The sequence below is a fragment of the Mesorhizobium sp. genome, assembly GCF_005063415.1.
Classification (GTDB): domain Bacteria; phylum Pseudomonadota; class Alphaproteobacteria; order Rhizobiales; family Rhizobiaceae; genus Mesorhizobium.
On sequence record NZ_SUEG01000001.1, the window covers coordinates 131,808 to 182,277 of the forward strand.

Sequence of the window (50,470 nt, forward strand, 5' to 3'; positions counted from 1 at the left end):
CGAGCATTTCGTGCCCCTTAAGCCGGATCCGGCCCGGGTCGCTGAACTTCGCGGCCGCTACCGGAAGGAAGGGCGGTCGTTGGTCGGTATCGCGTGGGGCAGCTCCAATCCCGGCAAAGACCTGCCGCCGCTTGCCGCCTGGCGAAACCTGATCGGCCGCCCGGACCTCCGGTTCGTCTCGCTGCAGTACGGCCAGATCGAGACCGATCTGAAGATCCTGACCGACGGTGAGCCGGAGCGCATTCTTCATGACAGATCGGTCGATCAGCTCGTCGACATGGACCTTTTCGCCGCGCAGGTTGCCGCGATGGACGCCGTGGTGACCATCAGCAATACCGGAGCGCATCTGGCCGGCGCGCTCGGCATCCCCTCGGTTTTCATTCTGGGCGACGGCTTCAAGCGCTCCTGGCCGGTCGAGGGCGACCGCACGCCCTACTATCCATCGGCCGTGCTGGTCTCGAAACGGGAACGCCCCTGGTCCGTGGTGATGGACGAGGCCGAGTCCATTCTGGCGCCATGGGTCACAAAAGTGAGTGGCTAATGCATGTCGTCCAAAAGCGCGTCACTGAATAGGCTTCGACGCGATGCGCATTAAGGGGTTCGGCCGACGGACGGACCGCGGAATGGAGCGCCCGTGTCGAACAGTCGTTGCAACAGGCCAAAAAACATAAGGCATTCCGAACCGGGATATAGTAAAGGCCCAATTCGCCCCGCAGAGGATCGCAATTCTTGCTGGCATTTCTGCCTTGTGTTCGAATGAGCCGTAGGCTTAGGCGCCCAGTAATGGGGTTGGTCTGGCCGGCAGCGGTTCGGGCGCCAGCTCTGATAATCTAAAGGAGGTCTCTCCCATGTCCTTTCTAAAATTTTTCCAGGCCAAAGCGCCGCCTCTTCCTCTTATCGTATCCTTTCCAAAATCAGGGCGCACCTGGCTGCGTGTCATGTTGGACGATCTCGGCGTTGAAGTTCAATACATTCACGACGGAACCGACCACAAGTTACTTCGACCGAAATCGAGCCTCAAGGAGAATAAATCTCGATACAAGAAAAGAAGAACAATAATGCTTGTTCGCGACCCAAGAGATACGGTGGTCTCAGGGTACTTTCAGGTTCAGAAGCGCCACATGCTTCCAGCGGGATCGTTCAGCGATTTTATCAGAAGCGACAATCATGGGATTGAAAAGATCATCAGATTTAATCTGCAATGGTTCGCGGCCATGCCCCGGATGCGCGAAATCCGGTATCTTCAATATGAAGATATGCATCGGGATACGGCTGGTGTCCTTCGCGCGATCCTTGGATTCCTGAACCAGCAGGCTGACGATCGGACGCTTGTCGAGGTGGCGAACAACCGAACGTTCGACAAGATGAAAGTGAGTGAATCGACCGGTGATCTGTCCGATCGATACGGCAAGATATTACAGCCGCGCGATGCGAATGATCCCGAAAGCTTCAAGGTGCGCAAGGGCAAGATAGGCGGTTACGGCGAATATCTTTCCGATGACGACGTGGCCTATTGTGACGAGCAGTTGGCTAAGTTCGAATATTGGGAGAAGCTGGACAAGGTCTTTAGCACGAACGGCTTGTGCTACTCTCGCGTCGATAACCGCGCTCGGATCGCCTTGGGTTAGGGAGCATTGCCGACATGGTGATGCGGCCCGGATTCATTTGTGGCTGCGGCCATAGCGGGACGACGTTGATTGCGACGATCCTTGCGTCGCATCCCGACGTCTACTTGCCGCTCCAGGAAACCAACATTTTCTTCAAGTGGACGCCACTGGCCATGTTCCGCTTCTGGAACCTGAAGCGGGCGGCGCTCGATGCTGGAAAGAACGTGCTGCTTGAAAAGACACCGCGGCATATCCGCCGTGTCGCCCGCATTCGCCGGCTCGTGCCCGGCGCGCGTTTCGTCATGCCGGTGCGAGATGGGCGCGACGTCGTAGCGTCCCTGATCAAACGACTTGGCGACCCAAAGGAGGCTCTCGACCGTTGGATCAACGACAATGCGCTGGTGCTTGCGGAACAGGGAAAGCCGGATGTGCTGATCTATCGCTATGAGGACCTGGTCGAGAATCCGGCCAAAGTCGTCGAGCAGATATGCGGCTTTCTCGATGTAACCTTCAGCCCGGATCTCCTCGACTATCACAAGAACCCGCAGCAGTGGTTCAAGCCGACCGACGCCAGCGGCGAGACGCCACATGCGGTGCTCCGGAACCAACAGGTCAATCAGCCGATCTATGACGGGAGCGGAAGATGGCGCTCCGAACTTGGAAACGCCGAGTTGCAGGACCTGGTACAAGGACGAGGTGCCCAGCTTATGAAAGCATTCGGTTATGCATGATGTCGGTTCGGCATCTGCTGGAAATGCCGTCTACCAATCAATTTTGTCGATCAAACCCGTTTTGAACAGGCTGTGAACTCCCTCGTACAGCATTGACTGTTCGCTCATCGCGCTGAGAGCGGCTTTACCGCTCGATACCTCATGATACTGGCGATATTTGGAAGCGCCGTTCCAATACTGGCCTTCAGCCACCGCGACCTGCGCCTTGTCGTTGAAATCGGCGAAGAATTTGAAATGAAGCAAGCCGCCCAATCCCTTTATATAGTTTCGCCAGTAAGGCAGCGGTGAGTGAATCGACGTAAAAATCGTCTGGCGATCAACATATATCAGAGGAAACTTGGTCAACTTGTGCTGCCTGGCGAAAAGCCGGGTCCTCGGGCCGCCTGTGATCTTGAGATGCCGAGGGCTCCTCGTCACCTCATAGCCGCTGCCGTCGAAATGGTCCGCAACTTGCCATGGCGGCACGATGGGATCGAAGGGTACGTCCCAGATGTTTCCGCTCGGATACATGTCGATCATCGGCGCCAGCAGGCGTGTCATTCCGCGCCGCTTGAGCCAGTCGGCCATCGCACCGAGCGGATGCTGATCCATGCCGTCATAGACAAGATATTCGTCCGCATCGACGGTCAGATACCAGCGAGGCTGACCATAAATCTGCACAATACGCTGCCGCCAAAGGTTTCCCAGGTCCGACTGCGAATAGGTGATCGGCGAACTGAATAGATCGACATCTGGCTGCTCGGCCAGAAGCTCAGCTGTTCCGTCTGTCGAGCGATCATCGAGGACGGCGAATCTGGTGACGCCGAGTTCGCGATAGTGCTTCAGGAACGGGCGCAGCCTGTCCGCCTCGTTGCGGATGACGAGGATCAAAGGCAGGTCATTCGCTTTAAGGGGCGTTATCGGCCGCAGCGATGACACTTCTGCCCGTCTTCCGAAGGTGTGTCTCAGCCGATATATGGCGGTGTCGGTAATCGTCCGGCGGACAATGGCGGGCCAGGTTGCTTTGCTCAAGCCGTCGATTCCCCTCATGGCGGTCACCGCCCGGCTGGAGCTGGCGCTGATCCGCTGTTTGCAGTTAATTTCTACATGCAGCACCGTTAGGCAAATCGCAAGCAGTTGCGGAGTTCCGGCGGGTGAGCTTTGCAAGTGTTGCCGATGCGCGCTGGCCTCTATAGACATCGTCGGATGGCAACAGGCCGGAGCCCAGACCCCATGTACGCCGGCATTCGTGGCACCGAAATTCAATTCGACAGGCCGATCCTGTTCGTGCGCCAGCGTTATGCGCCTTTTGGTGGCGGCGAGATCATGCTGGAAAACATCATGGCCGCATTTGCCGCGCGTCAGCGGCCGGTGGCCGTGCTCTCCGGCGACTGGCCGCGAAACGAAGGCATAGAATTCATCCATTGTGCCGGCCGCCGGTTTCCGCGTTCGCTGCGGGCGACGTCCTTTGCTCAAGCCGCCTGCCGCAAGATCGCCGAGATGCCGCCGGCTCTGGTGCAGAGCAACGATCGCCTCCCGTGCTGCGACGTGTTCCGGGCCGGGGAGGGCGTTCATGCCGCCTATCTTGCCGAGCGGCGGCGTTTCGAGACGCGGCTTGGCAGGGCGGCGATGGCGCTGAGCCCCTTTCACCGCCAGACGCTGCGCCTCGAACGCGCAACCTATGCCAGCCCTCGGCTCAAAGCTGTCATTGCCATTTCGAAGATGGTGGCCGACGACATTGTCCGTCACTACGATTATCCGGCGCAAAATGTGCACCATATTCCGAACGGAGTGGACCTCGACCGCTTCAGCCCGCAGCTGCGCCAGCAGCATCGGGCCGCGGTCCGCGCGCGGCTCGACGTCGACGAAAACAGGTCGGTCGTCCTGTTTGTCGGCTCGGGCTTTGCGCGAAAGGGACTGCTTGCATTGATGAAGGCGGTCGCCAGGCTCGATGGCGAGCCTGAATTGTGGGTCATCGGCCATGATTCGCGCGCCAACGCCTTCAGGCAGGCCGGTGACAGGCTCGGTCTCGGCGCACGGCTCAAGATGCTGGGGCCGCAGAAAGACATGCTGCCGTGGTACGGCGCGGCCGATATTGCAGTGCTGCCTTCCATCTATGATCCTTTCGGCACAGTGGTCATCGAAGCGATGGCCAGCGGCTTGCCCGCCGTGGTAAGCACCGGCTGCGGAGCGCGAGAGCTTGTCGAGCGGTTCGAGCCGACGCTCGTTTGCGATGCGGCCAGCGAAAGCGACCTCGCAGCAGCGCTCGCGCACGCGCTGCAGTTGTCGTCACGACCTGAGACCGCAGCCCGGGTGAGAGCGGCGGCCGAACACTATGATTTCAATGTCATGATCAAGCGAATGATGGCGCTGTATGAAAGCCTTGATCTGAAATGATTTTCGACTTTGTTAGATCAGGTTAGTACCGTCAGTGTGCCAACAGGCCGGGAGCCGATGCTGCAGATGCATTCGAATGACAGTGGCAGCTTTGATGCCGGAACCTTCTGACCGTGCCGGCGCTCTCGGTCATTATCATCACCCGCAACGAGGAGGCGTCCATCGCGCAATGCCTTCGGTCGGTCCATTTTGCCGATGAGATCGTCGTTCTCGACAACAACAGCAGCGACAGGACCAGGGAGATTGCCGGTGATCTGGGGGCAAAGGTTCTGATGACCGTTGATTGGCCCGGTTTCGGCGCGCAAAAAAACCGTGCGCTGGCCGCGGCAACGGGGGATTGGATCCTCTCGCTGGATGCCGATGAGTGGGTGGAGGCGCCGCTCGGCGCGGAAATCAGGGCCGCAATCGCCGACCCAAAAGCCTATGACGGGTTCGAAATACCGAGAAGATCGCGCTTTTGCGGGCACATTGTCCGCCATAGCGGCTGGTCGCCCGATCTGGTGCTCAGGCTCTTCCGTCGCCGGTCCGGGCGCTTCAGCGACGACACCGTGCACGAGAAGGTATTGGTGAACGGGAAGGTCAGCCGATTGTCCCAGCCGATCGAGCACGATTCCATTACCGACCTGGCAGATGCCCACGACAAGATCGGCCGGTACGCAGAAGCGTCCGCCGCGCAGCTGCTTGCCGAGGGCAAAAAAAGCTCGATAGGCAAGGCGGTCTTGCGCTCCGTCTGGGCCTATGTGCGCAGCTATATTTTCCGGCTGGGATTTCTGGACGGTTCCATTGGTGCGATGGTGGCCGCGTATTCGGCCAGCTACACCTATCAGAAATGGGCGCGTGTCGCATTGGGAATGCGAGGCCAGGTCCACCCAAAAAAGCAAGGCTGAGGCAGGACAAATCTGTGAGAAACCGGCTTGGTTGACCGCAATTGTTGCCGAGCCATCGCCAACTAGTTAGTGTACGACCGTTAAAATCGAAAGCCAGGGTAGTGAATATGACTGATGCGTTTAGGGTATTTATCGGATGGGACAGCCGTGAGCCGATCGCGTACGACGTCGCGCGGCATTCGCTGCTCAAACAGGCGTCGGCGCCTGTTTCCGTCATTCCGATCAAGCAGGACGAGATGCGTGCCCGCGGGCTGTATTGGCGGGAAAAAGATCCGCTCGCCTCAACGGAGTTCACCTACACGCGCTTCCTCACGCCCTTTCTCGCCGACTACACGGGTTGGGCCCTGTTTTGCGATTGCGATTTCCTGTGGCTTGGTGACGTCGCGGGCCTGCTGAAACATACGGACTCGGACAAGGCGGTCTATTGCGTCCAGCATGATTATACGCCGAAGGCCACGACCAAGATGGACGGCGTGGTCCAGACATCCTATCCCCGGAAAAACTGGTCGTCGCTGATGCTGTTCAATTGCGCGCATCCTTCGGTCAAATCGCTGACGCCAGAGGTCGTGAATCAGGAAAGTGGCGCCTATCTTCACCGAATGCAGTGGGTTGCCGACAAAGATTTGGGCTCATTGCCCGTAGAGTGGAATTGGCTCGAAGGCTGGAACGAAAAGCCTGCGGTCGGCACACCCAAGGCGGTCCACTATACCAGCGGCGGCCCGTGGTTTGCCGAGTGGCAGAATGTCGACTACGCCGACTTGTGGATAGCAGAACGCGACGAGTTCTTGGCTTCCGATCAAGCAGAATCTTCTCAGAGCGCAGTTCGATAAGAGCATCGGCAGGTGACCTGAGCGCTTCCGAAGTGGCATCGATTTTCGTGTCGCCAAGGGCGCAGCAACCAGCCGTCAGGCGCTGGGCGTCGACAACAATGCGCGGTGCGCCTTTGGGCGGGACCGGGGGCAGATTGCGCCTAGGAATCTGGCAGTTTCGGCCGGGTAAGCATGCCGCACCCAGTTAAGGATCAGCTCGCGGCAATATGATCGGTTTGGGGTCCGTCAGCTCTTTCATCGGCCTAGCCGGCACGCGAAAGTCGACCATGCCGTCACTGCGAAGACGCCTCGATCGATTCCTGGAAAACCGCGGGCCTAAAATACCGCGGCTGCAGCTGAACCATGTCGAGCGCCTGGCGCTGGTTCGTCGCCATGGCGATTTTTCCCTTGCCTATTCGACCGCCGTGCAGAAGGGGCTTCATCACTTCGGCGATGCCCACGGCTACATCGCTTATGGCAGCAAAACGCGACATCATTTCGCGCTCGGTGATCCAGTGGCTGATCCGGCCGATCGGCGCGACTATATCAGACGTTTCATCGAGGTTGCCGGCAGCCCGTGGTTCGTGCAGATCGGCGAACAGACGGCGCGCGTGCTTGACGGGCTTGGCTATCAGGTCAACCGCCTCGGCGTCGACACCAGGCTTGTCCTGCCCGGACACGACTTTTCCGGAAAGCGCAATGAGACAGTGCGCTATTCCGAACGCTGGCTCTTGAGGAAAGGGTTTTCCTTCGCGGAGGACAACGGGACCGTCTTCCTCGACGAGATTGCCAGGCTCTCCCATAATTGGCGGGCCGACCGCATCGTCAAGCGCTGGGAGATGAGATTTCTCAACAGGCCCTTTGCCGATCACCTTGGCGTCGATATGCGCCGTTTCGTCCTGCACGGTCCGGATGGGGAGCTCGTGGCCTTGCTGGATTTCGATCCGCTGTTCAGCGACGGCAAGATCATCGGCTACACCACCTCGTTCAAGCGCAAGCACATCGATGCCTCGGCGCATGCCGAGATCGGCCTGACCAAATTTGCGGTCGACCGTTTTCGCGACGAAGGTGTTTCCGCCGTCACCCTCGGCCTGTCGCCGCTTGTCGAAATCGGACCTAGCGGGTTTGCCGAAAGCGATTTCTGGCGGCGCGCCTTCCAGCGTGCCTATGACTCGCCCTGGGTCAATCGCACCCGTTTCAACCTGCAGGGGCAGGCGGCCTTCAAGCGCCGGTTCCACGGTGTCGAAGAGCCGACCTATCTTGCCTTTCGCAAAGGGAGCTTTTTCGAAGCGCTTTCTCTGCTCCGGCTGATCAGGGCCGTCTAGTACCTGGTGGATGAAGGGCTCGTCGTCTCCAAGTATGATCGACCTCACACCGGCCAGGCTGGTTGTTTAGGTGGGAAAGGAATGCCGCGGCGGATGCAAAAGACCGGCTGCGAAGCACCGGACCATTCTGCGGCGTCCCCCAGTCCCGCAGGGGCACTTTGGCAGGCTGAGAACCGCTCCGCATAAGCGCCAGGGGGTCGGATTCACGGTTGCTGCTGCGTACCGCCAGGAATAACGAGGGTACCCTGGCCCGGCCTTGAGTATCTGAAGCCTATGAAGAACAAAGCAACGATGATCAAACAAATGACGATGACCGCGACGACGCTGCCAGGATGGTGTCCGGTATCTGGCGGTTGGACCATTGCCTTCCCGTATGGCTATCGCCGCTGACCTTCTTCATCTTCCAACCGAGCATGACGACTGTCAATGGACAGAGGAGTTGCACCCGCCATCCAATCAGCCGCCGGCAGCGTCGAACACGTTACGCGCTTGCCGACCGAAGCTGATGATGGACCGAACCACAACTTGTCCTAAGCACGCCTCCATCGCTGCGAAGCGTTGGATGGCGGCGATCCACCGCGGCTTAGTCAAGCCGGAAACAGGAACGCCGTCGCCGGATCGAAAAAGACCTGCCGGCTGCAGGGCGACACACCCTGCGATTGCATGGCGGCGGAGGTCGGCCTGATGTCAACCTCCTGTCCAGCGGCGATGCGCGCGACGATCCGCCGGCGCTCGCCGTAAAATGCGATGTCGACGATCTCGACATTCAGTTCCGCGCTCGCCGGGCTCCGCTCCATGCTAAAGGCTTCGGGCCGGATCATCAGCCTGGTCTTCTGGCCTTTGCCGAACGTGCCGTTGGGCCTCACTCCGGATATGACCGAACCGTCTGTCATGCGGATCGTTGCCGTGCCGTTGATGGTGTCGAGATGTTCGGCGGCGAGGAAATTCGAATTGCCGATGAAGCCGGCGACGAAGTCGGTCGCCGGCCTGAGATAGAGATCCTCGCCGGTGCCGGTCTGCTCGATGCGGCCATCCTTGAACAGGGCGATCCGGTCCGACAGATGCAGCGCCTCTTCCTGATCGTGGGTGACATAGAGGATGGTGACGCCGGTCTCGCGATGGATGCGGCGGATTTCGCCCTGGATTTCCTCGCGCAGCTTCTTGTCGAGCGCCGACAATGGCTCGTCCATCAAAAGGATCGGCGGATCGTAGGCCAGCGCCCGGGCCAGCGCGACGCGCTGCTGCTGGCCGCCCGACAGCGCGCCGGGTAAGCGCCCGGCAAAGCTTTCGAGCCGCACCAAGGCCAGCATGTCGGCGACTTTTTTCTTCACCTCGGCGTCCGAGCGGCGGCGAACCCGCAGCGGAAAAGCGACGTTTTCGGCCACCGTCAGATGCGGAAACAGCGTGTAGCGCTGGAAGACCATGCCGATGTTGCGCTTGTGCGAGGGCACTGCAAGCAGTGATTTTTCTTCCAGTAGGACGTCACCGGAACTCGGATCCTGAAAGCCGGCGATCGCATAGAGCGTCGTCGATTTTCCCGAACCAGAGGGCCCGAGGAAGGTCAGGAACTCGCCCCTGGGAATGTCCAGCGTGACGTCGTGCACGGCGACGATCGCCCCGAACGCCTTGCGCAGATTGCGGATGGAGAGGAAAGGGTGGGTCATGTCCGGAACTTTCGCTGCAGCAGCGCCGTCACCAGCATCAGGGCAAGCGTCAGCCCGACCAGCAGGCTGGAGGCGGCGGCGATCACCGGACTGAGGTCCGACCGCAGACTGCCCCAGATCTTGACGGGCAAGGTTTGCAAGCTGGGGCTGGCCATGAAGATCGCCACCACGACTTCGTCCCACGAGGCGAGGAAGGAAAAGATCGCGGCGGAGAAGATGCCGATCCGGATCGACGGCAAGGTGATCCTGAGCCTGGCCTCGAGCGGGCTTGCCCCGCAGACGATTGCCGCGTCCTCGATCGACTTGTCGAACCCTTCGAGCGCGGTGGCGATCGGAATGATGGCGAAGGGCAGCGCCAGCACGGTGTGGGCGATAACGAAGCCGATGGTGGTGCCGCCGAGGCCAAGGCGAAGGAAGAAGGCGTAGATGGCGATGGCGAAGACAACGATGGGCAGCACCATCGGCGTCAGCAGCAGGCCGCGCAGGATCTCACGTCCGGCAAACCGTCCGCGAACCAGAGCAAAGGAGGCGAGCAGGCCGATCGCCACTGCCAGGATCGCCGTCATGGTGGCGATCCGGGCGCTGGTCAGCGCCGCGTCGAGCCAGGCCGGATCGGCAAAAAGCTCCTGGTACCATTTGAGCGTCCAGCCGGGCGGCGGAAAGGCCAGCCAGCGCGACGAGCCGAAGGAGAGCAGGACGATGAAGACCACCGGCAACAGAAGAAAGCCGGCGACCAGCGCGGTGAAGCCGAGCAGGGCAACCCGCAGTCCACCCATGCGGTCATAGTCGAGCAGCATCTCAGATGCCTCCGCTCATGCGCCTGGCACCGGCAAGGCGCAGCTGCAGCGCGTAGAGGGCCATGGTGACGACAAGCAGGATGAAGGCTGCGGCGCTGCCGAGCCCCCAGTTAAGCAGCGACTGGACCATCTGCGCGATCATTTCGGCAAGCATCATGTTCGACGTGCCGCCGAGCAGTGCCGGCGTGACGAAGTAGCCGAGCGACATGACGAAGACCATCAGGCCACCGGCGGCGACGCCGGGCAGCGACAGCGGCAGGAGGATGCGGCGGAACGCCTGGAAAGGGCTTGCGCCGCACAGCGACGCCGCACGCAGCGTCATCGGATCGATCGCCCGCAACGTGCCGACCAGCGGCAGGATCATGAAGGGCAGCATGATATAGACCATGCCGATGGTGACGCCGGTGAGATTGTTGATGAGCGGCAGCGGCTGGTCGATGACGCCGATGGTCATCAGCGTCCGGTTGATGACGCCGGTACGCTGCAAGAGCACCATCCAGGCATAGGTGCGGGTGAGCAGGTTCGTCCACATCGACAGAATGATGATGCCGAAGATGATCGAGGCCAGTCCCGAAGGCATGATCGCCAGCATCCAGGCGACCGGAAAGGCGACAAGGACCGTGACGATGGTGACCAACGCCGCGACCAGGAATGTGTTGAAGAACACCCGCGCATAGGTGCCGTCACCAAGCAGGGCAGCATAGTTCTGCAGGCCTGGCTCGGGCTCCGTGACACTGCGCAAAAGCAGCGCCAGCACGGGGACAACGAAGAACAGCATAATCAGAATCAGGGCCGGCAGCAGGCCATTGAGACCTGCCGGCACCCGCACCGTTCCAAAGTTCCGGCGTGTTTCGACCGACATGACAGCGACCCGGCTACGGGACGAGACGGCGCGAACCCGTCTCGTCCATTGCGGTTCAAGGGCGGGCTTATTTCGCCTGCCAGGCATACCAGCGCGCGGCGATGGTGTCGCGATTGGCGGCCCAGTAGTTCATGTCGAGATTGATCTGTCCGTCGACATGAGCGTCCGGCAGCGATTTCACGGCATCGGCCGGCATTTCTGCCTTGGCCTTGGTGTTGATCGGCGCATAACCGCTGGCTTCGGCAAATTTGGCCTGGCCGGCGGGGCTGCTCGCCGCGGCGAGGAATTTCATCGCCGTATCCTTGTTCTTGGCACCCTTCGGTACCACCAGAACGTCGGCTGCGGTCAGGTTCTGGTTCCAGGAGATGCCGACATCGGCGCCATCCTTGTCCAGTGCGAAGACGCGGCCGTTCCACAGCTGGCCGAACGTTGCTTCGCCGGATGCGATCAATTGCTGCGACTCCGCCCCGCCACCCCACCAGACGATGTCCGACTTGATGGTGTCGAGTTTCTTGAAGGCGCGATCGAGATCCAGCGGATAGAGCTTGTCCGCCGGAACACCATCGGCCAGCAGCGCGATCTCGATGACGCCGGGCGCCGACCATTTGTAGAAGGTCCGCTTGCCCGGGAACTTCGTCAGGTCGAACATGTCGGCCCAGCCGGCCGGTTCACCCGAAACGGCGCCCTTGTTCCAGGCGAGCACGAAGGAATAGTAGAAACTGCCGACGGCGTGATCGGTGGTGAAGCGCGGATCGAGGTCGGCCTTCGGCACGGTCTTGAAGTCGATCGGCTCGAGCAGACCGTCCTTGGCCGCCTTGATGGCGAAATCCATTTCGACGTCGACGACGTCCCAGTTGACGCTGCCGCTATCGACCATCGCCTTCAGCTTGCCGTAGTCGGTCGGGCCGTCCTGCATGACCTTGATGCCGGATGCAGCGGTGAACGGCTCGGCCCAGGATTTGGTCTGCGCTTCCTGGGTCGTCCCGCCCCAGCTGGTGAACACCATGTCCTCGGCCTTTGCGGCCGTCGTTGCCAGAACTGTCGTTGCAATAAATCCGGCAAGGATGCCGGTGATGATCAGTTTCATGTCGTTCTCCTCTGTTGTTTTCGTTGTTGTCTGTTCGCGATCGGTCGTTTTCGCCTTGATCGCGCATCTCCGGCCAGCGGCGCTACCGCATGACAAAAGGATCGGGAATCGGGTCGTCGGAGGTGCGTATCCACACCGATTTCGAACGCGTGTAGTCGCGGATCGCATCGAGGCCGCCCTCGCGGCCGAGCCCGGATTGGCCGTAGCCGCCAAACGGAGCCAGCGGCGAGACCGCCCGATAGGTGTTGATCCAGACCACGCCGGCATGGATGCCGCGCGCCATGCGGTGGGCTTTTGCCAGATTGGTGGTGAACACGCCGGACGCCAGGCCGAACTTAGTGTCGTTGGCGAGCGAGAGCGCTTCCGCTTCGCTGTCGAAGGCAAGCACCGAGAGCACCGGGCCGAAGAGCTCTTCGCGCACGCAGGCAAGGGCCTGATCAGGCGCGTCGATAATCGTCGGCGCGTAGTAGAAGCCATCCGCCATGCCCGTGGGGCGGATGCCGCCGGTGACCAGTTGCCCGCCGGCGGCCAGGCTTTCAGCAACGATCTTCTCTATCCATTCGCGCTGGCGCGAGGTGGCGAGCGGTCCCATTTCGGTCGCGTGATCCTGCGGATCGCCAATCCTGATTGCCTCGGCCTTGCGCTTGAGCCGGGCGAGGAATTCGTCCTTCACGGAGCGCTGGACCAGCAGCCGCGAGCCGGCGACGCAGCTCTGGCCGGTGGCAGCGAAGATGCCGGCAACGACCGCGTTGGCGGCGCTGTCCAGATCGGCATCGGCGAACACCACGACCGGGCTGTTGCCGCCGAGCTCGAGCGTCGTGAAGGCGAGGTTTTCCGCCGTATTCCTGACGATCTGCCGAGCGGTCGAGGGACCGCCGGTGAAGGCGACGCGGGCGACGAGTGGATGACTGGTCAGCCGGTGACCGCAATCGTGGCCGAAGCCGGTCAGGATGTTGACGGTCCCGGCGGGAAATCCCGCCTCATGGACGAGTTCGGCGAAGGCCAGCAACGGGGCAGGGCCGTCTTCCGATGCTTTCAGAACGATGGTGCAGCCGGCCGCCAGCGCCGGCCCGAGCTTGACGGCGGACAGGAAGAGCTGCGAATTCCACGGCACAATGGCGGCGACGACGCCAATTGGCTCCGGCCGGATGGTTACTTCCATGTCGGCCTTATCGATGGGGACGAATGAGCCCTCGTGCTTGTCGGCCAGCCCGCCATAATAGCGGTAGTAGTCGCCGACATAGGCGATCTGGGCGCGGGTCTCGCGGATGATCTTGCCGGTGTCGCGCGTCTCGAGTTCAGCCAGCCGGTCGGCATTGGCGACCATCAGATCGCCGAGCCGCACCAGAAGCTTGCCGCGTGCCGTTGCCGTCATGGCCGGCCACGTGCCGGAGCCAAGCGCCCGGTGAGCGGCTTCGACGGCGCGGTCGACGTCATCCGACGATGCAGCGGGCATCTTCGCCCATGGTGCGCCCGTCGAGGGATCGATGCTGTCGAAGGTCGCCGCCACTTCGACGAAGCTGCCGTCAATATAGTTCCTGAATTGAGTGGTGCTCATCGCAATCCAACTTTCGGCCCGGAAAAGGCCGGCATCACCCTGTCGATGAAGAGCTGCAGCGATTTCTTCTTGCGCTGATGGGAAAGGCCGCTGTCGATCCAGATCGAATACTGATCGTAGCCGAGCGCTTCGTAGGCCTTGAGCCTGGCGATCACCTCGTCGGCTTCGCCAATGACCAGGTTCTGCTTGATCTTGTCAGGCGCATATTGCGGCAACGCCACGATCTCGTCCTCGGTCAGCGCTTCCATTATGCCCTGGTGCACCGGCTTCTTGTTCTGGAACCAGGCGCCGAACTGGCAGTAGAACTGCGACAGATCCTGCGCGAGCCGGTCAGCATCCGCGGCGTCCTCGGCGACGAAAGTATGCATAAGCAGCATGATCTCCGGCCTTGGTACGTCGGGATGGGCATTGCACGCCGCGTTGAAACGCTCCATCAGGCTGGCCACTTCGTCATCGCCCGAGGCAAGCGGCGTAACCTGGACGTTGCATTTGCTGGAAACCGCAAAGTCGTGCGAGTTCGGATCGCGTGCGGCCACCCAGATCGGCGGATAAGGCTTTTGCAACGGCTTGGGCGACGAGGTGGTTGAGGGAAACGACCAGAACTCGCCGGCGAGTTCGAAATCACCATCCCAAAGGCCCCGGATCGCCGGCACCATCTCGCGCATACGCTGGCCGGCGCCCCAGGCCTCGAGGCCTGGGAAAAGTCGCTGGTATTCATAAGCGTAGGCGCCGCGCGCAATGCCGATGTCGAGACGGCCTCCGGTGATGACGTCGGCCATCGCCGCTTCGCCGGCAAGCTTGATCGGGTGCCAGAACGGCGCGACGATGGTTCCTGTTCCGAGCCGGATGCGCCTGGTTTTGGCGGCGAGCCAGGCGATGTTGATGAACGGGTTCGGCGAGATGGTGAATTCCATCCCGTGATGCTCGCCGATCCAGGCGGTCTCGAAACCTGCCTCTTCAGCCTGCACAACCAGGTCTTCCAGCTCGCCGACAAGCTCGGAATGCGGCTTGGCCAGATCCGATCGCTCCATGTGCACGAAAAGCGAAAACTTCATCGGTTTCACCCGCGGCCGGAAAGAGGAATTCGAGAAGGCGAGGGCTTGGCGAGCGGCCGGACTTCGCCTTCGACCTCGTTGCCGACATAGACGCCGAATGCATCTTCCGTACGTTCGCGTGCATAGCGGGCAAGCATCGAACGCACTGCGGGATCGGCGATCTTCAGATCCGCGATCTTCTCGATGTCGACAAGCTGCATCTGGCGATCGTCGCAACAGGGGTCGTCGACCGTTCCGCGATAATAAACATGCGTGCGCCAGGGTTCGGCGGCATCGTCCCACACCGCGAACAGGAAGCCGAGCTGGGCGTCTATTGCCCTGGCGGCAAGGCACCCCTTGAGGCTGCGCGCTTCGTTGGGCGTGCCCAGTCCGCGTCCGGCAGGCAATTCATGAAACCCGTCGGCCGTTTCGACGAACAGCACACGGCCATCGTTCTCGAGAATGGCGCCGACCTCCGTATCGGGGGGCGCTGCCGCCAGCGCCTCCTGGCTGAGGCCGGGCGTGACGTAGGTGCCTCTGCAATAACCGAGGGGCTGGGCTCCGTTGTGACTGAAGTCACGGACGCGGCCGATGAGGATCGAGTGATCGCCAGCATCGACCAGCTGCTCCATGCCGCAATCGAACACCGCAACGCAGCCGTCGATCAGCGGATTGCCGGTGCGGCCCGGTTGCCAGGCCACGGCCGCGAACTTTTCCGCTGCTTTGGAAGCGAAGATGCCGGAATGGGCCTTCTGGTCCTCTGACAGGATGTTGATGGCGAAACCTCTCGATGTCGAAAAAGCACTGTGCCCCAGCGCCCTCTTGGCGATGCAGACAAGCACCAGCGGCGGCTCGAGCGAGACCGAGGTGAAGGAGTTGGCGGTGAAGCCGCGCGGTTCGCCTTCCGCTCCGATCGTTGTGACGATGGTGACACCGGTCAGGAAGGAGCCGAGCGCGCGCCGGAATTCGCCGCTGTCAAAGACTGCATCCGTCTCCGGCTTCACGCCAGCGTCTCCTGCCGTGTCGAGAAATTCCATGATGTGTTTGGTCACTTTTTCAGGTGAAGCCATTGCCATCATGTGCCTTTCTCCATTGAGCACGAGGCATTGACCGTGCGGCGCTAGCCTCGCCATCGCCGCCGACATGGCCGGGGTCGAATTGCTGTCTTGCGACCCGGTCATGAACAGGGCCGGTGCGGCAAGACCGGGGAGAGCATCGGCGTGCTCAGCATCGGCATGGGCAAAGAGGCGATAGGTGCGCGCATAGCCTTCGGGGTCGACCCTTTCAAGGGCGGCGCGCGCGGTGGTGGCCGCCCCGATAAGGTTCGCCGGCAGCGGGTCGCCGAACCAGCGGGCAAGCGTAGCCGCAATGGCGGAAGGGTTGCCATGGGTGCCAAGCGCGGCCGCACGCTCGCGCACGGCCTGCGCCAAGGCCGTGGGGCGGCGGAATACCGCGTTAAGACAGACGATGGAGCGAACGCGCGAAGGGGTGCGAAGGGCGATCTCCAGAGCGACCAGCGCGCCCATCGAATGGCCGACGATCGACACCGACGCCACGCCAAGATGGTCGAGCAGGCGAACCGCCTGATCGGCGAAATCCGACAGGCTGGCTTCTTCCGGCGGCAGCGGTGAAACGCCGTGGCCGAGCATGTCGATGGCGATCAGGTCATGATGGTCTTTCATCGCCGCGATCTGATCGTGCCAGATCGCGGCGTTCATGCCGACACCGTGAATGAGCAGAACCGGCGCGCCGGAGCCGGCGCGGATGAAGCCGGTGCCGTCCGGAGCCGTGTCCCGGACCCATGCGGTGGCAGCGACGTCAGCCATGCAGGTCTCCGACCTCCTTGAGGTCCTGATAGCGGTCGCCGATACGATGGTGCGGGCGGCCGCCAATTGAAGCGCCAAGCGCCACCACCAGTTCGTCGGGCGCGGGCGCGTCGCCGATTTGGAAATGTAGGGTCAGATAGTGGGAGCGGCGGCCTTCGTCGTTCTTGTCCATCAGCGGGATCATGATCGGGGTGTTCGGCCCTCCGCGCAGATTGGTGAAGGCGAGATAGGTCTTGGCGCCGACCGCGCGACGGTAATGGTTGCCGAAATGCAGCGTATGGATCAGCGCCGATGCGTGCTCGATCTCGCCCGCCGTGCCGCAGACCGCGGCCTTGCCATAACCCTCTATTGCCTCGCCGGAACCGGCAACGGCGATAATCTCGCGGGTCAGCAGTTCGCCGAGGACGGGAGCAATGACGCGGATCTCCGGCGACAGGTCGTCGGTGAAACCGCGGCCCGCCCAAGGGTTTGTCAGCACGGCGGCGACGCTGATCAGGCGCAACGGTTTTGGGACTTCCTTGCCGCCCTCGATTAACGTGTTCTCGATGTAGGTGACGATCTTTCGAATGGCTGGTTTCATGAAAGTCCTCGGGCGCCATGGCGCCGTGCAACGCCGAAATCTTTACACCATCTTATGGTATACCATACTATGGAGCACCAGAAGCCTTGTCAATCGGCTATGGAATCTGTTTTGTGGCCGGATCGGATAGGGAGGGAAAATGTCAGGCGATACGCTGCGGATCGACCGCTCTGCCAAGACGCTGAGGACGCTGGCGCTGGAGCGCATGCGTGAAGCGATCATGGACTTCCATTTCCAGCCTGGTGAAAGGCTGGTCGAGCGGCCGCTATGCGATCAGCTCGGGGTGAGCCGTTCCGTCGTGCGCGAGGTGCTGCGGCAGCTCGAGGCGGAAGGCCTGGTGCAGATGGTCCCCGGCCATGGGCCCGCCGTGGCCAAGCCGGATCTCGGCCGCACCGACGAAATCTATGAATTGCGGGCGTTGCTCGAGGGCATCGCGGCGCGGGCTTGCGCCCTGACGGCCACGGACGCGCAGATCGCCTCGCTCGATGCCGCCTTGACGAACCTGCTTGACGCGTGGGCGTCCCGCGCGCCGGTCGAAGTGATGCGGGCAACGACCAAGTTCTACGAAACGCTGTTCGAGGCGGCCGACAAGCGCATTGCCTGGGAAATCGTGACGGGGCTGAATGTCCGGATCAATCAGCTCCGCTCAATGACGATCGCATCGGAGAACCGCCGCGAGCCGGCGATCGCCGAAATGACCGAAATCATGGATGCAATCCGGTCGCGCAAGCCGGACGAGGCGGAGGCGGCGGCGCGGCGGCACGTCGAATCCGCGTGGCAGATCGCCCGCAACACGCTTCGCCTTGGCTGACTGGTATACCGCCAACGCGGTTCATCGTTCCATGGCAGGCGTCTAATTGGTGCGTGCAGCGAGGTGTGCGACGTGACCAAATTGCTTTCAGTTGCGGCGACAAAATCGTATATCGGGTTTAGTCGGGTGTGCATCTCTTGCCAAATTGCTCTGTCATTAGAACGGAGTATCGGACGGACTGAGACAGAGAAAATAGTAAAATGAATATGTTACGCCACAAAGTTGCCGTGGCGCCGATGATGGATTGGACGGATAGACATTGCCGGTTCTTCCATCGCCAGCTGACGCGCGAGGCGCTGCTCTACACCGAGATGGTGGTGGCCGATGCGGTCATCCACGGCGCACGCGAGCGGCTGCTCGGCTTCGACGACAGCGAACATCCGGTGGCGCTGCAGCTCGGCGGCGCCGATCCTGGAAAGCTGGCCGAGGCGGCGCGCATCGGCGAAGCCTTCGGCTATGATGAAATCAACCTCAATGTCGGCTGCCCGTCCGACCGCGTCCAGTCGGGCACCTTCGGCGCCTGCCTGATGAAGACGCCCGTGCTCGTCGCAGATTGCATCGCGGCGATGAAGGCGGCGGTGAAAATACCGGTTACCGTCAAGTGCCGCATCGGCGTCGATGAGCAGGATCCGGAACCGGCACTTGATGCGTTGGCCGACGGTGTTTTCGCGGCCGGCGCCGACGCCCTGTGGGTGCACGCCCGCAAGGCCTGGCTGGAAGGTCTGAGCCCAAAGGAAAATCGCGATATCCCGCCGCTCGACTATGGCCGCGTCTATCGGCTGAAAGCCAGAAAACAAAACAAATTCATTGGCATCAATGGCGGCATTCAATCTCTCGCAGAGGCACTGACGCATCTCGACCATGTCGATGGCGCCATGCTCGGCCGCGCCGCCTATCACACGCCAGGGATACTGACCGGCATCGATACCGCGTTTTACGGCGGCACAGCTGGGCCGTTCGATTTTGCCGCACTGATCGATGCGATGGCGGACTACGCGGCACGCCATATCGAGCAGGGCGGCCGGCTGGGGCATGTAACCCGGCACATGGTCGGGCTGTTTCACGGCCTGCCCGGTGCACGCCGCTACCGCCAGGTCCTTTCCACCGAGGCGACAAAGCCGGGTGCGGGACCGGAGGTGCTCAAGACGGCTTTCGCAGAGGTCGATTTCGGCAGGACCGCAGAGGCGGCCTGAGGAGAAAACTTAATCCCGCAAAATCATGCGATCACCGCGGACGTCGAAACCCGATAGCGAGCCGATGAAATTCATGCCGAGCAGGCTCTGACCGAGCGTGCCGGGTGCGGCGATCATGATGGGCATGTCCCTGCGCACGATGCCGCCTATCGACAGTTCATCGGTTCTTACGGCGGCGGCGCGTGTCATGCCATTGGCGGTAGAGATCGGTATGGTGAAGCGGAGAGCCGCCGAATTGAACCCCGCGGCCAGTGCGTCCTCGGCGGTCAGCACGGTGCTGGTCGCGCCGGTATCGACAACCGTCAGGATCGGCGTGCCGTTGATCGTGACGCGCGCTTCGAAATGGCCGCTGCCGGCCTTGTCCAGGGTGACGGTGGCATGGCCTTCTTCCACGCCCAGCGCCAGCGGACTGCCGGGAACAAGGCCGGCGGTGATGCGGCTGGCGAAATCCTGCAACTCATAGCGGTACTGATAGCCGGCTATCAGCACCAGCACGATGGCGCCCCAGGCGCCGAGGCTGCGGACCATGGTGCCCAACGGCCTGCCCGATCTGAGCAGGCCGGCGCCGACCAGCGCCGCTAAAGCGCCAAGCCAGATCAGCTGGCTGAAATCGTAATTCTCAATGCCGAATGTACTGCCGGCGGAATCGTTGAGCATGAGCAGGAGTACACCCGCCCCGATCGCGACGATCAGAATCCACAACAGTCGGTTCATCTCTGCGGCCGGTTCACGAGAGGGCGTCGCGTTCGCGTGCCATGCGGCTGCGACGGGTTTCCCGGCGGGGGCGTCGCTCGACCGTTTCCAGCCTTGCCGGCAGCTCGGCCATGACGCTGCGGCGGGTTTGTGGGGTCATATCGATCCAGGCGGCGATTTCCTCGCGCGTGCGCCCGCAACCGAAACAGAAGCCGGTTTTCATGTCGATCGAGCAGACCAGGATGCACGGAGATTCAATGGCCGTCATCGGGATTTCCTTGGCTAGCCTCCACATGGTGCAACGACAAAGTCAATGCAAGCCCTCCGGGATGCGCCGCCAACGGGTGCTTTCGCGTCAATACCGCCAAGTTGTACCGGGCCTGGAGGTTGTGCCGGCTTGAGGTTGTGCCGGCTGGCCAAGGCGGCTATGCCGCTCACCAATTCACAGGGACGATCGCCATCGACATGACCAGCGCGCTGCCTTTCGACGATTTTCGCGAACTCCTGATGAGCCTGCCACCGGCAGATATGGTGGCCGAGGCCCGCGTGCGCCAATTGTTTGCCAAAGCAGACAAGCCCAAAGGCTCGCTTGGCCGCATCGAGGACATCGCCGTCTGGCTCGCCGGCTGGAGCGGTCGCGCGCCGCCGGCGGTGACACGGCCATTGGTGGCGATCTTTGCCGGCAATCATGGCGTCACCCGCCACGGCATTTCGCCGCGCCCCGCCGCCGCCACGGCAAATGCAGTCGACCTCTGCGCCGCCGGCGGTGCAGCGATCAACCAGATCTGCATCGCTCACGATCTCGGCTTGAAGGTGTTCGATCTGGCTCTGCACATCCCGACAGCCGACATCACCGAGGATGCGGCACTGGACGAGCGCGGTTGCGCCGCCACCATGGCCTTCGGCATGGAAGCGATTGCCGGCGGCACCGACCTGCTTTGCCTTGGCGACCTCGGCGTCGGCAATTCGACTGTCGCCGCAGCCCTTTGCACGGCACTGTTCGGCGGCACCGGCGCCGACTGGGTTGGCCCTGGATCGGGGGCGGACGCGGCGATGCAGAGGCGCAAGGCGGAGGTGGTCGATACCGCGGTCGCGTTTCACCGCGCGAGCCTCAAGGACCCGCTGGAAGCGCTGCGCCGGGTCGGCGGGCGGGAATTCGCCGCGATCTGCGGCGCCATTCTGGCGGCGCGGATGCAGAAGATCCCGGTGCTGCTCGATGGGTTTGCGGCGACTGCGGCCGCTGCTGTCCTACATACCGCCAACCCCGCCGCGCTCGATCATTGTCTTCTCGCAAGCCTGTCGCCGGAGCCTGGCCATGCCAAGGCCGCCGAGCGCCTTGGCCTTCGCCCGCTGCTCGATCTGGGCGTCAGTCAAGGCGAGGGGGTAGGGGCGGCTCTTGCCGCCGGTCTGGTCAAGGCGGCCGCGCTGACCAGTTCAGGCATGGCAGCCGCGGTCCGCGGTTAAGCACTCAGCGCCGGCGCGAAGCAACCGCCTTGGTCGGTAGCGCCGGCAGTTCCTCCATCACCCGGCTCAGCGGGAAGATGGCGATCGCCTCGGTGCCTTCGCGCAGCCTGGAATGGAGCTGGAATTCGCCGCCATGCATGGCCAGCAGGCCTTGCACGATCGGCAGGCCAAGCCCGGTGCCTTGTTCGGCGCTCTTGATAGCGATCGAACCCTGGCCGAAGGCCGAGAGCACGATCGGAATCTCGTCTTCCGGTATGCCCGGCCCATTGTCCTTGACGGAGAGATATTGCCCGCCGCCCGCCGTCCAGCCGACGCGCACGCGGATTTCGCCGCCGGTCGCGGTGAACTTGATGGCATTGGACAAGAGGTTGAGCGCAATCTGCCGCACCGCGCGTTCGTCGGCGAACAGGCGCGGCAAGGCGTTTTCGAAATCCTGGACGATGCGGATGTCCTTGTTGCGCGCCTTCAGCTCCATCATGTGGCAGCAATCCTCGACGACGGAGAGCAGCATCATCGGCTCCTCATTGAGCTGGTAGCGGCCCGCTTCGATGCGCGACAAATCGAGAATTTCGTTGATAAGGTCGAGCAGATGCTGTCCGGAGTCATGCACGTCACGGGCATAGTCGCGATAGGTCGGGTTGCTCATCGGGCCGAGCACCTCGTTGGCCATCACTTCGGAAAAGCCGAGAATGGCGTTGAGCGGCGTGCGCAGTTCGTGGCTCATCGAGGCCAGGAAACGCGATTTCGCCAGATTGGCGTCTTCCGCCCGCCGCCGTGCCTCGTCCGACATCGATTTCGCCGTCTCCACTTCGGCGATCAGCGCATCCTTTTCGGAGCGGAACGAAAGCAGCATCAGCGAGGAACGGTTGAGCTGGCGCGCCACATAGGCGAAGAAAGGCAGCGACGCGATCAGCAAACCGGCCATGATCACTTCGATCGGCATCCATAATTTCGCACTGGCATAAGCATAGATCCCGACCGGGAGGGCGAAGGTCGCCAACAGCGCGCCGCGCAGGGACGATGCCAGGATCGCGGTTGCCGACATGGCGAGCAGCAGCACCACCGCCTTGGCGACCTGGAACTGATCGATTTGGCAAGTTTCGCAGCCGAGCCATGCGAACCAGGCCCAACCAAGCCCGCAAAGAAAATGGCCGATCAGGAAATCCCTATGCGTCTCCAGCGGGTTGAGCTCGGACGCTTGAGTGACGCGTCTCGCCATGAATGCAACGATGGTATAGCAGATGAATGTGAACAGCGCCCAGACGCCGATCTCCTTGCCGACGCCCGCGAGCAAGCCTGCCGCGGCCGTTGCCAGAACGAGCAGCGGGATGACGATCACGCCGCCGGTCATCGAAAGCGCGTGGAGCTTCAACAGCTCGCGGTCGAAGTCGGGATTTCCGGCTTGCTGCGAAAGACGGTCGCGCGTCTTGCGGACCGCGCGCGCGACATCGCTGTTGCGATGGCGTTTCCTGCGGTCCACAATAAACTTGTCCGCCGTGGTCGAGCGTTGCAGGGGCATGAAGTCTTCAATTTACGCGGGCAGCAATTTCAAATCGTTAAGCTACGTTCGAATGATTAACCAACGGTTTGCCATATGAGCCGTTCGTGGTCGCGATGGCCGCGCCAGCGATACTATGCGCCGCGTCCGCGAAGCCTGTGGCGCAGGCTGATGGACTATGGGCTGACACTCATCGTGCTCGGCCTGCTGATCCTCCTGGCGGCGCGCCTCGACCGGGTGGAGACGCGCAAGACGGAGGGCGCGGCCATTGTCAATGACGGCGATAGCATCACCCTCGGCAGCGAGCGCATCCGCATGCGTGGCATCGACGCCCCGGAATATTCGCAGATCTGCCGCAAGGACGGTGCCGATTATCCCTGCGGCAAGCTGGCGCGGCAGTCCCTGGTGCGGTTGATAGCCGGCAAAGCCGTCTCCTGCAGCGGCTGGCAGCGCGACCGCTACGGCAGGCTGCTCGGCGACTGCAAGGCCGGCGGCAAGGATCTCAACCGCGCGCAGGTCGAGGCCGGCTGGGCGGTCGCCTTTGGCGATTTCGAGACCGAGGAAGCTGCTGCGCGCGCGGGAAAAGCCGGCATTTGGGCCGGAACTTTCGACGAGCCGAAGAACTGGCGCGAGAGCCACGGCCACGAGCTGGTCGAAAGCCACGAGCTGGTCGAAAGAAAGCACGGCACCTTTGCGTCGATCGGCGATGCCTTGCGCGAAATTTTTCGCTTCTGGTGAGCTGTGCCTATAGTTCGTCGAGACGGACGAGGAGGATAGAGATGAAGCTGTTCGACGGCGGGCGCGCGCCCAATCCACGTCGGGTTCGGACTTTTCTGGCCGAAAAGGGACTTCAGGTTCCGCTGGTGCCCGTCGACATGGGCGCGCTAGAGCACAAAGAGCAGCCGGTCAGCTCGCGCAATCCGCTGAAGCGTCTGCCGGTGCTCGAGCTCGACGATGGCACCATCATCACCGAGTCCGTCGCAATCTGCCGTTACTTCGAGGAACTGCACCCCGAGCCGGCTTTGTTCGGGCGTGGTGCGCTGGGCAAGGCAATCGTCGAGATGTGGCAAAGGCGCGTGGAGTTCAATCTGTTCGGCTGCGTCGCCGCGGCGTTCCGGCATATCCATCCCGCGATGAAGGAATGGGAGATCCCGCAAATCCCCGAATGGGGCGAGGCCAACAAGCCGAAGGCGATCGAATTCCTGAGGTTTCTGGACGCTGAGCTCGCCGGCAGGGAATTCGTCGCCGGCGATGCCTATTCGATCGCCGACATCACCGGGCTGGTCGCCATCGACTTCATGAAGCCGGCTCGCATCAAGGTACCCGAAGAGTGCACCAACGTGCTGCGCTGGTATCGAGAAATCTCCAGCCGGCCAAGTGCCGCCGCCTGACAACGAGTCCCCAATGAGCGAAGAATTGGAAGCTCTGACGGCGAGGGTGCGTGCCTGTCGCATCTGCGTCGACAAGCCGGCTGGCGGCCCGCTGCCGCACCAACCGCGGCCGGTGCTCAGGCCATCTTCGAGCGCGCGTATCCTGATCGCCAGCCAGGCGCCGGGTACCAAAGTCCACTTGTCAGGCATGCCGTTCACCGACGCCTCCGGCGACCGGCTGCGAAGCTGGCTGGGCGTCGACAGCGAGGAATTCTATGACACGGACAAGTTTGCCATCGTGCCGATGGGCTTTTGCTTTCCGGGTCAGGACGCCAAGGGCGCCGACCTGCCGCCGCGCCGCGAATGTGCGCCGGCATGGCGCGCATCGCTGATGGCGCTGATGCCGCAAGTCGATCTGGTGCTGACCATCGGCATCTACGCGCAAAGCTGGCATATGGGCGCGGCGCGCCGTCCCTCGCTGACGCAAACAGTCATGGACTGGCGCGCCATCTGGGCAGCGCCGACCGACCCGAAAGTCCTGCCGTTGCCGCACCCGTCCTGGCGCAACACTGGCTGGCTGAAGCGCAATCCATGGTTTGAAATGGATTTGCTGCCATTTCTGAGATCGGAAATCCGCTATCGTCTCGCCTAGGCTTTCAGCAAGAAATCACTCGCTTTTGCGCTATCCAACAGAATTTCTTTCTTGTAAGTGGCCACGACAAGAGGGAATATGGTAATCCATTCCTCGAAGTGCATCGCGCATGAGGGGACGCGCGTTAAATTTTCGTTTTTATGCATGTTGTTGTGCCAAAGCCGCTGCGCACTTTGGACGACTTGCATCAGGGGAGCACCCAATGGACCGCCTCGATAGAAAAATCCTCCGCCTCCTACAGGAGGATGCGACGCTTGCGGTCGCCGACGTCGCCAAGAAGGTGGGCCTGTCGACGACGCCGTGCTGGCGGCGCATCCAGAAGCTCGAGGAAGAGGGCGTCATCAAGCGGCGCGTTGCCATCCTCGACCATGAAAAGGTCAATGTGCGGGTCACGGTGTTCGTCTCGATCCGCACCAATTCGCACAGCCATGAATGGCTGCGGCGCTTTTCGGAGGTCATCCAGGAATTCCCGGAAGTGGTCGAATTCTATCGCATGAGCGGCGACGTCGACTATCTCTTGCGGGTCGTGGTGCCCGACATCGCCGCCTACGACGCCTTCTACAAGCGGCTGATCGCCAAGATCGAGATCCGCGACGTGTCGTCTTCCTTCGCCATGGAGCAGATCAAATACACCACCGAGATGCCGCTGGATTACATGGTGCTCGACAAGGAGTCCGGCGCCAACGCCGCCTGAGATTCTTCCGCTTAGTTCTTCTTTTTGTTGAGGAAAGTCCAGGGCGAGTTGACCGGCAGCGTGATCGTATCCGGCACGGTGTCGACGTCGACCACCTCGGCCTTGCGCACGGTGTAGCCCGACTGGATGACGCTTACACCGTCAAGGATAAAAAGCTGACTCTTCTCCATGCCCGGCTGCAATGCGCCGGTTACCGAAACCGGCTGGTAGGCCTCAGACATCCGGTAGGGTTGGGCAGGCGTAACGAGGACGATCTGGTTGGGCGGCGGCGTCGGCATATGGCTGCAGGCTCCCGTCCAGGGCACCAGCAGGAATTGATAGACGAGATCACCGTCGCGATCGACCGGCAGTGCATAGCCTGCGAGTTGTACGGTCTTGTCCTGCAAGTTGAGTGACAGCGTCTCGCCATGATCCGGCATTTTGGCCGCGATCATTGGCAGCCCGACGCTTTCGGCGGCTGCCTGGCTCGCCGGGCGCAGATCCTTCCAGAAAATATGCATCGTCCCGGCGCAAGCGTTGCCTGCGACAACAGACGCGAACACTGCGGCTGCAAGCGTCGCGCCTGACTTGAGACGGTTTTTCATTCCTGCTCCACTGCTGAGCCTTGATCTGCGGCCTATGCCAGCAAGTAAAGCTGCCGCTGTCGCCAAGGTCAACGTTCAAGCCGCATCAGATGCCGGCGCGAGCCGGTCATGCCGATCTCGCGAAAGCCGCGGGCGACGAACATGTCGCGAAAACCCATGAAGCTGTAGCTCGGTGAGGCCTGGTCGACCGGATAGGCTTCGATCGTCCTTGCGCCTTTGGCAATGGCGTGATCGATGGCCGCGTCGAGCAATGCGCTTGCCAGCCCGTCGCCGCGCAACGCTCTCGGCACAAAGAAGCAGACGATCGACCAGATGCCCATCTCGCGGTCGTCCTGCTGCGGTGACAGCCTGCGGTAGGTCTCGCGCGGCGCGACCGAGCACCAGCCGACGGTCCGGCCATCGATCTGGGCGACAATGCCGACCGGCGTGCCGGCGTCGATCATCGCCATCATCGCGCGTTTCTTCTCGTCGTTCTCGACATGCTCGCGGCGGCCGAGATTGCGCCAAGCCATACACCAGCAGTATTTCGGCCCGCCGGGTTGGTCGAACAGGTTTTCGAAATCGGCGCGCGTCGATTGCGTAACCTCCGTGAAGCGCACTTCGCTCAGGTCAAGCTTTTCTGGCGGCGAGCCGTTCGAGCGTCTTGGCATCAGAAAGTTCCTTTACGGCATCCTTGCCGATCCAGCGCGCAGTCTTGTCCGTCGAGGCTGCCAGTTTTTGCGCCAGGGCAAGGGCAGGGCCGTGCAAATTCATCGATCGCTTGCCGACCAAACGAAGCGCCCAGTTCACAGCCTTCTTCACAAAGTTGCGGCCGTCGGTCGCATGCGCTTCGATGATCGACAGAAATTCGAGGAAGGTCGTCTCGGGTTCCTTCTTCCGGTGAACCACCGACCAGGCCATCATCGCAAAAGCCGTGCGTCGAACGAATTCCCGTTCGTCGACCGCGAATTCAGCGATCAATTCCCTCCAGCAATCCGTATCGACAAAGAGATCGGAGACCCCGTCGACGATATCCCACGAGTCGAAAGTCGCCGCCCATCGTCTTGCATCCGCGGCGGAGAACCGCTCCGGATCGGCTGTCACGGAAGCGATGAACTGCGCCTCCATGATGCCTGTCTGCCAAAGCTCGAAGGCACGCTCATGGTTGCGCTTGATTTTCTTGGCAATCTGCCGCTGCACGCCATGCGAGATACCGAGCGCACGTTCGATCTTGATGCCGTAGCGCAGCATGCCAAGGCGATTTTCCTCCGAGCCAATCGAGCGCAGATGAGCGACGATTTCGTCGGCGCTGGATCGAGGCGAAAGCTCGGCCACGGTGAACCTACTTCTCCAGCCTTGCCAGCAGCGAGGACGTGTCCCAGCGCTTGCCGCCCATCGCCTGCACGTCCTTGTAGAACTGGTCGACAAGTGCCGTCACCGGTAGTTTGGCGCCGTTGCGGTCGGCCTCGGCGAGGCAGATGCCAAGATCCTTGCGCATCCAGTCGACGGCGAAGCCGAAATCATATTTGCCGGCATTCATCGTCTTGTGGCGGTTCTCCATCTGCCAGGAACCGGCGGCGCCCTTGGAAATCACTTCGATGACCTTTTCGATGTCGAGCCCGGCCTGCTTGCCGAAATGGATGCCCTCGGCCAGGCCCTGAACGAGGCCGGCGATGCAGATCTGGTTGATCATCTTGGTGAGCTGGCCAGCCCCGGCCGATCCCATCAATCCGACCATGCGGGCAAAAGCATCTATGACCGGTTTGGCCCTGTCGAAGGCGTCGGGCTCGCCGCCGACCATCACGGTCAGCATGCCGTTCTCGGCGCCTGCCTGACCGCCGGAGACCGGGGCGTCGAGAAACGCAAACCCGAGCGCTTGCGCCTGCTGCGCCAGTTCGCCCGCGACCTCGGCCGATGCCGTGGTGTTGTCGATGAAGATGGCGCCTTTCTTCATGGAATTGAAGGCGCCTCCGGCGCCGGTCGTTACCGAGCGCAGATCGTCGTCATTGCCGACGCAGGAAAAGACGAAGTCCTTGCCCTCGGCCGCCTCCGCTGGCGTCGCGGCGAAGCAGCCGCCATGCTGGGCAACCCACTGCTCGGCCTTGGCCCTGGTGCGGTTGTAGACGGTGACGTTGTGACCACCTTTGTTCTTGAGATGCCCGGCCATCGGATAGCCCATGATGCCAAGACCAAGAAATGCCACCGAAGCCATGTTTTCGAATCCCTTAAAAGCCTGCTTTGCGGCCTTCTTACCGGATCAGGCAAGGCGATGGGAGTCAGCGGTGCAGATGGATGGTGATGCGCCGTTCGATCCATTCGACTGCGTGGCGCAACATCTCGACAATGATCAGGTAGACGATCGCCGCCCAGATAAAGGACTGGAAGTCGAAAGTGCGCGCATAGGTGAGCTTCGTCACGCCCATCAGATCGTAGACGGTGATGATGGCGACGATCGCCGAGCCCTTGATCATCAGGATGATCTCGTTGCCGTAGGGTCGCAGCGCGACTATCAGCGCCTGCGGCAGGACGATTTTCCACATCGTCTGCAGTTTGTGCAGGCCGAGCGAGGCGGCACCTTCCCACTGGCCTCTCGGCACGCTCTCGATCGCGCCACGCAAAATCTCGGCCTGGTACGCGGCCGTATTCAGTGAAAAGGCGAAGATCGCGCAGTTGAACGCTTCGCGGAAGAAGCCCCACAGGCCGACCATCTCGAGCTCCGGCCGGAAGGAGCCCAACCCGTAGTAGACCAGGAAGGTCTGCGCCAACAGCGGCGTGCCGCGAAAGAAATAGACATAGGCATACGCGAATCCCGAAAGGATCGGGTTGTTCGACATGCGTGCATAGGCAATCGGCACTGACAGGATCGCACCAAGCACAATCGAGATGGCAACCAGCAACAGGGTGATGCCGAGGCCGGATATGTAACCGGGTGCATATTTCTGGAAGAACTCCGGGTTCCACGCAGCGACCAGGTAGACGACCATGCCAATGCCGAGAGCGATCCACAGGCCGACCAGGACATGGCCGAGGATGCGTTGGCGCGACCAGCCGCGGGCGGGCGGCGGCGGCCGGTCGACCTTCAGCGTATCGGTGGCCAGGCTCATCGCTTGACCTCTCTGCCGCCGACCGCTCGTTCGATCGCATTGATAGCGAAGGAGGAGACGATCGCCAGCAGGAGATAAATCAGGCTGGCAAAACCATAAAACAGGAAGGCATGCTTGGTGACGCGCGCGGCAACCCCGCTCTGCCGGAGGATCTCGTTCAGGCCAACGGCCGATACGAGGGCGGTGTCCTTGAGCAGGATAAGCCAGAGATTGGCAAGTCCGGGCAATGCGATGCGGATCAACTGCGGCAGCACGATCAGCCGCATCGTCTGGCCGCTGGACAGGCCAACCGAGTAGCCTCCCTCATATTGCCCTTTTGGAATCGCGCGGAAGGCGGATAAAAACACCTCGCTGGAATAAGAGGAGAAAATGAAGCAGAGCGCGATCATGCCGGCGACGAAGCTGTTGACGTCGGCGGACGTTCCGGGGCTCACCAGGCGGACAATGTACTGCAGGATCAATGGGATGCCGAAGAAGATCAGAAACAGCGTGAGCAGCTCGGGTATTCCGCGAAAAATCGTGGTGTAGATGTTCCCGGCCAGTCTCAGCGAGGGCTCTTCCGACTGTTTGGCCAGCGCCACGAAAAAGCCGAGCGTCAGCCCGAAGGGCAGAGTGGCCAGCGCAAGACATACCGTGACAAACACACCCGCGGCGATGTCGTCGAGCCAGCCTTCGGGTCCCCAACTGAGAAGCGTCAGTGCGCTCTGCATCCGCCTGCCCTGTTCTCCTTGAGGCTCTGAGACCTGTGCCGCGTCACCCCTCGTGCGCGGCATCCTTATAAGAACGGCGGGAATCTCCCGCCGTTCACGTCGTCCAATGTCGGTCGATCAGGACTCGCCGCCATAGACGTCGAATTTGAAGTACTTGTCGTTGATTTCCTTGTACTTTCCGTTCGCGCGGATGGCGTCGATCGCCGCATTGAACTGGTTGACCAGATCGGTCTCGCCCTTGCGCACGGCAATGCCGGCGCCCGGACCGTGGATTTCGATAACCGGCTGGATTGTGCCGACCAGCTTGCAGCAGGCGCCGTCAGGCGAATCCAGCCATTGCTGCAGCACGACGACGTCGTCATTGGCGGCATCGAGCCGGCCATTGGCCAGATCGAGCTGGTATTCCTGCGCGGTCGGATACGGCTTGACGGTGCTGTCGGTATAAGTCTTGGTCGAATAGTTGAAATGCGTGGTGGACGCCTGCACGCCGATCGTCTTGCCGGCCAAATCTTCCTTGGTTACACCCTTGATGTCAGTGTCCTTGGGGGCGGCGATCGCCGGCGGCGTATTGTAATATTTGTGGGTGAAGTCGACCTTCTCGGCGCGTTCCGGCGTGATCGACATCGACGCGACGATGGCGTCGAACTTGCCTGCCTGAAGGGCTGGAATGATGCCGTCCCAGTCCTGCGCGACAAAGGTGCACTTCACCTTCATCTCGTCGCACAGTGCTTTGGCGATATCGATATCGAAGCCCACGAGCTGGCCGTCGGCGGTGAGGTTGTTGAATGGCGGATACGCTCCTTCGGTGCCGATCCGCAAGGTTTTTTCCTGGGCCTGGGCAACGCCAAGCGTCAGCAGCGCAGCCGATGCGGCGAGCGCGATACGCAGTGCAATACGCATAATGGTCCTCTCTGTTGGTCCCGGCCGTCGTTCCCGAACGGCTCTGTGGGCGGTGCTTTTGACCGCCCGCTGATGCGATACTCCCATTCTTTCCCAAGAAAAAGCAACTGCAAAACCGTCGCTTGAGGGACGGTCATGTTCAGAAAGCGATGACGCTGGGTCAGACGCCTAAATTGGAAAGTGAGGGGGCGGAAACTGTCTTCTGCCGCATCTTCAGCGCGACAGGCCGGTGGCGCGCTCGATGAAGTCGGCTATCGAATTCGTGTCGTCGAGATCGAAGACCGGCAGGTCTTCGCCGGCAATGGGGAAGTCGGAGGCGATGGCGACAATGTGTGGATCGCCTGCCGAGAGTGGTGTCAGGTCCTTGGCCTCGAGCCGTCGCGTCTCGATTTTCTTGTGCGCCTCGCGTTTGTAACCCTCGACCAGCACGATATCGGAGGGTGCCAGGCGTGACAGGATCGCGTCTAGCGTCGGCTCGTCCTCGCCGCGCAATTCGTGCATCAGCGCCCAGCGCCTGCCCGACACGACCGCGACCTCCATCGCTCCCGCCTGCCGGTGGCGAAAGCTGTCCGCTCCTGGTTTGTCGATGTCGAAATCATGATGGGCGTGTTTTACCGTCGACACTTTCCAGCCGCGCCGGACGAGTTCGGCTACCAGCTTTTCGGTCAATGTCGTCTTGCCGGAGTTCTTCCAGCCGGTGATGCCGAAGATACATCTTTTCATGGCCCGATGCTCTGCAATAGATGCGCGGCCTGGGCAAGGTCGTCGGGAGTGTTGATGTTGAAGAACGGATCGATCTCGGCCCCGCCGGATTTCAGGATGGGAAATTCCACTTCGACAAAACCGTGCCGGTCGATGAACGCCGCAACGCGTCGGTTGTCTTCCTCGACGAGAAATTGTCGCAAGGCCTGATCTAACCCTAGCGGCCAGAGTGCAAAGGTCGGATGCCGTTTGCCGCCGGAACAGGCGACCGCGATAGAGCCCGGGCGCGCATAGGCTGCTGCGAGCAGCCGCTCGACCATGTCCTTGGGCAGGAACGGCGTATCGCCGGCAGCCGTGACCAGCGCCTGGCAAGTCGTGTCGGAAGCCCATTCGAGGCCAGTCAGGATCCCGGCAAGCGGCCCGGCATAACCCTTGACGGTGTCGGCAAGCACCGGAAGCCCGGTCGCGGCAAACCGTGCTGGATCGCCATTGGCGCTAAGCGCAAGCGGCCCGACCTGCGGGCCAAGGCGCGAAACGATACGGTCGAGCAGGGTACCGTCGCCAAGCGCAAGCAGGGTCTTGTCGCCGCCGCCCATCCGGCTCGACCGGCCGCCGGCCAGAATGATCCCTGCGATATGTCGGCCCATCGTTTGCTGCCTAGACCCAATGACCAAAATCCAGTTTCAAATCAGACGGTCGTCGACGGTCACGCCTATATGCCGTCCGGCGCCATGTCCGGTCCAGCGCTTTCGGCAGCCGTCTTTTGCCGGCCGACGATCCGTTCGCGGTAGAGTGCATAGAGGCCTGACGCGATGATGATCGTGGCACCGAGGATCATCGGCAGATCGGGGACATCGCCGAAGACTGTGAAGCCAAGCAGGATCGACCAGAGCAGGGCGGTGTAGCGGAACGGCGCGATGAAGGAGATATCGCCCACCCGCATGGCCGTGATGATGAACTGGTAGCCGATGAGCACAAGCACCGCCGCCAGCGCCAGGAACGCCGTGCTTTTTCCTGTCATCGGCGTCCAGCCGCCCATCGGCGAAAGCAGTGCCGCGCCCAGAACTGTCATGGCAAGTGCGGTAGCGGTCGACACCAGCAATGTCGGAATTGCCTGCGGTATCCGCTTGGTGGCGAGATCGCGCACCGCACAGCATGCGACGCTGGCCAGCGCCAGCAGAGAAAAGACGCTGAACCCTTCGAAGCCCGGCCGCACGATGATCAGCATGCCGGCAAAACCGACGGCAATAGCCAGCCAGCGCCGCCAGCCGACGCCCTCGTTGAACACAAGCGCGGCGCCCATCGTCACCGCCAGCGGCAGCGCCTGCAGCACGGCGGAGACATTGGCGATGGGAAGATGTGCCAGAGCAACCAGGAACGACACGGTGGCGCCGGCCTCGCCGGCGACGCGGAGCGCAACTGTCGGCTGCAGCATCGAACCTGGCAAGGCAAGCGCGCCGCGTTGCCACGCAAGCAGGCCAACGAAAAGCGAAGCGAAGGCGCCGCGGATCAGCATGACCTGCGCCATGTTCATCGATTCCGACGAGAATTTGGTGATAGCGTCGTTGAGGGTGAAACCAGCCATGGCCACCATCATGAACAACGCGCCGCGCAGATTTGGCGAAAGAGACAAGGCGATTACCGGGTGAGTCCTGCAGCAAGCGTCTAGCAGGCACCCGCAAAACAGCAACCTCAAAGGGCTGGGCCACAGCCTTTCTGTGGCCCGTGACATCTGCCGCGCAAGAGCGGCAGGACTTATTTGGGCGTCAGTACCTCGGTGCCGTTGCCTTCCTTGCCGGCAATCGTCCACAGGCCATGCAGCGAGCCGTCTTCCTGCACTTTGTAGACGACAAGGCCAACCGCCTTGCCCATGACATAGCCGGCGGAGAAGGCATCGTCGTTGCGCATGCAGATACCGTCCGAGGACGAGCCGCCTGTCTCCCAATGGATCGTGCAGGTCGTCTCGCTGGTCAGCGTGATCGTCGCGTCGCCGCCATAGGACGACCCATCGAAGTTGGTGCCGGCCACGGCATAGGTGCCGCCGATCGACTGGGCCGCCGCGGGCAGGGCCGCGAGGTTGAGCAATGCAAGAGAAAGAATGAGTTTGCGCATATCGTATTCCCCCACTGGGCGAAGAACCGCTCCAGAGCAGAGGCTAAGCCCGAATGGGCTTGCGGTAAATCCGGTGACCGTTTGCGGACAAGACCTTTTCTGGGTGTGATCCCGAAAGGTGCCGTTCTAAAGGATGGGTTCGCAGGGCAAATCGATCACACTGCGGCTCGAGGAAAAACCTTTCGACGAGATCAAATTTGCTCGGCAAGATTCACCAAATTGGTCATTGTAGGCTTCTGATCTTGTCTGGGGAGGTGGTCCATGATGAATGCACGAGGCAATGCGGACAGGCTTGGCACAGGCAGCAGGCGGCACGTTTCGTCGGCTTTCCGGTTCTCTTCTGCACTGGCGGTTATGCTCATGGCGATAGCGCCTGCGTTCGCCGAGAACGACGCTTCGGCGTCGGCAGTCGAACGGATGTCCACGCCGGGTCACGAAGCGGATGAGCTCGCTCGCCGCGTCGGGAAATGGAATGTCGTCAACACGATCTGGCCAACGCCCGGCGCCCAGCCGATCGTGATGACCGGGCTGGTGGCCGAGCGCACGATGATCGGCCCCTTCATGCAGGAGGTGATGCGCCCGGCGCCCGGGTCGAAAATCCCAGACTTCCAGCGGATAGCCTATTTGAGCTATGACCGGGTGGAGGGCCGCTGGAAGTATGTTTCCATGGACACCCGTTTCCCGGCAGGGATCATGCCCGCCTGGAGTTTTGGTGGCGGAGAGGACGGCAAGATTTCACTGCTGTTCGAGCCGCTTGGTTTCGTCGGGTTCGGTCCCGAGGTCGAAGGGCGGTTCACGGCCTCCGATTTCATCATTTCCAGGGACGGCGACAATCACGAAGTGGCCGAGCAGCATTTCCTCCAGGCCAATGGCAGCGGCAAGAAATGGCTTGCCGTACGATACGACTACAAGCGTCAACAACCGTGACTCGCTAGCAAAAACAATAGGCTGCGAATAAGTTCTGACGTCGCCTGATGCTCACGGTCCCCTGAGGCTGCCGGCGATGGCTCCGACGAGCGGGTCGTATTTCGATTTCAAGGCTGGCGGGTAGTCGATCCAGACCGTGCGGATGACACCGTCTTTTCCGAACAGGCGGCGTTCGTAGAAGATGTTCCCGCCTTTGATGCCCGACAGCACCGCCCAGTCCTTGCCGGTCTTGCTGTAGGTGATCTTGTAGCCAGGTTCCTTGCTGGCCCTCTCGGCGGAGACGAAGGCTTTCGGAGTGTCATCATCGATATTGAGGATACCTGAACAGATCAGGCTGGCGCCATCGGCAGTGAGCCATTGTTGTCCATCGCCATTGTCCGGCTCAGGCTGGCGAAGAGTGAAGATTTCATCCGGAAAGGTGCAGACGGTACCGAAGCGCTCGTTCGTATAGGTAAATGGCGCGGCGACTGCCGTGGTCCCCGCCATCACTCCGAAAAACGTCAGGACTGCAAGAAACCGCTGCACGCCTTGCCTCGCGCCGATACCAAGGCGATTATTCTTGCACGAAATCGGCGAAAAATCAGCCGCCGGTGACGCTCATATGCCGCGACACCGACGGACGGTTGGTGCGGCGATCGATGATGAAGTCATGGCCTTTCGGCTTGCGGCCGATTGCTTCGTCGATGGCATCGGCGACCAGCTCGTTGCCTTCCGACGCACGCAGCGGCGCGCGCAGGTCGGCCGCATCTTCCTGGCCGAGGCACATGTAAAGAGTGCCGGTGCAGGTCAGCCGGACCCGGTTGCAGCTTTCGCAGAAATTATGCGTCATCGGCGTGATGAAGCCGAGCCGCCCGCCGGTCTCGGCGACATGGACATAGCGGGCCGGGCCACCGGTCTTGTAAGGGATGTCGCTTAGGGTGAACTGGCGCTCGAGTGCCGCGCGCAGCAGCGACAACGGCAAATACTGGTCGGTGCGGTCAGCGTCGATCTCGCCCATCGGCATGGTTTCGATGACCGTCAGATCCATGCCGCGGCCATGCGCCCAGCGTAGCATGTCCGGCAATTCGGCGTCATTGAAGTCCTTCAACGCCACGGCGTTGAGCTTTACCTTCAGCCCGGCCGCCTGCGCGGCGTCGATGCCGTCCATGACCTTGTCCAGATTGCCCCAGCGGGTGATCTGGTGGAATTTGTCGGCATTGAGCGTATCGAGCGAGACGTTAATGCGCTTGACGCCGCAGTCGGCGAGCTCGGCGGCAAAGCGGGAAAGCTGCGATCCGTTGGTGGTCAGCGTCAGCTCTTCCAGCGCACCGCTCTCGAGATGCCGCGAAAGCTGGCGCACCAGGTGCATGATGTTCTTGCGCACCAGCGGCTCACCGCCGGTGAGGCGGAGCTTGCGCACGCCCTTTTCGATAAAGACCGTGCAGAGCCGGTCGAGTTCTTCCAGCGACAGCAGGTCTTTCTTGGGCAGGAACGTCATGTCCTCGGCCATGCAATAGGTGCAGCGGAAATCGCAGCGGTCGGTGACCGACACGCGCAGGTAGGTGATCGTGCGACCGAAAGGATCGATCATATCCATGCTTATGCGCTTCCCGTGGCCGTGAACGGCTTCGTTATATATGGCTATGTGATACGAGCCAACTTGCCATTCAAGATAGAAGCTCGCGATCTTCGGTAACATTCCGACGCCGACAGATCATGTCGGAACTTTCCATGCGGCCTTTTCCCTCGACACGAAGCGGCGTAGGGAAGGGCAGCTCTCCGCAGGATCCACCACCATGACAGCGCCGAAGGAACTCAGGGTCTCGAAAGATCGCAAGCTGCTTTCCGTGACCTTTCCAGGCCATCAGCCGTTCGAATTGCCGGCCGAGTTGCTGCGCGTCGCCTCGCCGTCGGCCGAGGTGCAGGGCCATTCGCCCGAACAGCGCGTCACCGTTCCCGGCAAGCGCAATGTAGCGATCCTGAAGATCGAGCCGGTCGGCAATTATGCCGTGCGCATCACCTTCGACGATTTCCACGACACCGGCATCTTCACCTGGAATTACCTGCATACGCTGGGTCATGAGAAGGATGCACGCTGGGCCGCCTATCTCGCCGAGTTGGAAGAGAAGGGGCTGAGCCGCGACCGCTGAATGGATCCTGCAGGACTCTCCGGTCAACGCAGGATCGCCAGTATCTCGCTGGTGTCGTAATAAAACGGCGTGCCTTCGATCAGCCGGTCATCCTCGAAGCGCAAGACTTCGGCAAACGGCTGTTTGATGGTTGCACCAGTGGCTCGCGATGTCAGCGAAAGCGTGCAGCTCATGAACACCACGTCATCGTTTTGGGCGGTTTGAAGGTTCTCCACCGCCACGTCGCTCCAGATTTCCCGCATCTTGCGGAAAAGGGCGCCAACGCCGTCGAGGCCGTTCCAGTCACCGGCATAGGGCAGGGACTGCGGCTCATGCACGACAATCTCGGCGTGAAATGCGCTGGCAAGCATATCGAGGCTCTCCGACCCTGATTGCAGGAAACGCATTTCAACATTGAACATGTTTTCAATAAGTTCCATGGCGGTGCGTCGCCGGCCGAGCTGTTTATCCATTTTTGACCTCCGAATCTGTCAGCACGAAAGCGGTTTGCGCTTGTTCGCGGTCCCTCGACACCCGTTTCCTGATGAACGACAAACGGCATCGTGTCGTGAAAACGTCATGCGTCTAGAGTAGCGCCGGCAAAGGTTTGGAGACGAAAACATGTCCATGATCACCAGCGTCGAACAGCTCGAAGCTCTCTATGGCCTGCCCGGCGAGGCGTCCATGGTCAAGGAACTCGACCACCTGATTCCTGAATACGCTGCTTTCATCGAATCTTCGCCGTTTGCTGCGCTCGCAACCTGCGGGCCGGAAGGGCTGGACTGCTCGCCGCGCGGCGATCTCGCTGGCTTCGTCCGCATCCACGATCCGAAAACGCTGATGATGCCGGACCGGCGCGGCAACAACCGTGCCGATTCGCTAAGGAACATCCTTCGCGATCCGCACGTCGCGCTCCTGTTCCTGGTGCCGGGTTCCGGCACGACGCTGCGCGTCAACGGCCGCGCCCACATCACCACCGACCCCGAGCTCTGCGTCTCGTTCGCAGTCGAGGGCAAGCCAGCGCGCTCGCTGACGATCGTCGAGGTCGATGCGGTCTATTTCCAGTGCGCCCGCGCCATCCACCGGTCGGAACTGTGGAATCCGGCAAGGCATGTCGACCCGAGATCGCTGCCGACCCCCGGACAGATCCTGGAGATCACTAGCCGCAAGAACATCGACGGCGAGGTCTACGACAGGGAATGGCCGGAGCGCGCGAAAAAATCGATGTGGTGAAGAAATTTGGTGGTGAGTGAATTTGGTGGTGAAGCCGTCAGGCGGTCTTCAACACCTCGGCAACCTTGCGCATCTGTTCGCCGATCATGTCGCATTGTTCCGGCGTCGACTGGCTCATCGCCTTTTCGATCAGCGTCATGTGGACCTTCAGCGCCTGCATCAGCAGTGCCTCGCCGGCCTCGGTCAACGTCAGCCGCAGCACGCGCTTGTCCTTCTCGTCGCTCTCGCGGCGCAGCAGGCCGCGGGTCTCCAGCTGCGGCAAAAGCATGGTGATGTTGGAGCGACCGACCAGCAGGCGGCGAGCGAGGTCGTGCTGCGACATGCTGGGATGGCGGTAGAGGTTCATCAGCACGTCGAGCTGCGCCGGCTTCAAGTCGAGCGGCGCCAGCTTCACCGCCAAGGTGCGTTCCACCACGTGGCAGGCGCGCGCCACCGCGACCCAGTTGCGAAAGCGCGGGTTGTCCCAGGGCAGGTCTTGCTTAATGTTCATGTTTGAACTATTATGTTCATGCTTGAACCAATGGATGGATCGCCACTATGGCATCATTTGGACTGAAGGTCATCCGCGGCACGTTCGGCGTGGCCGAGCATGTGGCGCCGCGACTCACCGGGCGCGCCGCATTCGAGCTGTTCTGCCGCACGCCGCGCGAAAAGCGCTTGAGCGAAGGCGAGCGCCGCGCAATCGATCGCGCCGCCGATTTCATGACCGAAGCGCGCCATCACCGGCTAAAGACCAGAACCGGCTGCGTCATGGTGCATGAATTCCGGCCCGAGCCGGGCAGGGCGTCTGCCCGCACTGTGCTCGTCATCCATGGCTGGCGTTCGCGCACCGAATACATGCGCACGCTGATCAAAGCCTATCGCCATGAAGGCTACAAGGTGGTCTCACTCGACCTGCCGGGCCACGGCCAGTCGCAGGGCCGCCGGCTTACCTTGGTCAGTGCAGTCGATGCGGCACGGGTTGCCGGCGAATGGTTCGGCCCGTTTGCCGCTATTATCGGCCATTCCTTTGGTGGTGCCGTCGCCGCCAATGCCGTCGCCGGTTCAATCAGAAATATCCCGCCGTTGGCGGCCGGGCGGCTGGTGCTTATCGCTGCGCCGAGCTCCCTGCCTGCGATCTTTGCCGATTTCAGCCGCATGCTGAATGTCGGCTCGCGCTCGCAGGTCGCCATGGCCGACCGGGTCGAGCGCATCGCCGGCCGGCCGTTGCACGAGTTCACCGGCGACCGCCAACTGGCAAGCACGCCGCTGCCGACGCTGGTGATCCACGCGCCGGACGACCGCGAAGTGTCCGCCGATCATGCAAGGCTCTATGCGCGCGCCGGAGACCATGTGCGGCTGTACTGGGCCGACGGGCTCGGCCACCGCCGCATTCTCGCCGACAAGGGTGTGGTGGAGCGTGCCGTTGGCTTCGTCGCGGGCAGGCTGGAGCCGTCTCTGTAGTGATCTGAATGTCTGTTCTTGTCTGCCGGGGATCGTCACGCCGCCCCGGTGCCGGCCATCGCTATCCAAGCCGCCATTGCCCCGGCCACCGTCTCCAGAAGAGCCGAGCGCGACGCGCCGTCGCGCGCCTGGATCGACATGCCGTGCTGCACCGTCGCATAGAAGGTCGCGGCCGTGCCGCAGTCGAAATCGGCCGGCAACTCTCCCTCGGCCACGCCACGCTCGAGCCGTCTCAGCAAGGCTTCGCGGTTTTCGGCGCGGCGACGGCGCAGATCATCGCAGATGGCACCACAGCTTGAATCCTGGTGCAAAGCGCCGAGCGCGATCAGGCAGCCTTGCGGGCGACCGGTCTGCGAATACGCCTTGGCTGTCTGCCGCAGGAACCACTCGATCGCCTGGCGCGCAGTCGGCGCCTTTTCCAGCGCGGACCAGATCTCGGTTCCCTCGACCCGCGTGTAAAGCTCGGTTGCCTCGAGAAACAGTGCTTCCTTGCTGCCGAAGGCGGCATAGAGGCTGGGTGAGTTGATGCCCATTGCAGCGGTCAGGTCGCTTAGCGACGCACCCTCATAACCCTTGGCCCAAAACACTTCCATTGCGCGCCGCAAGGCGGCGGCTCGATCGAAGGTGCGGGGGCGGCCTCGTTCCGGCATGGCATCCTTTCTGTATTGATCGATACATAATTCAGTTGACGTGGTTCAGCAAGGCTGGCAGATATTTATATATCAATCACTACAAAATGGAGAAGCAGATGTCATTCAGAGGCTTGAACGGCAAGGCCGCCCTCGTCACCGGCGGCAGCCGCGGCATTGGTGCGGCGATCGCAAGAAGGCTCGCGGCCGACGGCGCAGGCGTGGCGATCACCTATGTGAATGGCGAGGAAGGGGCGCGCGCGGTGGTCAGGGAAATCGAGGCGGCTGGCGGTCGGGGCTTTGCCATCAAGGCCGACAATCGCGATGCTGCGGCGATCGAGGCAGCAGTCGATGAGGCAGTAAAGGCCTTCGGACGGCTCGACATCCTTGTCAATAGCGCCGGCGTCTGGCGCGCTGCGCCGATCGATGCCCTGTCGCTTGCCGACTTCGACGAGACGATGGAGGTCAACCTCAGAGCCCCGTTCGTCGCCACCAAGGCGGCAGCAGCGCATATGGGCGAGGGTGGCCGGATCATCTCGATCGGCAGCAATCTGGCCGAGCGTGCCACCGACACCGGCCTGAGCGCCTATTCGGCCAGCAAGGCTGCCTTGGTTGGCCTGACCAAGGCCTTTGCACGCGATCTCGGTCCGCGCGGCATCACCGCCAATGTCGTCCATCCGGGATCGACCGATACCGACATGAATCCGGCAGCCGGCCCGCACGCCGAGCATCAGCGCCAGAAGATGGCGATGCCTCGCTTCGGCACGGCCGACGAGATCGCCGGCATGGTCGCCTAGCTTGCCGGTCCCGAAGGACGCTTCGTGACAGGCACGGCATTGACCATCGACGGCGGCGCCAACGCTTGAGGCTTGGCTCACGGGCACTACCATTGATCGGAGCGATGGCGGATCGGCTCGACCCGTCACGATCTTGTGAAACCGTTCTGCAACAGACGTTCCGAAATTTATGGAAGCTTAACGAAATCAGTATGAATCAGTGTAGTCGCGCCTTACATCCGCCATGCGGTGGGCGAGACCGTGAAAGCGGTGCGGAACGGGATCCGGTTCAACCGGAGCGGGTGATCCATGAAACTCCTTGGAAACAAAGCAACCGTGCTGCCGTTTGCGGTGGCCGCGGCAATGCTGGCCTTCGGGGCGCCGAAGGCTGAAGCGCAAGGGTTCTTCGATATGCTTTTCGGCGGCGGCGTCAAACACGCACCGCCGAAAGGTGACTTTCCACCGCCACCGTCAAAATACAAGCCGAAGCCCAAGGCGCCGGCCGCTTCCGGCGGTGGTGCGCAAATCAGCAGCCCGTCCTATTACACCTACAAAAGCGATCCGCTGGTGCGCGTCGATTTTTCGGCACTGTCGGCAGCGCCTGAACCGGCAACGCCTCAGGATGCTGCATTCGAGCCGGCGGCCACCGGGGCTGCATTCCGCGAAGCCATTGCCGGGCTCGACGGCTATGACCTCTACGCCGAGAAGGACATCGCCAAGGCGCTGATCGCCTACTACTCAGCCAATCCGGATTTCATCTGGGTGACGGGAACCAGTCCCAACAGCCGTGCCGAGGATGCGGTGCGGGTGCTGGGCGAGGCCGCGAGCTACGGCCTGACGCCCGCCGACTACACCGTCGAAGTTCCGGCAGCAGGCGAATCGGCGGGCAATGCCGATGAACGCCTGAAAGAGCTGGTCCGCTTCGAGATGGCGCTGTCGGCGCGTGTCCTGCGCTACGCCCGTGACGCACAAAGCGGCCGCGTCGATCCCAACCGCATGACCGGCTACTACGATTTTCCGCCGAAGCCGCTCGACATGGAAGGCGTGCTGAAGACGCTGGCCCACACCCAGCAAGTGCGTACTTATCTCGAATCGCGGCATCCACAGAATTCCGAGTATCAGGCGCTGCGCGTCGAACTGGAAGCGCTCCAGGCCAGCGCCGAAGACGAAATCACCATCGATCCCAATCTGCTGTTGAAGCCGGGGCAGACCAGCCCTGAACTGCCGAAGCTTTTGACAAAGATCGCGCGCAATCTCGATGACGAGATGGGCGGCGCCTATGGCGAGGTCCTGGCGAGGCTCGCCACCAGCCAGGTCTACGATCCGGAGCTGGTGCCGGTGATCAAGGCGGTGCAGAAACGGGCAGGCATGAAAGGCGACGGCGTCATCGGCCCGCGTACCGTTGCATCGTTGGCCGGAACGTCCAAGGCCGACAAAATTCAGAAGGTTCGGGTTGCGCTCGAAGAGTTGCGCTGGTTGCCTTCTGATCTCGGCAGTCCGCGCGTCTTTATCAACCAGCCGGCTTTCACCGCGAGCTACATCGACGACGGCGAGGAGAAGCTGAAGACCCGCGCCGTCGTTGGCAGGCCCACCAACCAGACTGCTTTCTTCTATGACCAGATCGAGCAGATCGACTTCCATCCCTATTGGGGCGTGCCGCAGTCGATCCTGGTCAACGAGATGTTGCCGCGGCTGCGCCGGGATCCGGGCTATCTCGACCGCGCCGGCTATGAGGTGGTCAATGCCCGCGGCAAGCGCATTCCCTCCTCCTCGGTCAATTGGGGCGCCTACGGCGCAAAGATACCTTACGGCGTGCGCCAGCTGCCGAGCGAGGCCAATGCGCTGGGCGAGCTGAAGATACTGTTCCCCAACAAGCATGCCATCTACATGCACGATACGCCGCAGAAGTCGTTTTTCCAGCGCGACATGCGCGCGCTCAGCCATGGCTGCGTTCGCTTGCAGGATCCGCGCGGCATGGCGGCTGCCGTTCTCGGCACCTCGGTCGACTACATCGAGGACAGACTGAAACACGGACATTCGACCGAAGACGTGACACGCAAGATCCCGGTCTATGTCGCCTATTTCACCGCATGGCCGGACCTGTCCGGCACCGTCGAATATTTCAACGACGTCTACGGCCGCGACACACGGCTGCAGCAGGCGCTCGACAGCACCGAAGCGGTGCGTTCGCCGGCTAGCTGAGATACGGTTCTAGCGCTGAAACAGCGGACGCCGGAAGCCGGCGTCGCGCCCGGCGATCAGCCAATAGACCAGGCCGGCAACAATGCCTGCCGCGGCAATGATACCGATATCGGCCCAACGCTCCGGGTTCGTGTCGTCTGGTACACTGGGCCAGATCAAGGCGAAGCCGCCAACCGCGGCCGCGGCGCCGAAGATCATATGCAGCCAAAAACTGCGCAGCGAGAAAAACTCGGCAATCAGTGCGAAGATCAGTGTCTGCAGGGCGGTCAGCACGATCGTCAGAAAATAGATGAACATACCAAGCGGCGGCACCAGAAGCACCGCGACGGGTGTGACACCCATGACGTCGAAATAGTTCGGCGCATTTGGCAGCGAGCTCAGCCCGCCATAGATCGCCGCCACCGCGATCAAGCCCACCAATACCGCAACGAAATAACCGGCGAGCATCATCAGAACGCGCTTCAATACGTGCTTCGCCGTCGCCATGCCCACCCCCGCGCGCAATGATAGCACCCAGTCAGCCATCAAAGTCATATCTACGCAAGGGTGTGCCGAAGGCCGGGGGCCTCCGAGGTGCGCCACTTTTTAGAATCTGGACCGTTGGCGGACAGCTTCATTTCGGCGCGGTTGTCACCGGATCATAGGTGATTTCGACTTTGGCCTTGTCGTTCGTGTAATAAATGACGGTGTAGGCGCCGCTGTCCCAATCGATTTCCTTGATGTAGCGGAAGTCGTCGCGCTGCTCGACTTTAGCAATGATTTCCGACAGCTTCTTGGCATTCTGCGGCGGCACCGGATTTTCGTCCGCGGCAAAAGCCGATCCGCCGACAAGCAGCACGGCGGCCGCCAAAACAAGTCTGGACATGGCTTTCCCTCACATTTCGATCAGCAGAAACTCGTTTCTAGGCAGGTTTGTTCCGGGATCGCCGGGCATTGCGCTACAAGGAGGCGCCGGCCGTGCCTGACTTATGGCCGCCGAAAGAACACGGCGACTGCTTAAAATCATGATGCGTCGCCTCAACATCGCGGCCACAATAGTGCCGGTGGTTATTCGGGGGTCTACATGCAAACGCGTCATGCCATCATATTTGCACTTTCCATACTTTCCATCCTGGCCATTTCGATGCCTGTGCAGAAAGCCGCAGCGCTGGAACCTGAACGCTATAGGGTCTATTGCGCCGACGACCGCATCGAGGTTTCGTTCTGGGATATCGAGCAGATGAAGGTGCGGGCCGGCTCCAACGTTTGCCAGTTCCAAAGCTATACGAGCTACAGCAACGCCTTGAATTTCGCCCAAAAGAATTTTGGCGGCGAGGGGGCGACCTGCAGCTGCTAGTGGTAAAAATCTGACGCTTGGTGCCCAATGCGGATTATCTGTTCCGACCCTTTCCGGTCGTACAGACGTGGCAATGCTACGGCGTCAGTCGACCCGTTCCGATCATTGGCCATCTTGCAACCCTTTGAAATCTGGCGCTAGATGGGACATGGGACCATTACTGCGCGAGGTCTCTATGGCAAACACAGAAGAAGGAACGCGCGTAGCAGGAGTTTGGCTTGCGATCGCCTCTATCCTGCTGGCAGGCGCGCTGGTCGGCCATGGGCCGATCGATCCCGATATGGGTCGCCAGATGGGAGTCATCACCGACGACCCTGTCCGATGGGCGATCATCCATTGGGTTTCCGCGGTAGCGCTATCACTGTTCGTCCTGACAGGTCTGATCGTGCTGGCGGCCAGATCGCGCCTCACCGAGGCGTGGTGGACGTTGTCTGCCTGGGGTGTGCTGACTGTCGGCGCCCTCTGGACCATGACGACCGCGGTGGCCGAGGCCACCGTGGTCTCCGCCGCTGCTGCCGCCGGGGACACGGCAACTTTCGAGGCCTGGTGGGCATTTTCCGAAGGAAAGGCCAACGGCTTCATGTTTTTGGCGTTGGCCGTTGCCGTGATCGCTGGCAACGAGGCGCAGACCACTCACCGAGCCACGCCGGTCTGGGCATCGTACATCGCAGTCGTGGCCGGAATTGGAGCCTTCCTCGGTTGGCCCCTGGGCATGTGGCTCGGAGTCACCCTGGGCAGCTTCGTCTGGGTCGTGGCATCACTGGTGATGTCCCTGTGGACACTTTGGTTCGGGTTGGGTTTAGCGCGGACCGTGATCGGGGTGCGGCCTCGCAATGGGTGACATCGAGTCCATAGCGGGAGCGTAGCGAGCGACCCGCTTGATGACCGCGACGGGCGCTCCAGCCGCTCCGAGGCGGCGGGAATTGCTTCGAGCCGCTGAAAACGGCCTCGACGCGCGAGTTTGCCGAATGGGCGATATGCTTGCAGTAGGCGCGATAAAGCCGCTTCAGCAGCCGGAGCGAAAGGCAGGTTTACCCAGAGCGGGCCTACTGCTTCGGCACCAAGCGTCAGATTTTGACCACTAGCCGCTCTGACTTGGAATTGATTCAGGAAAGCAGATGGTGGGCGATGCAGGGATTGAACCTGCGACCCCACCCGTGTGAAGGGTGTGCTCTCCCGCTGAGCTAATCGCCCGCTCATTGCCCGAAGGCCAAGCGCGCCGCGATATAAGGGAGGCCGGCCTGCGAAGTCAACCACTTGTCGGTCGGCATCTGCGGTCCGCCTGATGCCCGGCTTCAGCCTTCTGCCGAGGCCATCAGTCCTTGTACCAGGTCGAGCGTCAGAGAATCGAAATGCGAGATTACCGCCGACGGTTCGAACTCTCGCACATGGCGGTCGGTGTAGCCGAAATCGACTGCCACCACCGGAATCCCGGCGGCTTTCGCCGTGTCGATGTCGGTCTGCGAATCACCGACCATCAGTGCACGGTACGGGTCGCCGCCGGCGCGCGCGATGGTTTGCGTGAGATGGCGCGGGTCTGGCTTGCGGAACGGAAAGCTGTCCTGGCCGCAGATCGCCGCGAAATGCCTGGTCATACCGAGCGCTTCGATCAATGCCACCGAATTGGCCTCGTATTTGTTGGTGCAGATGGCCAGCAGGTAACCGGCTGCCTCGAACCGTGCGATCGCCTCGGGGACGCCGGGGTAGGGCCGCGATTTGCCAGGGATGTTAACGGTGTAATGGTCCAGAAACAGCTTTAGCAGGCGGTCGTGCTCCTCCACTGCCAGCGACCTGTGCTGCGCTGCGTGAGCGCGCTCGATCATCACGCGGCCGCCATGGCCGACGAAGCGCTTGAAGCCGGCTTCGTCGACGGCCGCGAGCTGGCTGGCGGCAAGACTGTGGTTGAGACTGTCGAGCAGGTCCGGCGCCGTGTCGATCAGCGTCCCGTCGAGGTCGAACACGATGATCGGTCGGGTCATGGCCTGTCCTGTGACGATTTGATTGCCGGCAGGCGATAACCGCTGCGGCCCGTTCAGGCAAGCCGGCTTATCCACCGCGGGCAAGGTCCTTTGACCAGCCCGGCAAAAATGCTACGAGCGCCGAAACAAATCTCGGAACCCGGCATGGATGCGAGGCAATTGAAGGTTGAGGCGGCGCGGGCAGCGCTTGCCCATGTCACGGATGGCATGCGGCTCGGCATCGGCACCGGCACGACAGCGGACGAGTTCGTGCGGCTGCTCGCCGACAAGGTCGCCACCGGCCTGACTGTCATCGGCGTGCCGACCTCGGAACGCACTGCCGTCCTTTGCACCGAGCTTGGTGTGCCGCTGTCCACCCTCGAGGAAACGCCCGAGCTCGACCTCACCATCGACGGCGCCGACGAGATCGATCCGGCGCTGACGTTGGTCAAGGGCGGCGGCGGCGCGCTGCTGCGCGAAAAGATCGTCGCGGCGGCCTCCGCCCGCATGATCGTCATCGCCGACAGCTCCAAGATGGTCGAAATGATCGGCCGTTTTCCGCTGCCCATCGAAGTCAACCGGTTTGGCCTGCGCGCCACCGAAATTGCGGTTGGCGCGGCGGCTGCAAACCTTGGCCTTTCCGGCCCTGTTACATTGAGGATGACGGGGAGCCAGCCATTTGTTACAGACGGCGGCCATTTTATCCTCGATGCATCTTTTGGCCGCATTCCGGATACAAGAGCGCTTTCGAATGCTCTCCACGCCATTCCGGGCGTGGTCGAGCATGGTCTTTTCATCGGGCTGGCATCAACGGCCATCATAGCCGGCGGCGACGGCATCCAAACCGTCCATGCCGCCCGAAAATCAGGGAGTTTTAGCGATCATGATGTTGCATAACCGGGTTGGCCGCTTTTTTGCCATTCTGGCGGCCTCGGCCGTTTTCGCGTTTTCGTCGCCTGCGTTTTCGCAGGATGTCACCGATGCGCATTTGAAGGCGGCGCGCGCCGCCGTCGCGGCGATCCATGCGACGGATACGTTCGACAGCATCCTGCCGCAAGCGGCCGCGGCACTGGAGCAGCAGCTGATCCAGAAGAACCCGGACATGCAGGAATTGATCGCCAAGACGATCAACGAGAAGGCGATGGCCCTGGCATCGCGCCGCGCCGACCTGGAAAAGGAAGCGGCGCTCGCCTATGCAAAGGTGTTCTCGGAAAAGGAACTCAATGAAATTGCCGCCTTCTACAATTCCGATTCCGGCAAGAAGCTGCTCGACAACGGCCCGATCGTGACGCGCGAACTGGTGAAGGCTGCCGAGATCTGGCAGAACGGCCTGGCTCGCGATCTCGCCCAGCAGGTCGGCGAGACCCTGGGTGCAGCGGCGAATGCCAAGGCGCCGGCCGCACCCGCAGACGGCGCCGCCCCGGCAGATGGCGCTGCTCCCGCGGACGCCACACCGAATTGATTGCGGACTTCCGAGCGGCCTGACCGCCACTGGACCAGAAAGCCCGGCAAGTCCGGGCTTTTCTTTTGATAGTCGGCAGCCTACCTGTCTCGGTGTTTGAGGGGCAAGGAGTTCAGCCATGGCCGGTTACGACTACGATCTTTTCGTCATCGGCGGCGGCTCCGGCGGGGTGAGGGCGGCGCGCGTTGCGGCCGCACTCGGCAAGCGTGTCGGCATTGCCGAGGAATATCGCTACGGCGGCACATGCGTGATCCGTGGCTGCGTGCCGAAGAAGCTCTATGTCTACGCCTCGCAATTCCCCGAGCATTTCGCCGACGCCGCCGGTTACGGCTGGACGGTGCCTGAGGCGCGTTTCGACTGGCAGACGCTGGTCGCCAACAAGGACCGGGAAATCAGCCGGCTGGAGGCCATCTACAAAAAAAACGTGCAGGGCGCCGGCGGCGAGGTCTTTCATTCGCGCGCCACCCTGGTCGATCCGCATGTGGTGCATCTTCTCGGTGAGGATCGCACCGTTACCGCCGACCAGATCCTGATCGCTACCGGCGGGCGACCGGCGCCGCATCCGGCATTGCCCGGCCATGAGCACTGCATCTTTTCCAACGAAGCCTTCGATTTAAAGGAGTTGCCGAAGGCAATCATGATCGAGGGTGGCGGCTATATCGCAGTCGAATTCGCCAACATCTTTCACGGCCTTGGCGTCGACACGACGCTGGTCTACCGCGGCAAGGAGATCCTCAGCCGTTTCGACATGGACCTCAGACGCATGCTGCACGACACGATGGAAAAGAAGGGGATAAAAATCCTCTGCCACGCCGTGTCCGAGTGGGTCAGGAAGCGCCCTGACGGCCGGCTCGACGCCCTTGTCACCGGCGGCACGGTGCTGACGGTCGACCAGGTCATGCTCGCCATCGGCCGCATTCCCAATACCGAGAACATGGGCCTGGAGGGCATCGGCATCGAAATGACCAAGACCGGGGCAATCCAAGTCGACGGATACTCCCGCACCAATATCGACAACATCTGGGCAATCGGTGACGTCACCCACCGCGTGCAATTGACGCCGGTGGCAATCCACGAGGCGATGTGCTTCGTCGAGACCGCCTTCAAGGACAATCCGACGGCGCCCGACCACGACACGATCGCTACCGCAGTCTTTTCGCAGCCCGAGATCGGCACTGTCGGCCTGTCGGAGGATGAGGCGGCAAAGCGCTTTTTGGACCTTGAAATCTACCGCGCGACCTTCCGGCCGATGCGGCACACACTTTCCGGCCGCGACGAAAAGATGCTGATGAAGCTGGTCGTCGACGGCGCCTCGAAAAGAGTCCTCGGCGCCCACATCCTCGGGCCGGATGCCGGCGAAATGGCGCAGCTTCTCGGCATACCGCTGAAGGCGGGGCTGACCAAGGATGATTTCGATCGTACCATGGCGGTGCATCCGACCGCGGCGGAAGAACTCGTCACCATGTACAAGCCGACTTACCGGGTGAGAGATGGTGAGCGCGTCTGACGCGACGAGAACCCATCGCGGCAACGAAATTGCCGCGATGGAGGTGCGTGAGCTTTTTACAGCAGCGTTCCGCGCAGGATTACCAGCGCAACCGAAAAATAAATCACCAGCCCGGTGACGTCGACCAGCGTGGCGACGAACGGAGCCGATGCGCTGGCCGGGTCGAAGCCGATGCGCTTCAGGGCGAACGGCAGCATCGATCCAGACAGCGAGCCGAAGGTGACGATGCCAACCAGCGTGGCGCCGATCGTCAATTGCGATCAGCGGCCAATGGGGGCCGTAGTCGTAGAAGCCGAGATACTGCCAGAGCGCGATGCGGCAGACGCCGACCACGCCAAGGATCGAGCCAAGCACCAGGCCGGTGGGCAGCTCGCGCAATGCCACCCGCCACCAGTCGCCGAGGCCGATTTCGCGCAGCGCCAGCGCCCGGATGACGAGCGAGGTCGCCTGCGAGCCGGAATTGCCGCCGGAGCTCATGACCAATGGAATGAACAGGGTCAGCACGATCGCCTTTTCCAGCTCGCCCTCGTAGCTCTGCATCGCGTTGGCGGTCAGCATCTCGCTGATAAACAGCGCGCACAGCCAGCCGGCGCGCTTCTGGATCATCGCCAGAAAACCCATCTTCATATAGGGCTCGTCGAGAGCTTCCATGCCGCCGAAACGATGCACGTCCTCGGTCGTTTCCGAGATCATCGTGTCGATGATGTCGTCGATGGTGACGATGCCGAGGAGCTTGCCGTTGTCCACGACCGGGACGGCGAGCAGATCATATTTCGAGATCAACTGAGCAACCTTTTCACGATCGGTCAGCGGTGAAACGGTGATAGGCGCGCGATCCGGCGCTATTGCCATGATCAGCTCGTCGGGCTCGCCAGCGATCAGTCGACGCAGGCTGGTCGAGCGCAACAGAACATGCGTTTGTGGATCGACGATGTAGATCGCGTAGACGGTTTCGCGCGTCCGCTCCACCTTGCGGATATAATCCAGCGTGCGGGCCAAGCTCCAGTCCGGCGGCGCGCTGACATATTCGGTCGTCATGAGCGAGGCGGCGCTGCCCTCGGGATAGCCGAGAATGGCAAGCAGCGTCGCGCGCAGCGGTGGCGCTAGGCCACCAAGCAGTTCGGAACGAGCCGGCTCGTTCAGATCGCGCAATATGTCGGCGGCGCGGTCGACCGACATGGCCGCAAGCAGTCTGCCTGCTTTGATGCGGGGCAGCGCCTCGACGAGTTCGGATGCGCCGTCGAGCTTCGGCTGGTCGAAGATCTCGACCAGCCGCTCGA

General features: G+C 61.7%; 53 protein-coding genes, 1 tRNA gene and 5 pseudogenes. 25 read left to right on the forward strand and 34 right to left on the reverse strand.

The genetic code is table 11. From position 1 onward, the window contains the following. The 3 genes and pseudogenes from E5W70_RS00675 to E5W70_RS00685 form a co-directional block, all read left to right on the forward strand. Positions 1-541 (forward strand): annotated as a pseudogene (locus E5W70_RS00675) (hypothetical protein); the annotation flags it as partial. Between the two features lie 307 nt (positions 542-848). Then, on the forward strand, positions 849-1,628 hold the full coding sequence (locus E5W70_RS00680; protein WP_292653547.1) for a sulfotransferase domain-containing protein: 780 nt from the start codon (positions 849-851) through the stop codon (positions 1,626-1,628). Between the two features lie 20 nt (positions 1,629-1,648). After that, on the forward strand, positions 1,649-2,338 hold the full coding sequence (locus tag E5W70_RS00685; RefSeq protein ID WP_366509634.1) for a sulfotransferase: 690 nt from the start codon (positions 1,649-1,651) through the stop codon (positions 2,336-2,338). A gap of 30 nt (positions 2,339-2,368) precedes the next feature. On the opposite strand, the gene E5W70_RS00690 is transcribed toward E5W70_RS00685, so the two are convergent. Further along, positions 2,369-3,583: a glycosyltransferase family 2 protein gene (locus tag E5W70_RS00690; RefSeq protein WP_292653549.1), complete on the reverse strand. Its 1,215-nt coding sequence runs from the start codon at positions 3,581-3,583 to the stop codon at positions 2,369-2,371. Here E5W70_RS00690 and E5W70_RS00695 point away from each other — a divergent pair. From E5W70_RS00695 to E5W70_RS00710, 4 genes are all read left to right on the forward strand, one after another. Further along, positions 3,551-4,714 (forward strand): glycosyltransferase family 4 protein, encoded by a 1,164-nt coding sequence (locus E5W70_RS00695; protein WP_292653550.1) that lies wholly within the window; start codon positions 3,551-3,553, stop codon positions 4,712-4,714. The two genes, E5W70_RS00690 and E5W70_RS00695, sit on opposite strands and share 33 nt — an antisense overlap. A 113-nt stretch (positions 4,715-4,827) precedes the next feature. After that, on the forward strand, positions 4,828-5,601 hold the full coding sequence (locus E5W70_RS00700; protein WP_292653551.1) for a glycosyltransferase family 2 protein: 774 nt from the start codon (positions 4,828-4,830) through the stop codon (positions 5,599-5,601). A 107-nt stretch (positions 5,602-5,708) separates the two neighbouring features. Then, positions 5,709-6,431, forward strand: coding sequence for a glycosyltransferase (locus E5W70_RS00705; protein WP_292653552.1), 723 nt, complete (start codon positions 5,709-5,711; stop codon positions 6,429-6,431). A gap of 266 nt (positions 6,432-6,697) precedes the next feature. Further along, entirely contained in the window at positions 6,698-7,735 is a 1,038-nt protein-coding gene (locus E5W70_RS00710) for a phosphatidylglycerol lysyltransferase domain-containing protein (protein ID WP_292653553.1), read from the forward strand. Positions 7,736-8,322: 587 nt separating this feature from the next. On the opposite strand, the gene E5W70_RS00715 is transcribed toward E5W70_RS00710, so the two are convergent. The 8 genes from E5W70_RS00715 to E5W70_RS00750 form a co-directional block, all read right to left on the reverse strand. Continuing rightward, positions 8,323-9,399, reverse strand: coding sequence for an ABC transporter ATP-binding protein (locus E5W70_RS00715; RefSeq protein WP_292653554.1), 1,077 nt, complete (start codon positions 9,397-9,399; stop codon positions 8,323-8,325). Further along, positions 9,396-10,196 (reverse strand): ABC transporter permease, encoded by an 801-nt coding sequence (locus E5W70_RS00720; protein WP_292653555.1) that lies wholly within the window; start codon positions 10,194-10,196, stop codon positions 9,396-9,398. The genes E5W70_RS00715 and E5W70_RS00720 overlap by 4 nt, the downstream gene beginning before the upstream one ends. Before the next feature lies 1 nt (position 10,197). After that, a complete protein-coding gene (locus E5W70_RS00725) occupies positions 10,198-11,058 on the reverse strand; it encodes an ABC transporter permease (RefSeq protein WP_292653556.1) in 861 nt (286 codons plus the stop codon). A 67-nt stretch (positions 11,059-11,125) separates the two neighbouring features. After that, positions 11,126-12,145 carry an ABC transporter substrate-binding protein gene (locus E5W70_RS00730; protein WP_292653557.1) on the reverse strand — a complete coding sequence of 340 codons (1,020 nt, stop codon included), beginning with the start codon at positions 12,143-12,145 and terminating at the stop codon, positions 11,126-11,128. Positions 12,146-12,227: 82 nt separating this feature from the next. Next, a complete protein-coding gene (locus E5W70_RS00735; RefSeq protein ID WP_292653558.1) occupies positions 12,228-13,703 on the reverse strand; it encodes an aldehyde dehydrogenase in 1,476 nt (491 codons plus the stop codon). Continuing rightward, positions 13,700-14,758 (reverse strand): LLM class flavin-dependent oxidoreductase, encoded by a 1,059-nt coding sequence (locus E5W70_RS00740; RefSeq protein WP_292653559.1) that lies wholly within the window; start codon positions 14,756-14,758, stop codon positions 13,700-13,702. The genes E5W70_RS00735 and E5W70_RS00740 overlap by 4 nt, the downstream gene beginning before the upstream one ends. A 5-nt stretch (positions 14,759-14,763) precedes the next feature. Then, positions 14,764-16,563, reverse strand: coding sequence for an alpha/beta fold hydrolase (locus E5W70_RS00745; protein WP_292653560.1), 1,800 nt, complete (start codon positions 16,561-16,563; stop codon positions 14,764-14,766). Next, complete coding sequence (locus E5W70_RS00750; RefSeq protein WP_292653561.1) at positions 16,556-17,143, reverse strand: amino acid synthesis family protein; 588 nt, start codon at positions 17,141-17,143, stop codon at positions 16,556-16,558. The genes E5W70_RS00745 and E5W70_RS00750 overlap by 8 nt, the downstream gene beginning before the upstream one ends. A gap of 139 nt (positions 17,144-17,282) precedes the next feature. Between E5W70_RS00750 and E5W70_RS00755 the strand changes: the two genes are divergently transcribed. Next, entirely contained in the window at positions 17,283-17,954 is a 672-nt protein-coding gene (locus tag E5W70_RS00755) for a GntR family transcriptional regulator (RefSeq protein ID WP_292653562.1), read from the forward strand. Positions 17,955-18,154: 200 nt separating this feature from the next. Next, positions 18,155-19,147 (forward strand): tRNA dihydrouridine(20/20a) synthase DusA, encoded by a 993-nt coding sequence (gene dusA, locus E5W70_RS00760; protein WP_292653563.1) that lies wholly within the window; start codon positions 18,155-18,157, stop codon positions 19,145-19,147. 9 nt (positions 19,148-19,156) lie between these two features. Here the strand turns inward: dusA and E5W70_RS00765 are convergent, their stop codons facing one another. Together E5W70_RS00765 and E5W70_RS00770 are read right to left on the reverse strand one after the other, a co-directional pair. Then, positions 19,157-19,861 (reverse strand): TIGR02281 family clan AA aspartic protease, encoded by a 705-nt coding sequence (locus E5W70_RS00765; RefSeq protein WP_292653564.1) that lies wholly within the window; start codon positions 19,859-19,861, stop codon positions 19,157-19,159. A gap of 13 nt (positions 19,862-19,874) precedes the next feature. Continuing rightward, positions 19,875-20,108, reverse strand: coding sequence for a DUF1289 domain-containing protein (locus E5W70_RS00770; RefSeq protein WP_031193575.1), 234 nt, complete (start codon positions 20,106-20,108; stop codon positions 19,875-19,877). Between the two features lie 197 nt (positions 20,109-20,305). On the opposite strand from E5W70_RS00770, the gene E5W70_RS00775 reads away from it, so the two are divergent. Further along, entirely contained in the window at positions 20,306-21,304 is a 999-nt protein-coding gene (locus E5W70_RS00775; protein WP_292653616.1) for a nicotinate-nucleotide--dimethylbenzimidazole phosphoribosyltransferase, read from the forward strand. Between the two features lie 4 nt (positions 21,305-21,308). Here E5W70_RS00775 and E5W70_RS00780 read toward each other — a convergent pair whose 3' ends face one another. Next, positions 21,309-22,823 carry a HAMP domain-containing sensor histidine kinase gene (locus tag E5W70_RS00780; protein WP_292653565.1) on the reverse strand — a complete coding sequence of 505 codons (1,515 nt, stop codon included), beginning with the start codon at positions 22,821-22,823 and terminating at the stop codon, positions 21,309-21,311. Between the two features lie 75 nt (positions 22,824-22,898). On the opposite strand from E5W70_RS00780, the gene E5W70_RS00785 reads away from it, so the two are divergent. From E5W70_RS00785 to E5W70_RS00800, 4 genes and pseudogenes are all read left to right on the forward strand, one after another. Beyond that, a complete protein-coding gene (locus tag E5W70_RS00785; protein ID WP_292653566.1) occupies positions 22,899-23,540 on the forward strand; it encodes a thermonuclease family protein in 642 nt (213 codons plus the stop codon). 41 nt (positions 23,541-23,581) lie between these two features. Beyond that, positions 23,582-24,193: a glutathione S-transferase gene (locus E5W70_RS00790; RefSeq protein ID WP_292653567.1), complete on the forward strand. Its 612-nt coding sequence runs from the start codon at positions 23,582-23,584 to the stop codon at positions 24,191-24,193. A 13-nt stretch (positions 24,194-24,206) separates the two neighbouring features. Then, positions 24,207-24,824 (forward strand): annotated as a pseudogene (locus tag E5W70_RS00795) (uracil-DNA glycosylase family protein); the annotation flags it as partial. A 202-nt stretch (positions 24,825-25,026) separates the two neighbouring features. Continuing rightward, entirely contained in the window at positions 25,027-25,518 is a 492-nt protein-coding gene (locus E5W70_RS00800) for an Lrp/AsnC family transcriptional regulator (RefSeq protein ID WP_006333679.1), read from the forward strand. A gap of 11 nt (positions 25,519-25,529) precedes the next feature. Here E5W70_RS00800 and E5W70_RS00805 read toward each other — a convergent pair whose 3' ends face one another. The 12 genes and pseudogenes from E5W70_RS00805 to E5W70_RS00860 all read right to left on the reverse strand — a co-directional run bounded on the left by E5W70_RS00805 (position 25,530) and on the right by E5W70_RS00860 (position 33,971). Then, the gene (locus E5W70_RS00805) at positions 25,530-26,102 is read right to left on the reverse strand and encodes a DUF3299 domain-containing protein (protein ID WP_292653568.1); all 573 of its coding nucleotides are present in this window, start codon (positions 26,100-26,102) and stop codon (positions 25,530-25,532) included. A 68-nt stretch (positions 26,103-26,170) separates the two neighbouring features. Beyond that, positions 26,171-26,752 carry a GNAT family N-acetyltransferase gene (locus E5W70_RS00810; RefSeq protein WP_292653569.1) on the reverse strand — a complete coding sequence of 194 codons (582 nt, stop codon included), beginning with the start codon at positions 26,750-26,752 and terminating at the stop codon, positions 26,171-26,173. Beyond that, complete coding sequence (locus E5W70_RS00815; RefSeq protein WP_292653570.1) at positions 26,712-27,416, reverse strand: DNA alkylation repair protein; 705 nt, start codon at positions 27,414-27,416, stop codon at positions 26,712-26,714. The genes E5W70_RS00810 and E5W70_RS00815 overlap by 41 nt, the downstream gene beginning before the upstream one ends. Positions 27,417-27,423: 7 nt before the next feature. After that, positions 27,424-28,311 (reverse strand): annotated as a pseudogene (locus E5W70_RS00820) (NAD(P)-dependent oxidoreductase); the annotation flags it as partial. Positions 28,312-28,357: 46 nt separating this feature from the next. Then, positions 28,358-29,185: an ABC transporter permease gene (locus tag E5W70_RS00825; RefSeq protein WP_292653571.1), complete on the reverse strand. Its 828-nt coding sequence runs from the start codon at positions 29,183-29,185 to the stop codon at positions 28,358-28,360. Next, the gene (locus E5W70_RS00830) at positions 29,182-29,895 is read right to left on the reverse strand and encodes an ABC transporter permease (RefSeq protein WP_292653572.1); all 714 of its coding nucleotides are present in this window, start codon (positions 29,893-29,895) and stop codon (positions 29,182-29,184) included. The genes E5W70_RS00825 and E5W70_RS00830 overlap by 4 nt, the downstream gene beginning before the upstream one ends. Before the next feature lie 117 nt (positions 29,896-30,012). Beyond that, positions 30,013-30,795 (reverse strand): ABC transporter substrate-binding protein, encoded by a 783-nt coding sequence (locus E5W70_RS00835; protein ID WP_292653573.1) that lies wholly within the window; start codon positions 30,793-30,795, stop codon positions 30,013-30,015. Positions 30,796-31,008: 213 nt separating this feature from the next. Continuing rightward, the gene (gene mobB, locus E5W70_RS00840) at positions 31,009-31,518 is read right to left on the reverse strand and encodes a molybdopterin-guanine dinucleotide biosynthesis protein B (RefSeq protein ID WP_292653574.1); all 510 of its coding nucleotides are present in this window, start codon (positions 31,516-31,518) and stop codon (positions 31,009-31,011) included. Then, the gene (gene mobA, locus E5W70_RS00845; protein WP_292653575.1) at positions 31,515-32,144 is read right to left on the reverse strand and encodes a molybdenum cofactor guanylyltransferase MobA; all 630 of its coding nucleotides are present in this window, start codon (positions 32,142-32,144) and stop codon (positions 31,515-31,517) included. Before mobA ends, mobB begins: the two co-directional genes overlap by 4 nt. A gap of 65 nt (positions 32,145-32,209) precedes the next feature. Next, on the reverse strand, positions 32,210-33,130 hold the full coding sequence (locus E5W70_RS00850) for a DMT family transporter (protein ID WP_292653576.1): 921 nt from the start codon (positions 33,128-33,130) through the stop codon (positions 32,210-32,212). A gap of 122 nt (positions 33,131-33,252) precedes the next feature. Continuing rightward, a complete protein-coding gene (locus E5W70_RS00855) occupies positions 33,253-33,609 on the reverse strand; it encodes a hypothetical protein (protein ID WP_292653577.1) in 357 nt (118 codons plus the stop codon). Between the two features lie 191 nt (positions 33,610-33,800). After that, a complete protein-coding gene (locus E5W70_RS00860) occupies positions 33,801-33,971 on the reverse strand; it encodes a hypothetical protein (RefSeq protein WP_292653578.1) in 171 nt (56 codons plus the stop codon). Between E5W70_RS00860 and E5W70_RS00865 the strand changes: the two genes are divergently transcribed. Further along, positions 33,970-34,536, forward strand: a complete 567-nt coding sequence (locus E5W70_RS00865; RefSeq protein WP_292653579.1) for a hypothetical protein — start codon at positions 33,970-33,972, stop codon at positions 34,534-34,536. The genes E5W70_RS00860 and E5W70_RS00865 overlap by 2 nt on opposite strands. A gap of 51 nt (positions 34,537-34,587) precedes the next feature. On the opposite strand, the gene E5W70_RS00870 is transcribed toward E5W70_RS00865, so the two are convergent. Beyond that, a complete protein-coding gene (locus E5W70_RS00870; RefSeq protein ID WP_292653580.1) occupies positions 34,588-35,061 on the reverse strand; it encodes a hypothetical protein in 474 nt (157 codons plus the stop codon). Positions 35,062-35,116: 55 nt separating this feature from the next. Then, positions 35,117-36,112, reverse strand: coding sequence for a GTP 3',8-cyclase MoaA (moaA, locus tag E5W70_RS00875; protein WP_292653581.1), 996 nt, complete (start codon positions 36,110-36,112; stop codon positions 35,117-35,119). 199 nt (positions 36,113-36,311) lie between these two features. Between moaA and E5W70_RS00880 the strand changes: the two genes are divergently transcribed. Next, a complete protein-coding gene (locus E5W70_RS00880; protein WP_023717628.1) occupies positions 36,312-36,665 on the forward strand; it encodes a DUF971 domain-containing protein in 354 nt (117 codons plus the stop codon). Positions 36,666-36,688: 23 nt separating this feature from the next. Here the strand turns inward: E5W70_RS00880 and E5W70_RS00885 are convergent, their stop codons facing one another. Then, on the reverse strand, positions 36,689-37,117 hold the full coding sequence (locus E5W70_RS00885; protein WP_292653582.1) for a nuclear transport factor 2 family protein: 429 nt from the start codon (positions 37,115-37,117) through the stop codon (positions 36,689-36,691). 148 nt (positions 37,118-37,265) lie between these two features. Here E5W70_RS00885 and E5W70_RS00890 point away from each other — a divergent pair, with 148 nt between their 5' ends. Continuing rightward, positions 37,266-37,877: a pyridoxamine 5'-phosphate oxidase family protein gene (locus tag E5W70_RS00890; RefSeq protein ID WP_292653583.1), complete on the forward strand. Its 612-nt coding sequence runs from the start codon at positions 37,266-37,268 to the stop codon at positions 37,875-37,877. A 37-nt stretch (positions 37,878-37,914) separates the two neighbouring features. On the opposite strand, the gene E5W70_RS00895 is transcribed toward E5W70_RS00890, so the two are convergent. After that, on the reverse strand, positions 37,915-38,367 hold the full coding sequence (locus E5W70_RS00895; protein ID WP_292653584.1) for a MarR family transcriptional regulator: 453 nt from the start codon (positions 38,365-38,367) through the stop codon (positions 37,915-37,917). A 47-nt stretch (positions 38,368-38,414) separates the two neighbouring features. Here E5W70_RS00895 and E5W70_RS00900 point away from each other — a divergent pair, with 47 nt between their 5' ends. Beyond that, positions 38,415-39,320, forward strand: coding sequence for an alpha/beta hydrolase (locus tag E5W70_RS00900; RefSeq protein ID WP_292653585.1), 906 nt, complete (start codon positions 38,415-38,417; stop codon positions 39,318-39,320). A gap of 35 nt (positions 39,321-39,355) precedes the next feature. Here E5W70_RS00900 and E5W70_RS00905 read toward each other — a convergent pair whose 3' ends face one another. Beyond that, positions 39,356-39,970, reverse strand: coding sequence for a TetR/AcrR family transcriptional regulator (locus E5W70_RS00905; RefSeq protein WP_292653586.1), 615 nt, complete (start codon positions 39,968-39,970; stop codon positions 39,356-39,358). A gap of 98 nt (positions 39,971-40,068) precedes the next feature. Here E5W70_RS00905 and E5W70_RS00910 point away from each other — a divergent pair. Next, a pseudogene (locus E5W70_RS00910) lies at positions 40,069-40,815 on the forward strand (3-oxoacyl-ACP reductase family protein). 219 nt (positions 40,816-41,034) lie between these two features. Next, entirely contained in the window at positions 41,035-42,927 is a 1,893-nt protein-coding gene (locus tag E5W70_RS00915; RefSeq protein WP_292653587.1) for a murein L,D-transpeptidase, read from the forward strand. A 9-nt stretch (positions 42,928-42,936) separates the two neighbouring features. Here the strand turns inward: E5W70_RS00915 and E5W70_RS00920 are convergent, their stop codons facing one another. Continuing rightward, positions 42,937-43,413 (reverse strand): hypothetical protein, encoded by a 477-nt coding sequence (locus tag E5W70_RS00920; protein ID WP_292653588.1) that lies wholly within the window; start codon positions 43,411-43,413, stop codon positions 42,937-42,939. 127 nt (positions 43,414-43,540) lie between these two features. Further along, positions 43,541-43,792 (reverse strand): PepSY domain-containing protein, encoded by a 252-nt coding sequence (locus E5W70_RS00925; protein WP_292653589.1) that lies wholly within the window; start codon positions 43,790-43,792, stop codon positions 43,541-43,543. Positions 43,793-43,990: 198 nt separating this feature from the next. On the opposite strand from E5W70_RS00925, the gene E5W70_RS00930 reads away from it, so the two are divergent. Both E5W70_RS00930 and E5W70_RS00935 read left to right on the forward strand, forming a co-directional pair. Further along, positions 43,991-44,263: a hypothetical protein gene (locus tag E5W70_RS00930; protein ID WP_292653590.1), complete on the forward strand. Its 273-nt coding sequence runs from the start codon at positions 43,991-43,993 to the stop codon at positions 44,261-44,263. A 175-nt stretch (positions 44,264-44,438) separates the two neighbouring features. Continuing rightward, on the forward strand, positions 44,439-45,104 hold the full coding sequence (locus E5W70_RS00935; protein WP_292653591.1) for a hypothetical protein: 666 nt from the start codon (positions 44,439-44,441) through the stop codon (positions 45,102-45,104). Positions 45,105-45,382: 278 nt separating this feature from the next. Here the strand turns inward: E5W70_RS00935 and E5W70_RS00940 are convergent. Both E5W70_RS00940 and E5W70_RS00945 read right to left on the reverse strand, forming a co-directional pair. Continuing rightward, positions 45,383-45,457 (reverse strand) — tRNA-Val (locus tag E5W70_RS00940). A 101-nt stretch (positions 45,458-45,558) separates the two neighbouring features. Further along, the gene (locus tag E5W70_RS00945; RefSeq protein WP_292653592.1) at positions 45,559-46,242 is read right to left on the reverse strand and encodes a phosphoglycolate phosphatase; all 684 of its coding nucleotides are present in this window, start codon (positions 46,240-46,242) and stop codon (positions 45,559-45,561) included. A gap of 144 nt (positions 46,243-46,386) precedes the next feature. Here E5W70_RS00945 and rpiA point away from each other — a divergent pair, with 144 nt between their 5' ends. From rpiA to gor, 3 genes are all read left to right on the forward strand, one after another. Beyond that, positions 46,387-47,118, forward strand: coding sequence for a ribose-5-phosphate isomerase RpiA (gene rpiA, locus E5W70_RS00950; RefSeq protein WP_292653593.1), 732 nt, complete (start codon positions 46,387-46,389; stop codon positions 47,116-47,118). Then, a complete protein-coding gene (locus E5W70_RS00955; protein WP_292653594.1) occupies positions 47,105-47,683 on the forward strand; it encodes a DUF2059 domain-containing protein in 579 nt (192 codons plus the stop codon). Before rpiA ends, E5W70_RS00955 begins: the two co-directional genes overlap by 14 nt. A 118-nt stretch (positions 47,684-47,801) precedes the next feature. Further along, positions 47,802-49,190, forward strand: coding sequence for a glutathione-disulfide reductase (gor, locus tag E5W70_RS00960; RefSeq protein WP_292653595.1), 1,389 nt, complete (start codon positions 47,802-47,804; stop codon positions 49,188-49,190). 56 nt (positions 49,191-49,246) lie between these two features. Here the strand turns inward: gor and mgtE are convergent. Then, a pseudogene (gene mgtE, locus E5W70_RS00965) lies at positions 49,247-50,470 on the reverse strand (magnesium transporter); the annotation flags it as partial.

Coding starts and splice junctions, on each gene's coding strand:
- E5W70_RS00680 (WP_292653547.1), top strand. CDS start 849: ATGTCCTTTCTAAAATTTTTCCAGGCCAAAGCGCCGCCTCTTCCTCTT.
- E5W70_RS00685 (WP_366509634.1), top strand. CDS start 1,649: ATGCGGCCCGGATTCATTTGTGGCTGCGGCCATAGCGGGACGACGTTG.
- E5W70_RS00695 (WP_292653550.1), top strand. CDS start 3,551: ATGTACGCCGGCATTCGTGGCACCGAAATTCAATTCGACAGGCCGATC.
- E5W70_RS00705 (WP_292653552.1), top strand. CDS start 5,709: ATGACTGATGCGTTTAGGGTATTTATCGGATGGGACAGCCGTGAGCCG.
- E5W70_RS00710 (WP_292653553.1), top strand. CDS start 6,698: ATGCCGTCACTGCGAAGACGCCTCGATCGATTCCTGGAAAACCGCGGG.
- E5W70_RS00715 (WP_292653554.1), bottom strand. CDS start 9,399: ATGACCCACCCTTTCCTCTCCATCCGCAATCTGCGCAAGGCGTTCGGG.
- E5W70_RS00720 (WP_292653555.1), bottom strand. CDS start 10,196: ATGCTGCTCGACTATGACCGCATGGGTGGACTGCGGGTTGCCCTGCTC.
- E5W70_RS00725 (WP_292653556.1), bottom strand. CDS start 11,058: ATGTCGGTCGAAACACGCCGGAACTTTGGAACGGTGCGGGTGCCGGCA.
- E5W70_RS00730 (WP_292653557.1), bottom strand. CDS start 12,145: ATGAAACTGATCATCACCGGCATCCTTGCCGGATTTATTGCAACGACA.
- E5W70_RS00735 (WP_292653558.1), bottom strand. CDS start 13,703: ATGAGCACCACTCAATTCAGGAACTATATTGACGGCAGCTTCGTCGAA.
- E5W70_RS00740 (WP_292653559.1), bottom strand. CDS start 14,758: ATGAAGTTTTCGCTTTTCGTGCACATGGAGCGATCGGATCTGGCCAAG.
- E5W70_RS00745 (WP_292653560.1), bottom strand. CDS start 16,563: ATGGCTGACGTCGCTGCCACCGCATGGGTCCGGGACACGGCTCCGGAC.
- E5W70_RS00750 (WP_292653561.1), bottom strand. CDS start 17,143: ATGAAACCAGCCATTCGAAAGATCGTCACCTACATCGAGAACACGTTA.
- E5W70_RS00755 (WP_292653562.1), top strand. CDS start 17,283: ATGTCAGGCGATACGCTGCGGATCGACCGCTCTGCCAAGACGCTGAGG.
- dusA (WP_292653563.1), top strand. CDS start 18,155: ATGAATATGTTACGCCACAAAGTTGCCGTGGCGCCGATGATGGATTGG.
- E5W70_RS00765 (WP_292653564.1), bottom strand. CDS start 19,861: ATGAACCGACTGTTGTGGATTCTGATCGTCGCGATCGGGGCGGGTGTA.
- E5W70_RS00770 (WP_031193575.1), bottom strand. CDS start 20,108: ATGACGGCCATTGAATCTCCGTGCATCCTGGTCTGCTCGATCGACATG.
- E5W70_RS00775 (WP_292653616.1), top strand. CDS start 20,306: ATGACCAGCGCGCTGCCTTTCGACGATTTTCGCGAACTCCTGATGAGC.
- E5W70_RS00780 (WP_292653565.1), bottom strand. CDS start 22,823: ATGCCCCTGCAACGCTCGACCACGGCGGACAAGTTTATTGTGGACCGC.
- E5W70_RS00785 (WP_292653566.1), top strand. CDS start 22,899: ATGAGCCGTTCGTGGTCGCGATGGCCGCGCCAGCGATACTATGCGCCG.
- E5W70_RS00790 (WP_292653567.1), top strand. CDS start 23,582: ATGAAGCTGTTCGACGGCGGGCGCGCGCCCAATCCACGTCGGGTTCGG.
- E5W70_RS00800 (WP_006333679.1), top strand. CDS start 25,027: ATGGACCGCCTCGATAGAAAAATCCTCCGCCTCCTACAGGAGGATGCG.
- E5W70_RS00805 (WP_292653568.1), bottom strand. CDS start 26,102: ATGAAAAACCGTCTCAAGTCAGGCGCGACGCTTGCAGCCGCAGTGTTC.
- E5W70_RS00810 (WP_292653569.1), bottom strand. CDS start 26,752: ATGCCAAGACGCTCGAACGGCTCGCCGCCAGAAAAGCTTGACCTGAGC.
- E5W70_RS00825 (WP_292653571.1), bottom strand. CDS start 29,185: ATGAGCCTGGCCACCGATACGCTGAAGGTCGACCGGCCGCCGCCGCCC.
- E5W70_RS00830 (WP_292653572.1), bottom strand. CDS start 29,895: ATGCAGAGCGCACTGACGCTTCTCAGTTGGGGACCCGAAGGCTGGCTC.
- E5W70_RS00835 (WP_292653573.1), bottom strand. CDS start 30,795: ATGCGTATTGCACTGCGTATCGCGCTCGCCGCATCGGCTGCGCTGCTG.
- mobB (WP_292653574.1), bottom strand. CDS start 31,518: ATGAAAAGATGTATCTTCGGCATCACCGGCTGGAAGAACTCCGGCAAG.
- mobA (WP_292653575.1), bottom strand. CDS start 32,144: ATGGGCCGACATATCGCAGGGATCATTCTGGCCGGCGGCCGGTCGAGC.
- E5W70_RS00855 (WP_292653577.1), bottom strand. CDS start 33,609: ATGCGCAAACTCATTCTTTCTCTTGCATTGCTCAACCTCGCGGCCCTG.
- E5W70_RS00865 (WP_292653579.1), top strand. CDS start 33,970: ATGGCGATAGCGCCTGCGTTCGCCGAGAACGACGCTTCGGCGTCGGCA.
- E5W70_RS00860 (WP_292653578.1), bottom strand. CDS start 33,971: ATGAGCATAACCGCCAGTGCAGAAGAGAACCGGAAAGCCGACGAAACG.
- moaA (WP_292653581.1), bottom strand. CDS start 36,112: ATGGATATGATCGATCCTTTCGGTCGCACGATCACCTACCTGCGCGTG.
- E5W70_RS00880 (WP_023717628.1), top strand. CDS start 36,312: ATGACAGCGCCGAAGGAACTCAGGGTCTCGAAAGATCGCAAGCTGCTT.
- E5W70_RS00885 (WP_292653582.1), bottom strand. CDS start 37,117: ATGGATAAACAGCTCGGCCGGCGACGCACCGCCATGGAACTTATTGAA.
- E5W70_RS00890 (WP_292653583.1), top strand. CDS start 37,266: ATGTCCATGATCACCAGCGTCGAACAGCTCGAAGCTCTCTATGGCCTG.
- E5W70_RS00895 (WP_292653584.1), bottom strand. CDS start 38,367: ATGAACATTAAGCAAGACCTGCCCTGGGACAACCCGCGCTTTCGCAAC.
- E5W70_RS00900 (WP_292653585.1), top strand. CDS start 38,415: ATGGCATCATTTGGACTGAAGGTCATCCGCGGCACGTTCGGCGTGGCC.
- E5W70_RS00905 (WP_292653586.1), bottom strand. CDS start 39,970: ATGCCGGAACGAGGCCGCCCCCGCACCTTCGATCGAGCCGCCGCCTTG.
- E5W70_RS00915 (WP_292653587.1), top strand. CDS start 41,035: ATGAAACTCCTTGGAAACAAAGCAACCGTGCTGCCGTTTGCGGTGGCC.
- E5W70_RS00920 (WP_292653588.1), bottom strand. CDS start 43,413: ATGGCGACGGCGAAGCACGTATTGAAGCGCGTTCTGATGATGCTCGCC.
- E5W70_RS00925 (WP_292653589.1), bottom strand. CDS start 43,792: ATGTCCAGACTTGTTTTGGCGGCCGCCGTGCTGCTTGTCGGCGGATCG.
- E5W70_RS00930 (WP_292653590.1), top strand. CDS start 43,991: ATGCAAACGCGTCATGCCATCATATTTGCACTTTCCATACTTTCCATC.
- E5W70_RS00935 (WP_292653591.1), top strand. CDS start 44,439: ATGGCAAACACAGAAGAAGGAACGCGCGTAGCAGGAGTTTGGCTTGCG.
- E5W70_RS00945 (WP_292653592.1), bottom strand. CDS start 46,242: ATGACCCGACCGATCATCGTGTTCGACCTCGACGGGACGCTGATCGAC.
- rpiA (WP_292653593.1), top strand. CDS start 46,387: ATGGATGCGAGGCAATTGAAGGTTGAGGCGGCGCGGGCAGCGCTTGCC.
- E5W70_RS00955 (WP_292653594.1), top strand. CDS start 47,105: ATGATGTTGCATAACCGGGTTGGCCGCTTTTTTGCCATTCTGGCGGCC.
- gor (WP_292653595.1), top strand. CDS start 47,802: ATGGCCGGTTACGACTACGATCTTTTCGTCATCGGCGGCGGCTCCGGC.